Genomic DNA, 57,671 nt, shown 5'->3' with positions numbered 1-57,671 from the left:
CGGTCGACAAGGTGCGCGGCGATCGCATCCTGCTGACCAAGAACGATGCCGATGCCGGCGGCCGTCACCACTCGATCCCGTCGCGCTGGATCGACAGCGTCGACGACAAGGTCAAGGTCCGCAAGACCGCCGAGGAAGCCAAGTCGCATTGGCGCGACGAGGAAAACAACCAGGCGTTCTTCGGCGATAACCAGCGCTCTGGGCAGTCCGGTAGTCAGTCGGGCGAGCAGGGTCGTCAGCAGTCGGGTGAAGGCTCGGACGACAAGTCGGGCGCGCACATCCTGAACCGGAGCTTCTCGGGCACCTATTGAGGGTCGATCCGATTGGCGGGAAAGGGCCTCCTCCGGTAACGGAGGGGGCCTTTTTTATCGCGTGTTGCGGCAGGCGGCGTGTCAGGCACGGTGAAGCGCCTCGAGATCGGGACATATAAAAGGGCATCCCGACCTTTGCCGGGATGCCCTTAATCGATGGCCTGTTCTCAGGCGGAGATTACGACTTCTTTTTCGCCGTCGTCTTGTTGGGCGTACCATCCTCGGCGAACAGCTTGCTGACCCCGAATGCGGCACCTGCCACGGCGGCGGCTGCACCGGCGGCGATCGCTGCTGCGGCGGCGGGATTGTCCTTCGCTGCGGCAACGGTGTTTTCGATCGCAGCGGTCACGGCTTCCTGCGCCTGCTCGAAGAACGACTTGTCGATCCCGAGGCCCTTTGCGGCGCCGGATGCGGCCTGCTTCACGTCGTCGGCCAGGGTATCGGTATTGGTGCGGGCGTCGGTCATCGGAAATGCTCCTTATGGCAAGTTGGTCTCGTTACGAAAACGCAACACTCGGCCCGCCGTTCCGTAACTGCGCCATATTCGGGCGCAGGCACGGAGCGATTTGGCTTACAGACCGCCGAGCATGTGTTCCGCGGACGATACGTTGAATTCGCCGGGGGCCTCGACGTTCAACTGTTCGACCACGCCATCATTGACGATCATCGAGTAACGCTGGCTGCGCTCGCCCATTCCGAATTGCGATCCGTCGAAGCTCAGGCCCACCGCCTTCGCGAATTCGGCATTGCCGTCCGCCAGCATCGTGATGTCGCCGGCATCGCTCGCCTTGCCCCATGCGCCCATGACGAACGGATCGTTGACCGACGTGAAGGCGATCTCGTCCACGCCCTTCGCCTTGATCTCGCTCGCCTTGTCGACGAAGCCGGGCAGGTGGCGGGCGGAGCAGGTCGGCGTGAATGCGCCGGGAACCGCGACCAAAGCGACCTTGCGGCCCTTGAAGAATTCGTCGGAGCTGACCTGATCGGGGCCGTTTTCGGTAACCTTGGTGATCGTGGTGGACGGAATACGGTCGCCGACGCTGATGGTCATGGGAATGCTCTCCTGTTCGCCGCAGCAGGGCTTGTGCGGCGTCGCGCTCCATCTCGTACGCGGCTGCACTGATTTCAAGCATGGTATGCCGGGGCGGGGGCAGCTAAGTCTGTCCATCATGGAAAATGCGCGATTTCTGACCGGCCAGTTTCTGCTCGCAATGCCCGGCATCGGCGATCCGCGCTTCGATCGCGCGGCGATCGCGATCTGCGCGCACGATGCGAACGGCGCGGTCGGCATCGGGCTGGGCGACGTGATCGAGGGGCTGGGGCTGCACACTCTACTCGAACAGTTCAAGATCGATCCCGGCAAGGCGCCCGACGCTCCCGTCCATCTTGGCGGTCCGGTCGAGCCGCGGCGCGGGTTCGTCATTCACTCGACCGACTGGGGCGGGCAGGACACGATCGACGTCGCCGGGCGCTGGTCGCTGTCCGGAACGGTCGACGTATTGCGCGCCATAGCCGCAGGGACGGGGCCCGCGCGGTTCGTCGTCGCACTTGGCTATGCCGGATGGGGCGGGGGGCAACTGGACGAGGAACTGACCCGCCACGGTTGGTTCAACGTTCCCGGGGACCTCGGCCTGCTCTACGACACGCCCGCCGCCGAACGCTGGGAACGCGGCTTTGCGGAAGCGGGCATCGACTCCCGTCTGCTCGCGAGCGGGGCTGGCAACGCCTAGCCTGCCGCGGTGCTGCGCGATCGAATGACGATCAGCGCGTAATGCACCACGATCAACGCGACAACCGCGACCCCCATCCCGATCAGGATATCGGCGAGATAATGCGTCCCCTCGACCGGCGTGGACAACAGCATCGCGCCGTTCACCGCCAGCAATGGCCAGCGCAAGCGCGCCACGCGCCACGCGGCAGCGGCATACAGGATCGCGGCGCAGGCGTGGAAGCTTGGCGCCGACACCAGACCGCGCAGATGCCCGAGATCCACGACATGGACGAGGTGCGCGCGCAGTTGCGGGATCAGGTCCGGCTGCCACAACTCGCTTTCGGGCATGTACGTGATGGGGGCGTGCCACAGATAGGAAAACGGCCCGACGGCGGGCATGAACTTGAACAGTATCAGCGTGACGATCGCCGCGAACCAGAAGGTGAAGATGAAGCGGTGCGCCTCCGCCCGTTGCGCCGTGATCGCGTAATATGCAAGCAACACCGCGGGCGTGACGAAGATGCTGCGATAGGCGGCAGTGCCCAGCGCCTGCAACGTCCTGTTGCCCGCGACGGCGCCGTACCACGCGACCCAGTCGAAATGCAGCACCGTGTCGATCGCCTGTAATTTCGCATCGGCGTAACCTTGCGTCAGCGCAGATACGGGATAGCAGGATACTGCGCCCATGAGTGCGATCGCGGTGAAAAGTCCGTAATATTCCGCGCAGTCGGACACGATCCGCGCATGCCGCCAGCCGCTGCCCGGCAGCAACGTCCGCGCGCCGATCGCCAGCGCACCGGCGATGTAGAAGGAAATCATGCTGCTCGCCCGGGGATCGACGGTCAGTCCGGCGTGCCGCATCATCAGCACCAATGCGGCGAACGTCGCGAACAGCCCGGATGCGATCCAGACGGGCGCGATGCCGCGATTGATCCTGTCGGCGATAGCGGCTGCGTCCGGGAGGAATATGGCAGTGCTATTCAGTCGATCCAAAGACGTACCGCCAAGCGGTGAAGACATGCGTTATACCTTAATCCTGCCGCATCGCCGGACCCGGCGGGCCATAAGCGATTGCGCACCGGAGGTCGATGCTACCAACTCGTTACGATCGCGTTGCGGCTTTGCTGCAACATATAAAGACATCTTTATATTTGATCAGCGCGCCATCCGGGGCTATGAGCGCAGCAACTTCACAACCTTCCGGAGACTTCCCCGTGGCCACCGTCCTTGACGCCAAGAAGAACGACTATGTCGTTGCCGATATCTCGCTTGCCGATTTCGGCCGCGCGGAGATCAACATCGCCGAGACCGAAATGCCCGGCCTGATGAGCCTGCGCGAGGAATTCGGCGCGTCGCAGCCGCTGAAGGGCGCACGCATCACCGGATCGCTGCACATGACGATCCAGACCGCGGTGCTGATCGAAACGCTCACCGCACTCGGCGCGGACGTCCGCTGGGCGACCTGCAACATCTTCTCGACGCAGGATCACGCCGCCGCCGCGATCGCCGCGACGGGCGTTCCGGTGTTCGCGATCAAGGGCGAGAGCTTGGCCGATTATTGGGATTATGTCGGCGACATCTTCAACTGGGGCGCCGACACGGACGGCCAGACCGCCAACATCATCCTCGATGATGGCGGCGACGCGACGATGTTCGCGCTGTGGGGTGCGAAGCTCGAAGCCGGCGCGACGCTGGGCGAGCCGGAGAATGACGAAGAGGTCGAATTCCAGCGTGCGCTGAAGGCGTTCATCGCCAAGTATCCGGGCTACCTGACCGAGACGGTCAAGAACCTGAAGGGCGTATCGGAAGAAACGACGACCGGTGTTCACCGCCTGTATGAAATCGCCAAGAAGGGCGAACTGCCGTTCCCGGCGATCAACGTCAACGACAGCGTCACCAAGTCGAAGTTCGACAATTTGTACGGCTGCAAGGAATCGCTGGTAGACGCGATCCGTCGCGCGACCGACGTCATGCTCGCCGGCAAGGTCGCCTGCGTCGCCGGTTTCGGTGACGTCGGCAAGGGTTCGGCCCAGTCGCTTCGCAACGGCGGCGCGCGCGTGATGGTGACCGAAGTCGATCCGATCTGCGCATTGCAGGCGGCTATGGAAGGCTTCGAAGTCGTGACGATGGAAGAGGCCGTGACGCGCGCCGACATCTTCTGCACCGCGACGGGCAATGCCGACGTCATCACTGCCGACCACATGAAGGCGATGAAGCCAATGTCGATCGTCTGCAACATCGGTCACTTCGACAGCGAGATCCAGATCGCCGCTTTGTCGAACTACGACTGGACCGAAGTGAAGCCGGGCACCGACCTGGTGAAGTTCCCCGATGGCAAGCAGATCATCATCCTCGCCAAGGGTCGCCTGGTCAACCTCGGCTGCGCGACCGGCCACCCGTCGTTCGTGATGTCCGCATCCTTCACCAACCAGACGCTTGCGCAGATCGAGCTTTGGACCAAGGGTGAGAATTACAAGAACGAAGTCTATGTCCTGCCAAAGCACCTCGATGAGAAGGTCGCCGCGCTTCACCTTGAAAAGCTTGGCGTAAAGCTGTCGAAGCTGAGCCCGAAACAGGCTGGCTATATCGGCGTTCCGGTGGAAGGTCCGTTCAAGCCCGATCATTACCGTTATTGATCGAACCGACTGTAATCGAACGAAGGGCTGCGGAGCGATCCGCGGCCCTTTTCGCTGCCTGTCGCGATGCGGCGAAGCTGTTGCGCACGGCCGCCACGCCATCTGATACTCGGATAATCCAGTAACTATCGCCGATATCTGCGCGCGTGATTGAACCGCTTCGACATTCGCTACGGGCCATAATATCGGCAGTAGGAAGCACGGGGCCGATCAGCCCAACCCGGCAGAGTCTTGCGCTCGTTAGATTTTCGTAATCAAGCCATCGACCCGCCCACAACACCGGTCTATGCGTAATTGTACGTTTCGCCTGAAGGGGACATGGTGATCGAAGGGACGGCGTTGGGGAGCGTGCTGGCAGGAGTGATCCTGGCCGTGCTTGTCGGCGTGGCGATGTGGCTGCTGTACCTCGGCCTGCGCGCACAACGCGGCGCGGCCGCGGCGATTGCGGCGAACGCGCGGCTGGAGGCGCTGATCGCCTCCGCCCCCGCCCTCGCTATGGTCGTTCGGACCGATGGTCGCCTGGAACTTGCCGACCGCCTTGCCGACTGGTTCGGCCTGTCTCCCGCGCCGCGCTATCTTGCGGATCTTGCGGGCGGCACGACGGGGCTGACGGCGGAAGATGCCGCCGGGCTGGCCGAGGATGTAGCGGCCGCGCAGAAAGCGGGGCGGCCCTTCGCACGAGCGGTTCACGCCCAAGGGTCGCAGCGGTCCTTGATGATCCACGGCGCGCGCGCGCCGCGCGATTTGCAGGCGCCGGGTGGGGTCGTGCTGTGGGTGTTCGATGCGACCGGTAGCCAGGCCGAGATTGCCCGGCTGGCTGATGAAGGCGCGGCGGCCCACGCGGCATTCGACGCGTTGACCGGGCTGATCGAGGCAGCGCCCCTGCCGATGTGGTATCGCGGTGCGGACATGCGGCTGGCGATGGTCAACTCCGCCTATGTCGCGGCGGTCGAGGGCGTGGATGCCGAAGATGTCGTTCGGCGTGGGGTCGAACTGATCGAAGGATCGGGTGTCGGCGGGCCGCTGGCCAGCGCCGTGCTCGCGCGTGATACCGATCTGCCGCAGATGCAGGCCATGCCCGCGACGATCCGCGGCGCGCGGCGGATGCTGCGCGTTCACGACGTTCCGTTGCCGGGCGGCGGCGTGGCGGGGTTCGCCGTGGATATCGAAGAACTCGAACAGGCGCGCAGCGGTATCAAGCGGTTCGGCGACGCCCAGCGCGCGATGCTCGACCGGCTGTCGGCTGGCGTGGTCCAGTTCGCCGCCGATCGCACGCTGATCTTCAGTAACCAGCCGTTCCAGCGATTGTTCGCGATGAAGAGCGAATGGCTGTCCGATCGACCGGAATTCGACCGCGTGCTGGAACGCATGCGAGAAGCCAATCGCCTTCCGGAAGTCCGTGATTTTCCGGGCTGGAAAGCGGAGCGTCGCGACTGGTTCTTTGCGACCGGCGGAGCGATCGAGGAAAACTGGCATTTGCCCGGTGGTGTCCACCTGCGCGTCGTCGCCCAGCCGCTGCCGGATGGCGGCTTGCTGCTGATCTTCGAAGATCGCACCGAGCAGGTCCAGTTGGCGAGCGCCCGCGATACCCTGTTGCGGGTCAGGACGGCGACGTTCGACAATCTGTTCGAGGCGCTGGGGGTTTTCGCCGCGGACGGGCGATTGCAGATCTGGAACAACAAGTTCCGTGCCTTGTGGGGTTTCGACGAGGAGTTCCTTGCCACCCATCCGCGTGTGGATGCTTTGTCGGAAGCGGCGGCGACGAGGCTTTCGAACCCGTCGCGCGCGCGTCTTATCGGGGATCTGGTGCGGGCGGCGACGGTGGAACGGCAGCAACGCGGCGGACGCGTGGCATTTGCCGACGGTCGCCATTTCGAATTCGCCGCGGTGCCTCTGCCGGATGGAAACGGCCTGTTCACGATGCTCGATATCTCGGACAGCCGCAGGATCGAACGCGCGCTGCGCGACCGGAACGAGGCGCTTGAAGCGGCGGACCAGGTGAAGACGGCGTTCGTCGCGAACATGAGCTACGAACTGCGCACGCCGCTTACGTCGATCAGCGGTTTCGCGGAAATGCTAAGCGAAGGATATGCGGGAAAACTCAGCAAGGCGGCGGATTCCTATGTCGATGCGATCCTGGAATCGGTCGGGCGGCTCGGCATGCTGGTCGATGAAGTTCTCGACCTGACGCAGAACGAGGGGAAGACCCCGCCGCTCGAGTTTCTCGATGTCGATCTGGAACGCGTCGCGCACATCGCGGCGGACGCGGCACGAACGGCGGCGAAAAAGAAGCAGCAGGACTTTGCGGTTGAAATCCAGCCTTCGACAGGCAGCATCAAGGGTGATGCCGAACGCCTGCGCCAGGTCATCGATCATCTGTTGAAACACGCGGTGACGGGCACGCCGGAGCGCGGGCGCATCCTGCTGCATACCGACGGCACTGCGAAAGCGGCGCGCATCGTCGTGTCGGACGATGGGGGCGGCATGGATGCTGCGGCGGTCGCGCGGGCGTTCGACCGCTTCGCTCCGGGCGCCGGTGCGCCGGGCAGCGATTTCGGGCTCGGCCTGCCGCTCGCCAAGCAATTCGTCGAGGCACATGGCGGTACGATCCAGTTGGTGTCTGAGCCGGGCGAAGGCACGTTGATCACGGTGGAATTGCCGCGGCGATGACGGATTCGGTTCGACGGCTGGACGATGCGGCGGCGACCGAGCGTTTCGGCGCGGCGCTGGCCGGACAGGTGCGTATCGGGGACGTCATTACGCTGGCCGGACCGCTGGGTGCGGGCAAGACCAGCATAGCCCGCGGGCTGCTGTCTGCGCTGGGGCTCGCGGGCGAAGCGCCGAGCCCGACGTTCGCGATCGTCCAGCCTTACGCGCCGCCCGAAACGCGGATGCCGGTGCTGCACGTCGATCTGTATCGCATCGACGATGCTGGCGAACTCGAGGAACTGGGGCTGGAGGAGTCCCTGACCGATTCCGTCCTGTTGATCGAATGGCCGGAACGTGCGGCGGGGCACTGGCCGGAAGCGCTCGCTTTGTCGCTGGAGATACTGCCGGACGGCGCGCGTGGCTTGACAGCGACCGTTCCGCCCGCATGGAAGGCGCGATGGCACCAGATATGACACCCCCGCCCGGCGCGGCCGAATTTCTTGCGCGGAACGGGTGGGCAGGAGCGGACATACTGCCCGTAGCGGGCGATGCTTCGTTCCGGCGATACTTTCGCGCGGTGACGTCGTCGGGCAGCGCGATCCTCATGGATGCGCCACCGCCGCATGAGGATCCCCGTCCGTTCATCAAGGTGGCGGGATGGCTCGTGGAGCGGGGGTTCGGCGCACCGAACGTGCACGGTGTCGATCTGGATCAGGGACTCGTTCTCATCGAGGATTTCGGTGATGTCCGGATGCGTGAGACGATCGATGCGACGCCCGACAGGACGATCGAATTGTATGAGGCGGCGATCGATATCCTGATCGCGTTGCGCCAACATGCCCCCGCGGAAATTCCTCCCTATGACGCTCGTGTCCTGCACCGCGAGGCGAATTTGCTGACGGAATGGTATTGCCCCGCGATCGGGATCGACGCCGACCAGGCGGGGTATGACGCGGCGTGGGACGAAGTGATTTCGATCGCATTGGAAGGGCCGAAGGTCACCGTGCTCCGCGACTTCCACGCGGAGAATCTGATGCTGACCGGGGCAGGCAATGTCCTGGGATTGCTCGATTTCCAGGATGCGCTGGTCGGACATCCGGCTTATGATCTCGTGTCCTTGTTGCAGGACGCCCGGCGCGATGTCGCACCGGAACTCGAAGCTGTCATGCTTGACCGGTACAAACGGCAGACAGGTGAGGGCCGCGAATTCGAGGCGGCTTATCATGTGCTCGGTGCGCAAAGGAATGCGAAGATCGTGGGGATCTTTACCAGGTTGTGGAAGCGGGACGGGAAGCCGCGCTATCCGACGCTGTGTCCGCGCGTTTGGGGCTATCTGGAGCGGGATCTGGCGCATCCCGCGCTTGGCCCGGTGAAGGCGTGGTTCGATGCGAACATCCCACCGGAGAAACGCGGCGATCCTATGGTGATCGGGGCATGAAGACGCTGGCGATCCGGCCGGATCCGGGCGGGCGGGTGCCGGAAACGGCGATGGTGATGGCCGCCGGGCTGGGGAAGCGGATGCGTCCGCTGACGGCGACGCGGCCCAAGCCGCTCGTCGAAGTCTCCGGTAAACCGTTGATCGATTACGTGTTCGATCGGCTGCGCGCGGCCGGGGTCAAGCGTGCGGTGGTCAACGTCCATTACCTTGCCGACGCGATGGAGGCGCATCTGGTCCACCGCGTGAAGGGGATCGAGGTGATCGTCTCCGACGAGCGGGATGCGCTGCTGGAGACTGGCGGCGGTATCGTGAAGGCGCGCGCGGAGATCGGCGATAGTCCATTTCTCGTGGTCAATTCCGACAATCTTTGGCTGGATGGACCGACCGATGCGATCCGCGCGCTGGCGGCGCGGTGGGACGACGAGACGATGGACGCGCTGCTGCTGGTCGTGCCGCTCGCCCGCGCGCATTGCCACGGCGGGCAGGGCGATTTCCGGCTGGATGCGGATGGAAAAATCGTCGGGCGGCGCCTGCCTGGCAAGCCAGCGCCGTTCGTCTATACCGGCGTGCAGATCCTGTCGCCGCGCGTGATCGCCGACTGGCCTGACGGACCATTCTCCACGATGCTGTTTTGGGAACGCGCGATCGCCGCGGGGCGTGCCTATGGGCTGGTGCATCAGGGGCTGTGGTTCGACGTCGGCACGCCCGCCGCCATCCCGCAGGCCGAAGCGATGATGGCGGATGGCTGACCCCCGATGAGCGGGAGGGGCAAGCCCGCGCTGTACACGATCCCCGCCCACCGCGCGTTCGCCGATGCGCTCACGGCCGGGTTGATCCGCCGCGCGGGAGACTCTTCGGACGGAATGCGGCTGGCACGCGGGCTGGTGCTGCTGCCCAACAATCGTGCCAAGCGCGCGGTAACCGATGCGTTCGTCCGGCAAAGTGGCGGGGGGCTGTTGCTGCCCCGGCTCGTCGCGATCGGTGACCCCGAACTGGACGAAGCGGCAGGCGCTGCAATCGACCCGGCCGACGATAGCGATCCGGCACCGCCCGCCGTGCCACCGTTGCAGCGTCGGATGATCCTCGCCCGCCTGGTGTCGGAGGAGCGCGCCAGGGCCGGGCAGCCGGTCGATGCTGCTGAGGCGGTCCGGCTGGCGGGTGAACTCGCGCGGACGCTGGATCAATTGCTGGTCGAGGAGATCGCCCCGTCGCGGTTGCGCGAGCTGGAACTGACCGAGGAACTGTCGAGCCACTGGCAGAAGTCGCTCGCGCTGTTCGGCATCGTGCTGGATCGCTGGCCGGGCGAACTGGCGCGCCTTCAGCGGATCGACCTTGCGACGCGGCGGTCGCTGCTGCTGGACCGGCTGGCCAAAAGGTGGAGGACGACGCCGCCCGGCGGGTTCGTCTGCGCCGCAGGGATTACCGACAGTGCGCCGGCTGTTGCGCGGCTGTTGCGCTGTGTTTCCGAAATGCCCGAGGGAATGGTCGTGCTGGCCGATCTGGCGACCGAGATGCCGGACGAGGAATGGCGCGCACTCGGCCCGCATGAGCCCGATCCGGTGACGGGCCGCCGCAAGCGCAGCATCGAGACGCATCCGCAATTCCATCTGAAGCTGCTGCTCGACCGGATGAGCGTCAACCGGGCGGAATTTTCGCCGTGGCGCGATAGCGGCGGGCACGATGCCACAAGCGCGCGCGGACGGGCGATCGCCAACGCGCTGGCGCCGGCCGATTTCACCGGCAAATGGACGACGCTGGAAGCCGATCAGCGCCGCCTGACGGAATCGCGGCCGCCGAGCTGGCGACCCCGGCGGAGGAAGCGCAGGCGATCGCGTTGGCGCTTCGGCAGGTTTTGGAGGAGGAAGGCCGGACAGCGGCATTGGTCACGCCGGACCGGGCGCTCGCCCGGCGCGTGGCGGCGCACATGCAACGCTGGAACGTGGAGATCGACGATACCGCCGGTCGCCCGCTGTCGATCCTGCCGCCCGGCACATTGCTCACCGCGCTGGCCGAGGCGGCGGTGCAACGCTTCGCTCCACTCGGCCTGCTCGCCTTGCTGAAACATCCGCTGGCGCGGAGCGGCGAGGGGCGGACGGCGTGGCTGGACGGTGCGCGCAGCCTGGACCGTGTGTTGCGCGGGCCACGCCCGGTGGCGGGGCTGGCGGGTATCGACCTGCATCTGGCGGAGATGACGACAGGGCGCGGCGCGAGCGAATCCCGGCGCCGCGCGGAAGCGGCGATTTGGTGGCCGGAAGCGCGAGCTCTGCTTGCCCCGGTCGAAGCCTTGTTCGCGGGCGGAGCGCAACCCCTTCCGGCGATGATCGCGGCCCTTCGCGAGACGGCGCAGGCCTTGTGCGGGGACGATCTGTGGGCCGGCCCGGCGGGGCGCGCCGCGGCGGAACTGCTGGCCGAACTGGAGGTGCAGGCGGCGGACGGCCCGGCTTTGGTCGATCCCGAAAGCCTTGCCCCGTTGCTGAAAACGCTGATGGACGAACAGGCGGTGCGCCCGCCACAGGGCGGTCATCCGCGATTGGCGATCTACGGCCTGATCGAGGCGCGATTGCAGACCGCCGACCTGATGATTCTTGGCGGGTTGAACGAAGGAACGTGGCCGGGCCAACCCGCGCCGGACCCCTGGCTGGCGCCGCGCATTCGCAGCGAACTGGGGCTTCCCGGACTGGAACGGCGCGTCGGCGTCTCGGCGCACGATCTGGCAGGATCGCTTGGCGCACCCGCCGCGCTGATGACGCGCGCGCGGCGTGATGCGAAATCGCCGGCAATCGCGTCGAGATTTTGGCTGCGTTTGCAGGCGCTGGCGGGTGAACGGTTCGACCGCGCGCGCGCGCTGGAGGGGTGGACGCGCGCGCTCGATGAACCGGGCGAATATGCCCCCGTGTCGCAACCCGCGCCTGTCCCGTCTGCCGAACTGCGCCCGCGCCGGATCGCGGTGACCGACGTCGATCGGCTGAAGGCCGACCCCTATGCCTTCTATGCCAAGCGCATCCTGCGGCTGGCTGCGCTGGACCCGGTCGATGCCGATCCGAGCGCGGCGTGGCGCGGGACGGCGGTGCACGACGTGCTGGAAGCCTGGGCGAGCGAGGACGAATGCGATGCCGCTTTGCTGCGGCCGCGCGCGCTGCGCATGCTGGCGGACGAACGGACGCATCCCATGATGCGCGCCTTGTGGCAGCCGCGCCTGATGGAGGCGATCGACTGGATAGCGGTGAAGATCGTCGAGGGGCTGGAGACGGGCCGCACGGTGCTGGCGGTCGAACGCGAAGGCAAGATCGAGATTGCCGGCGTCACGTTGACCGGTAAGTTCGACCGCGTAGACCGGATGCCCGACGGCGGGCTGGCGGTGATCGATTACAAGACGGGGCAGCCACCCTCCGCCGCTGCCCTGCGCGCGGGGTTCAGCCTGCAACTCGGGCTGCTCGGCCTGATCGCGGAGCGTGGGGGATATGACGGTATCTCCGGCACCGCGACCGCGTTCGAATATTGGTCGCTGGGGCGGAAGGGCGACGGGTTCGGCTATGTCACGTCACCGGTCGATCCGGAGGGCAAGCGCGAGAAGATACCGACCGCCGACTTTACCGCCACCGCTGCGCATCATTTCGCCGAGGCGGTGCGCGACTGGCTGACCGGTTCCGCGCCGTTTACTGCGAAACTGCACCCCGAATATGCGCCCTATGCCGAGTACGACCAATTGATGCGCCGCGATGAATGGTATGGCCGTGAGCGGTAATATCACCGGATCGCTGCCGATCCTGAAGGACAATCAGGCGCGGGCGAGCGCGCCCGATGCGCATGTCTGGCTGTCGGCATCGGCGGGGACAGGCAAGACGCAGGTGCTGGCAGCGCGCGTGTTCCGGTTGCTGCTGCGCGGGACGGAGCCGGGCGCGATCCTGTGCCTGACCTTCACCAAGGCGGGGGCGGCCGAGATGGCGGCGCGGATCAGCGGGCGGCTCGCGGCCTGGGTGCGGATGCCCGAGGCAGACCTGAAGAAGGACTTGTTCGCGTTGGGCGAGGATCACCTCGATCCGGACCAGATTGCCTATGCGCGGACGTTGTTCGCCAAGGTGCTGGATGCGCCGGGCGGCGGCATCCGCATCCAGACGATCCACGGCTTCTGCCAGGGATTGCTCGCTGCGTTCCCGATCGAGGCCGGCCTGGTGCCGGGCTTCCGTCCGCTGGAAGGGCGCGAGGAAGCGCTGCTGGCGCGCGAGACGTTGGCCGCGATGCTGACCGACGCGCCGCAATCGGTGGTAGACGGGGTGGGCGCGCTAAGCCTTCGGCTGGGCGAGGGCGAGGCGGAGAATTTCCTGCGGGCGTGCGCGCGTGCCCCCGAGGCGATGCAGGCGCTGCCGTCCGAGATCGCGCCCTATCTGCGGCGGGGGCTGGGCCTGCCCGAGGGCGAGATCGCGCTTGAAATGGAGCGCTGCGTTTCAGACGACGAATTCGACACCGATGCCGTCGCCGCACTGGCCGCCGCCAATCGCGTCTGGGGCACGGGGACCGGCGGCAATCATGCGGACATTGCGGAGTGCTGGGTCGAGGCGGATGCGGCGATGCGCGTCCGGATGCTCGGCGACCTGATCGGCGTGCCGTACACCGCGCAGCGCGTGGCGCGGAAATATTCGCCGAAGCTGATCGCGGCGGAACCGGATTATGCGGAATTGGCCGAAGCGGTGGGCGGCCGGTGCCACGAATTGCTGACGATGGCGGAGCAGGCGGCCTATGCCGATCTGCTGGCGAATGCGCTGGCGATCGGACGCGATTATGCCGCGGCTTATGCTTTGGCAAAGCGGCGCGTCGGGGCGGTCGATTTCGACGATCTGATCCGCGCCACGGTCGATCTGCTGGACCAGCCGGGGATGGGCGAATGGATCCGCTACAAGCTGGACCAGACGACCGAGCATGTGCTGATCGACGAGGCGCAGGATACGAACGTAGCGCAGTGGCGGATCGTGCGTGCGCTGGCGGACGAATTTTTCACCGGGCAGGGGGCGCATTCGTCGGGCACGCGGACCTTGTTCACGGTCGGCGACCGCAAGCAGGCGATCTTCGGATTCCAGGGAACGGACCCGCACAATTTCGAGGCGGCGGAACGCTATTTCAGCCAGCGCGCACGGGAGGCGCTGGGCGATGACGATACGGACGCGCGCGATCGTGGCCTGCCGATGGAGCAATTGTCGCTGACCCAGTCGTTCCGATCGACCCGGCCCGTGCTGGAATTCGTCGATGCGGCGATCGCGGTGGTCGGTCCGGAAGCGATGGGCGCGGCCGAGGTCGAGGCGCATGCGAGCGAAGTGCGCGGCCCGGGCACGGTGACGTTGTGGCCGCGGGTGGTGACCGGTGGCAGCGAGGAGGATGCGGAGGGTTGGATACCCGATGCGACGCGCGCGCTAGCGGCCAATATCGCGCGGGCGGTGAAGGGGTGGCTGTCCGGTCCGAACCCGCTGATGCTGGAAAGCAAGGGCCGGGCGTTGCGACCCGAGGATGTGATGATCCTGGTAAAGCGGCGCGGCGAGCTTGCGTCGCTGATCGTTGCGCGGCTGTATGCGGAGGGTGTTCCGGTCGCGGGGGTGGACCGGTTGCGGCTCAACGCGCCGCTGTCGGTGCAGGACCTGCTGTCGGCGATCCGCTTCGTATTGCAGCCCGGGGACGATCTGTCGCTCGCCAGCCTGTTGGTGTCGCCGCTGATGGGTTGGACGCAGGATGAGCTGATGGCGGCGGCGGCACGTGGATCGGGCAGCCTGTGGCAGCATCTGTCGCGCACGTGCCCGCGCGAACGGCTTGCGCCATTGCTGGCGATGCTGGCGCGCGCGGATATCGCCACGCCGTATCGTTTCCTGGAGGAATTGCTGTCCGGATCGCTGGACGGGCGGCGCAAGTTGCTGCGTCGGCTGGGGCAGGAGGCGCGGGATCCGATCGAGGAACTGCTCAACGCTGCGCTCGACTTTGAAACGCAGACCACGCCGTCGCTGCAACGCTTCCTCGATTGGTTCGATCGCGGCGACGTGGAGATCGTGCGCGATCCGTCCGCTCCGCTGGATGCCGTTCGGGTGATGACCGTGCACGGCGCCAAGGGCTTGCAGGCGCCGTTGGTGATCCTGGCCGATGCGACCGCCGATCCGACGCGGACGCCAGCGCGGGTGCTGAACTGGTCGCCGGACGGCGCGCAAAAGCCGGTACCGATCTTCCGTCCGCGCGGCGGCGAAAAGGGCGGGGTGCTGGCCGAGGTGATGACGGCGGCGGAAACGCGCGAATTGCAGGAGCACTGGCGGCTGTTCTACGTGGCGGCGACGCGGGCGGAGGAACGGCTGGTCGTGGCAGGCGCGCTGGGGCCGATGGCGAAGGGCGTGCCGCCGGAAAACAGCTGGTACGCGGCTTCCGATGCGGCGTTTTCCGCGCTGGGAATTCCACCGGGCGAGGGGGAGCGGGAGTTCGGCGGGCGGGTTCCGCAGAACGCGGTGGCGCTGGCGCGCGGTTCCGGAGATCGAAGCGAGCCCGTGGCGGGCGTGCCGGATTGGGCGCGGCAGCCCGCGCCGGTCGAATCGAAGCCCCCGCGACCGCTGGCGCCGTCGTCGCTGGGCGAGGACGAAGTGGCGGATCCGCCGCCCTCGCCCGCGATGCGTGTCGCGGCGGAACGCGGGCGGCTGATCCATGCCTTGTTCGAACGCTTGCCATCGGTTGCGGCGGACGCGCGGAATAGGGCAGCGGAGCGCTGGCTTGCCGGGCCAGGCGGCGTCGTGGATGCGGGGCATCGCGCGGAGATCGCCGCGACCGTACTGCGCGTGATCGACGGCGCACCTGACCTGTTCGGAGCGGACTCGCTCGCCGAGGCTCCGATCGCGGCGGTGGTGGGCGACGGCGTGGTGGTATCGGGGACGGTCGACCGGTTGCTTGTCACGCCAGACCGCGTTCGATTGGTCGATTTCAAGACGGGGCGGCATGCGCCTGCGTCACTGGCCGACGTACCGGTCTATCATCTGCGGCAGATGGCGGCCTATGTTACCGCGCTGCGCGTGATCTTCCCGGATCGTGCTGTGGAGGCGGCGTTGCTGTATACGGCGGGGCCGATCCTGTTCGATCTGCCGGACGCGGTGATCGATGCGCACAAGCCCGGCTTCGCGGCGACGGAGCAAAGCTTGATCTCGCGCGCTTGAGCGTCACGGGCAGCGTCCCTAGATTATGGGCAACCAAGGAGAACGAGAATGGCGACCAAGCAGATTTCCGATGCCAGCTGGGACAATGACGTGCTCAAGGCCGAGGGGCCGGTGCTGGTCGATTTCTGGGCGGAATGGTGCGGCCCGTGCAAGATGATCGGGCCGAGCCTCGAGGAGATTTCGGAAGAGCTGGGCGAGCAGGTGACGATCGCCAAGCTGAACATCGACGACAATCCCGACGCGCCGGGCCGTTATGGGGTGCGCGGTATCCCGACGATGATCCTGTTCAAGGGCGGCGTGCCCGCAGCGACGAAGGTCGGCGCGGAGCCCAAGGGCCGGATCAAGGCCTGGCTCGAAGGCGAGCTGGCCTGAAACACCAAAGGCCGGGCGGATCGCCCGGCCTTTTTTGTGCGTCAGTCCTTCGGCGCTGGCACCGGATCGACCGGCGGCACTGGCGCCGGGATCGGCGGCGTCGGATATTTGCTCTTCAGGCGGATCGGCCCCTTGGGCGCTTCCGACATGGGACTGGAATTGCTGATATTCCGTCCGCGCAGATGGTCGATCTCGGCTTGGCGGCGCTGGAGGTAGAAGGCCCGGGTGTTCGCGTAGGGATCGGGCACGTTGTCATGCAGCGTGTGCAGGGTCTCGTCGAACTCCGCACGGTGATCGAGCACGCCCAGCACACCGAAGGGCACCGCAAATTCGGGACGGGTGATGCGCCGTCCGAACGTCAGCGGCATGATTGCACGATCGAGCGCCCCGCCGAACAGATCGCGGACGGTCGTCGGTCCCACGATCGGCAGGAACATGAACGGGCCGGACGGGATCCCATAGAATCCGAACGTATTCGCGAACCCGTTGCTGCGCCGGGGCAGCTTGAACGTCTTGCGCTTCGCAAAGTCGAAAATGCCCAGAACACCGATCGTCGAGTTGATCGCGAACCGCGCGAACGTCTCTGCCGCCTTCCCGATCTTGTGCTGCAACACGAAGTTCACGAAAACGACGGGTTCGCGCAAATTATACAGAACGTTGTGAACGCCGCTGCGGAAGGGCGAAGGCACGGTCTTCTTGTACGCCAGCGAGATTGGACCGACCAGAGCGTCGTCCACGGCCTGAGTCGCGTTGAACGCCTGGAGATTGACGGCGCGCATCGGATCGGGAGCGTTGGAGGGATCGCGCCCGGTAACGACGACGGATCCCTGATCATCGGACGGCGACGGGGCCGACGGTAGGGGCGGGGGCGTCGTGGTCTGGCTGATGACGGGTTGTGCGGGTGTTTCCGGTTCGGTTCGGGACACTTGCGACGTCGGCGTGCCATCCTGTGTCTGGATCGAAGGTTGCCCCGACTGGGCGATAGGCGTCACGGCAAGCGCCGTCGCCGTCGTCAGAATAAGCAAACCCAAAGCAGGACCTTCCCCTCGATCTTCGTGCGATACGAAGAACAGCCACTCAAACACAGTCTCGACATATTTTGAACCGAAATCATCCCTCGGTTGGGGGACCGATCTACCCTAGGCCCGGATGGTAAAGATCAGCCGAACAGGATGCGCGCCGCGTCGTCCCACAATCGCGGCGAGGCCGCACCGATCATCCCGCGACGTGTGTCGCCGACACGGTAATCGGTGCCGTCCGGGCGCCGAACCACGCCGCCGGCCTCCGAGACGAACAGCGCGCCCGCCGCATGATCCCAAGGCAGCGTCTTTTCGAACAAAGCGATGTCATTGATGCCGAGAACGAGGCGGGGATATTGCTCCGCCGCGCAGCGCGGAATGGCGACGAGGCTGAATTTTCCATCGGCCCGGCTCTTCAAATCGGCCTGCCGCTCCGCGCCGAGGAAATAGGTCGCGATCGCGGCGGTCGGCAGTACGCCTTCGGACGGGCGGGTGACGACACGGCGGCTGTCGACATATGCGCCGTTGCCGATCGCTGCATGACACAGACGCCCGGATACGGGGTCGAGGATCCAGCCGGCCTGCGTCACGCCGTCCTCGACCAGCGCGATCATGATGCCGAAGGGTGACTTGCCGGCGGCGAAATTGTTGGTGCCGTCGATCGGATCGATGATCCAGACCTGGCCTCGATCGATCCCGTCCAGCAGCGATACGTCGGCGGCGCAGGCTTCCTCGCCGATCACGCGCGCATCGGGATCGAGCATGGACAATCCGGCGGTGAGCGCATCCTCGCTCTCGCGGTCGGCGATCGTGACGAGATCGTCCGGCGCTTTTTCCTCTACGTCGTCGGTTGCGAGGTTGCGGAAGCGCGGCAATACGATGTCTCGGGCGACCTGCCGCATCAAAGAGGTTACGGCGTCGTGATGCGGCGGTTGGGTCATCGGCTGGGTCATCAGCTGCGATAATCCGCGTTGATCGATATGTACCCGTGCGTCAGATCGCAGGTCCAGATCGTCGCGCGGCCTTCGCCGAGACCAAGATCGACCCCGACATCCACGTCGCTGCCTTGCAGATGCGCCGTCACCGGAGCTTCGTCATACCCTTCCACGGCCAGCCCCGCCTTGGCGACCTGCGTTTCACCGAAGCGGATCGACAGTTTGTCACGGTCGGCAGCCTCGCCCGCTTTGCCGACGGCCATGACGATACGGCCCCAATTGGCGTCCTGGCCCGCGATCGCGGTCTTGACCAAGGGGGAGTTGGCGATGCTCATCGCGACACGGTGGGCGCTCTTGTCGCTTTCCGCGCCCGTCACGTCGATCCGGATGAACTTGGTCGCGCCTTCGCCATCGCGGACGACGAGGTGCGCGAGTTGCAGGCACAGATCGGCCAGCGCCGCTGCGAACGCATCCGCGCCGTCATCGTCGGACGAGGCGAGGGGGTGTTGCCCGCCTTGCCGGTCGCGAAGGCCAGCACGGTGTCGCTGGTCGATGTGTCGCTATCGACGGTGATGCAGGAAAACGTGGTCGCATTCGCCGCCGTCAGGCAACCCTGCAGGAAAGCCGGATCGACCGCGGCGTCGGTGAAGACATAGCCGAGCATCGTCGCCATATCGGGCGCGATCATCCCCGACCCCTTGATGATGCCGACGAGGTTGACCGTCCGACCCTGCACGATCGCGCTGGTGGTAGCCGCCTTGGGGAAGGTGTCGGTCGTACCGATCGTGTCTGTGGCGTCCTGCCAACTGCATACTTCCGCGACGTAGGCGGCGTCGAGCCCGGCCTCGGCCTTGTCGATCGGCAACGGAACGCCGATCACGCCGGTCGAGGATACGAACACGTCGGAGGGCTGGCAGCCGAGATGCGAGGCGGTCCGCGCGGCGATCGCCTCGACGGCCGAGCGTCCGCGGCTGCCGGTAAAGGCGTTGGAATTGCCCGCATTGACGACCAGTGCGCGGGCCTTGCCCAATGTCAGCGCCTTGCGGCACCATTCGACTTCGGGTGAGGGGCATTTGCTTTGCGTGGTGACGCCGGCGACCGTGGTGCCCTCGTCCAGCGTCACGAAGGTCAGGTCGCACCGATCCCAGTTCTTGTAACGCGCGCGAGCGACACGCGGCGTGACTCCTGCGATCGCGGGCAGGACGGGAAACGGTTTCGCGAGGGGAGATACGGTCATGCCGCCTTCATAGATTGCATGGGCCGATGCGCAATGTCGAACGCCCGCATCGCTCGGCCGAGCGATGCGGGCATCCTGTCTATGCCTGCGGCGTGATCAGATATTTTTCGCCCGTCGCGCGCTTGTTGTAGGCGGCAATGGTCGCCGGATCGATCGCCTCTTCCAACGTGATGCGGCTGGTATAGGCGCTCGCGAAGGTGGTCTTCAGTTCGGCGCCGACACGGTCGCGCAGCTTCGCCGTTTCTTCCTGTCCGACGCGCTGGAGGAAATAGGTTAGCAGATAGCCGCCGATCCCCCACGACATTCCAAAGCCGCGCGTCAGTTCGGTCGGCGCGGTGTTCAGGCCGCCATAGAGATAGACCTGTTTGTACTGGGTCGATCCATACGGACCGTTCGCCTTCTGCGTCTTGAGCGCGGCGGCTTCCATCGCGGTCAGGATCTGGTTGGCGAGGCGCCCGCCGCCGGTCGCGTCGAACGCCAGGAATGCCTGCGTCTCGGCGATCGCGGCGGTCAGGTCCTTGGCGAAGTCCGGCTGGCTCATGTCGCAGATATATTTGGCGCCGAGCGACTTCAGCAGATCGACCTGTTCCTGGCTGCGGACGATGTTCACGAGGTCGACGCCCTCGGCGAGGCACAGTTTGACGAGCATCTGGCCGAGATTGGAAGCGGCGGCCGTATGGATAAGTGCCTTGTACCCGTCGAGCCGCATCGTCCCGATCATCGACAGTGCGGTGAGCGGATTGACGAACGATGAGGCGCCCTCCTCGGCCGTCGTTCCTTCCGGTACGACCATGCAGGCATTGGCCTTTGCGATGCGATAAGTCGCATACATGCCGCCACCGGCGAGCGCGACGGTCTTGCCGAGCAGCGCCTGCGCCTCGGGCGAGGAACCCGCCTTGACTACCAGGCCGGCGCCTTCGTTGCCGATCGGGATCGACACGCCCTTGCGCGCGGCGACCGCGCGCTGGAGCTTTTCGGGGATCGGCGCGGAGGCGCTGTCGTCGCCGGCCTCGAACGAGTCGCTATCCGCGACCGTCAGCATTACGCCGAGATCGGACGGATTGATCGGTGCGGCATCGACGCGGATCAGCACTTCGGTATCGCCCGGTTCGCCGACCGGCACCGTCCGCATCGACAGTTCGAGACGATTGTCGTCGGTCACGGTGGAGAAAAGCTGCTTGCCCTCTGTGGGGATCGTATCGGTCATGACTGTCCTTCTCCTGCGGCTCGGATGCGTCCGTGCGCCGTCGGTATGAAGACGGGACGAATTTGACCAGTAGCTTTTTGCAACGGATGCGACGATGCGACCGCGGTGCAGGGTGATGTGGCTCAAATCGGACCTGTCGAGTCGAGTGGACGGCGGGGCTTTCAGTCCCTATGTCCCGACGTGATCGATCGAAGGGGCCTTAACGCTTGAACCTGCTGCTGTTCCTGTCTGCCATTCTGAGCGCGCTGACCGGCGTGATCTCGGGCGGGCGTGTGGCGGACGTGCAGGTCGAGCGCAGCTATGGTGGATTGGCCGAGGCCGGGACCGGCGTGGCCATGACCGTGGCACCCGCAGAGGCCATCCGGTCGTGGCTCGCATTGGCAGGCGATTGGACCGTTGCGGCCTCCGTCACAGCGCCGGCCACCGTGGCCGACGCGCTGGTTTCCGCGACCCCGATCTATCTGAACAAGCGGCGCGAATAAGCGCTGCGGCGGTGCGGCTTACGCCCGCCCTTTACCTTTTCACCGTACATCTTGCGCATGGCGATCGTTCGCCCGCGCCATCTCAAATCCACAGGAAATTGCCATGCTCGGCGGCTTTGCCAAAACGCTCTTCGGGTCGTCCAACGACCGGTACGTCAAATCGCTCGGCGGTATCGTCGCCAAGATCAATGCGTTCGAACCCACCATTTCTGCCCTGTCCGACGAGGATCTTGCTGCGCAGACGGTGAAGTTCCGCGCCCGCCTGGCCGAAGGCGAGAAGCTCGACGCCCTGCTGCCCGAAGCGTTCGCGACGGTGCGCGAGGCGGCGAAGCGCGTTCTCGGCCAGCGCCACTACGACGTGCAGATGGTCGGCGGCATCGTGCTTCACCGCGGCGAAATCGCGGAGATGCGGACGGGCGAGGGCAAGACGTTGGTCGCCACGCTGGCCACGTACCTGAACGCGCTGCCGGGCGAGGGCGTGCACGTCATCACCGTCAACGACTATCTCGCCGCGCGCGACGCCGAGTGGATGGGGCAGGTGTACAATTTCCTCGGCCTGACGACCGGTACGATCATTCCCAACCTGACCGATCATCAGCGCCGCGAAGCCTATGCCGCGGACATCACCTACGGCACGAACAACGAGTTCGGGTTCGATTATTTGCGCGACAACATGAAGTATGAGCGCAACCAGATGGTGCAGCGGCCCTTCGCGATGGCGATCGTCGACGAGGTCGATTCGGTGCTGATCGACGAGGCGCGTACGCCGCTGATCATTTCCGGCCCGACCGACGACAAGTCGGACCTGTACCGCTCGGTCGATCTGGTGGTGAAGCAATTGACCGCAGAGGATTACGAGAAGGACGAGAAGCAGAAGACGATCATCCTGACCGAGGACGGGACGGAGAAGGTCGAGCGGATGCTGGAAGCCGCCGGGCTGTTGCAGGGCGACAATCTGTACGATTTCGAGAACACGCAGGTCGTGCATCACCTGAACCAGGCGCTGCGCGCGATCGTGATGTTCAAGGCGGATACCGATTACATCGTCAAGGATGGCAAGGTCATCATCATCGACGAGTTTACCGGGCGCATGATGGACGGTCGGCGCTGGTCGGACGGCCTGCACCAGGCGGTCGAGGCCAAGGAAGGCGTCGATATCGAGCCCGAAAACCAGACGATGGCCTCGATCACGTTCCAGAACTATTTCCGCATGTACCCGAAGCTGGCCGGCATGACCGGCACGGCGGCGACCGAAGCGGCGGAATTCTACGATATCTACAAGATGAACGTGGTGACCATCCCGACCAACGTCGAGGTGAAGCGCGTCGACGAGGAGGACGAGTTCTACAAGGACACGGCCGACAAGTTTGCGGCAATCGCGAAGAAGATCAAATATCACGCCGATCTCGGCCAGCCGGTGCTGGTCGGCACGGTTTCGATCGAGAAGTCCGAACTGCTGAGCGAGTTCCTGGTGAAGGAAGGCGTCGAGCACAAGGTGCTGAACGCGCGCTATCACGAGATGGAGGCGCATATCGTCGCACAGGCCGGGCGCAAGTCGGCAGTGACGATCGCGACCAACATGGCCGGGCGCGGAACGGACATCAAGCTGGGCGGAAACCTGGAATTCCGCATGCTGGACGAGCATCCCGACCTCGTCATGGGAACGCCGGACTATGACGCGGCCGCCAGCCGTATCACTGTCGAGATCGAGGCGGAAAAGAAGGCGGTGCTCGAAGCGGGCGGCCTGTTCGTTCTGGGCACGGAGCGGCACGAAAGCCGCCGCATCGACAATCAGTTGCGTGGGCGTTCGGGTCGTCAGGGCGATCCGGGCCTGAGCCGCTTCTATCTCAGCCTGGACGACGACCTGCTGCGCATCTTCGGGCCGGACACGTTGTTCGCGCGGATGATGCGCAACAATATCGGCGATGGCGAGGCGATCGGCAGCAAGTGGCTGAGCAAGGCGATCGAGACCGCGCAGAAGAAGGTCGAGGCACGCAACTACGACATCCGCAAGCAGGTCGTCGAATATGACGACGTGATGAACGACCAGCGCAAGGTCGTGTACGAACAGCGCAGCGACATCATGGATGCGGCGACGGTCGGCGACGTGGTCGAGGATATGCGCACCGAGACGGTCAATGCGATCGTCGGCGAGGCCTGCCCGCCCAACTCCTATCCCGAACAGTGGGACGTCGCGGGCCTGCGCGAGCGGCTGCTGACGACACTGGCGATCGATCCGCAGATCGAGGCGTGGCTGGAAGAGGAAGCGATCGACCCGGAACTGGTCGAGGAACGCGTTCGTGCCGAGGCCGATGCACATGTTGCCGAAAAAGCCGCGCAGCTGGAGCCGGACGTCTGGGTGCAGGTGGAGAAGTCGATCCTGCTGCAGAACCTGGACCATCACTGGAAGGAGCATCTGGCGACGCTCGACGCGCTCCGCCAGGTCGTCCACTTGCGCGCTTATGCGCAGAAGACGCCGATCAACGAGTATAAGCAGGAAGCGTTCTCGCTGTTCGAGCGCATGCTGGAGAATATCCGCGAGGACGTGACCCGGACGATCGCCTTCGCCGAGTTCCGCGAGCAGAATGCGCCGGCCTTGCCAGACCTGCCGGATTTCATCACGACGCACTTCGATCCGTTCACCGGGGAGGATGACAGCAACGACGTGGATGCCGGCTCGCTCGGGCTGATCCAGACGCGATTGCCGCCGCTGTCGATCCCGCAGCCGCAGGGCAACGATCTCGGCAGCGATCCATCGGAATGGGCGGGCAAGGTAAGCCGCAATGCGGCGTGCCCATGCGGTTCAGGCAACAAGTACAAGCATTGCCACGGCGCGATCGGCGGCGTGGCCTGACGGGGAGGGGGCTACTCTTCTTCCCGGCAGCTCAGTGAAACAAAAAGGGCGGCCCTGATGGGTCGCCCTTTTTTGTCGAATGGGTGTTAAGCGTTACTTTGGAACGACCACGCTCGGCCCGATGCTGTCGATGACGGCGCGCGCATCGAATGCCCGGATATTGTCGCGCGGCTTGGGACCCTTGCCGAGGACGATCTCGGCAGTCGCCTCGAACTTGTCGACCGTCTGAATGTCCACGCCGCGGTCCCAGAAGGGATCGCCGAAATACGGATCCCACGAGCGCCAGCCGAAACCGCGTCCGCGATACCGCCAGCTAGGACCCCAGCCGCCGAAAGCGCCGACGCCTCCATAGCCGAACCCGCCATAGCCCAGACCGGGCGTGCTGTACGTCCGGCTGCGCAGATCGGTCTGCTTGTCGGCAAGGATGAAATTGTCATAGCCGCGCGACAGCGTGAGTTCGGCGGCGCGGAACAGCAGGTACCGTTCGACGGTATCCCGTGATGTGTAGGTGTTACCCGCAAAGCTGACGATATAACGGTTAGGCTCGATCTGGCGATCGCTATAGCCGGTGCGGGAAAAGCCCGAACCGGTTGCCGGGCGATAGCTCGTTTCGGTAGCACAAGCGCCCAAGGCGAGCGTTGCGGTAGCGGCAAGCAAAGCACCGCCGAATTTCAATCTGGACTGCGACATGACTTCCTCCGGTCGATCAGCCCGAGCAGCAGGCTGGTCGATGACTGACATGAGATGGGGAACGAACGATCCGGCACAAGTGTCCCGGGCGGGACGGGCGAATTATCCGACGAACCGCCTGAACGCAGGCTGACCCGATCGAACGTGATCGGATCGTTACCGGCGTCGATCAAAGCTCCGCAGCATAATCCTTTAAACGGGGATATCGGTCAGAAGCAGGCGCTCGACCTTCGTAACGCCAAGCGTCGTCAGTTGAGGCAGTGAATCGGTCCATTTCGATCGCTCGATCAGTCCCTTATTTTCGAGCACCCGAACCCAGCGTTCGGTGGCGGATCCACGCAGGCTGAGAGCATCGCTGATGTTCGCCAGATCGGCTTTTCGCGCCTCCGCCTCTGCGAGATAGATCTGAAGCAGGATGAGCCAGGGGTAATCGTTGAAAAGTTCGTCGGTCAGTTCGGTCCGACGTCGTTCGATCAGCGCGGTCAGACGCTTGGCGGACTTCCACAACTCCTGCGGACCCTCGGTAGCAAAGGGTGAGGCGACGAGCTGGATCGTGCCGACGAGCTTGCTTCCGTCGTCGGCATGCAGGCGGGACACCTGGATGCTGGACCAGACCGCCGATCCGTCGGGGCGGACGTATCGCTTTCGAAGCGATACCGGTCCATCCTGGACCCGCAACGCCGTCACAGCCGCGACATTGCCGTCGAGATCGCCAGGATGCGTAATCGACTGAAAGGTCACGCCGATCAGATCGCGTTCTTCCCGATGCAGGATTTCAGACACCTGCGGATCGACGGCGAGCAGCCGGCCATCCGCTGTGGCGAGTGAATGTCCCATCAGGACCATGACCAGAAATCCATCGATAAGTCTTCTTTGCACCATTGGCACAACTGGAAAGAGGCACCGTATCGATCGATGCCGCAGTACGCCAATGGTCGCGGAGAATGCATCCGTTCGGCGGACCACTTCGTCATGCTGATCCCATCATCGCCGAAGAACAGCCAGCGGAGGCTTGACGGCTTTCGGCCTCGCTGCCGGCGCGGGGGTCGCGCCACGAGCGGCCGGCAACACCGCCCGTTCCGCACCCGTTTGCCGGGCGAAGTCATTGATCACAACATTTGTTATGCATCAATAGGAAAAAGCCGCCGGCCTTTGGACCCGCGGCTTGATGATGCCCGCATAGTTGAATGGATTTAGGCGAACGAAACTGCCGTGTTGGGGCGGCGTGTTCGCATTGCCGCGCCGATCATGTCGAAGCCCGCCAGCAACATGCCCCAGGTCGCCGTTTCCGGGACCACTACGTCCTTCGCGAAATGCAGATTACCACTCTTCGCAACGTTCAGGAGGTCGGGGCGAGCGCATGTCCCGACCGGCAATGTCCGACGGGAAGTAGCAGTCCGCACCTTGCGATCAGAAGTAGTTGACGCCGGGCCCGGTATTCGGCGCTTGAAACGATGCAAGGCCGCTGGCGGAATAGTCGAACGACAATGCCGTTGCGGAAGGTAGCCACACGAGATCGGCGGGCTTTACGGCGCGGGTTGCGATCCCAACACAAGGTCTTGCCAGCATGGCTTATGCTCGATGTAGTGGAAGACCATCAGGCCCGGACAGGTCAATTCCGGCCGGCCCGCGCATATTCTTTCTGGCTGCCAAGAGCTTCTTGAGAAAGCCGCGCCTCCGTTGAGTCCTGCGGCACATTTCGGCAGACCCGCCGCGGAATGGTGCTGCCAACAATCTTTTCAGATTTGCAAACCACCTTGGTCTCCGCCGCCCGGTTTCGCGAAATACCCGCGGGGGGATATGCGGGAGCGGCAGACTGCGCAGCGGCTAAAACGATCATCAGTCCGAACATAACACGACTCCAGAATGCTCTAAGTGCGTAATCTAACGCGTTACGAGGATCTGCGCTACTGAAGCTGAATCTCGAACCCTTTCGATCCAAACGGCCACGGCGGGTTCTAGCGACCTTATCCGCCTCCAAAACGCAGTCGGATGGTGCGTGAGAACCACCACGACCAGTCACGTAACGTCGTGACGTAGGATCCCCGCGCTCGTGACCGGCATCGAATCAACGGTCCGAAGCGGACTACTGATGGGAGACGCGCTCGGCTTGGCGGCCGGAACGAGAATGTGAGAATAGGTGTAAAGAGCGCCTGGCTCGGCGATGGCTTCAACGACCTAACACGCCGCATTTCCGCCAGTGAGAGGTGGCTCCCTGAGTAGGATTCGAACCTACGGCCGCTCGATTAACAGTCGAGAGCTCTACCGCTGAGCTATCAGGGAATGAAGCCGAGGGCGGCTCTATAACCGGCTGAAACGAGGATGCAAGGCTGTTTCGACCGATCTTTATCAAGCAGCGAACTGCTCCATCGTTATGCGGTCGTCCAGCGCGTGTTCCGGATCGAACAGCAATGTCAGTTCGCGCGCCCGGTCGATCGAAATATCGACGCGGGCGACATCGCGGACTTCGCGCTGATCGGCGACCGCGCTGACCGGGCGCTTCGAGGGTTCCAGCACGCGCAGGCTGATCCTCGCCTTGTCCGGCAGGATCGCACCGCGCCACCGTCGCGGACGGAACGGGCTGATCGGCGTCAGCGCGAGCATGGCCGAGCCCAGCGGCAGGATGGGGCCCTGCGCCGAGAAATTGTAGGCCGTCGAGCCGGCAGGGGTAGCAACGAGGATGCCGTCACAGGCCAGTTCGGGCAGGACGACGCGGTCGTTCAGCGTGACTTCCAGCTTCGCCGTCTGGCGCGTCTCGCGCAGGAGGGAGACTTCGTTGATCGCAGGCAGGGTGACGACTTCGCCGTCCATGGTCTCCGCGGTCATCGCAAGCGGGACGACCTTGAACGGCTTCGTCCGCGCAAGCCGGTCGTCAAGGCCGTGACGATGCCATTCGTTCATCAGGAAGCCGACCGTGCCGAGGTTCATCCCGTAGACCGGCACCAGGGGTTTCCGTCGTTCGAGCATTGCATGCAGCGTCTGCAGCATGAAGCCATCGCCGCCCAGGGCCACGATCAGGTCGGCATCCTGCACCGACACCCAGTCATGGACGTCGGCAAGCTCCTTTGCCGCGGCCTGAGCCGGCGGGGTGGGGGATGCGACGAGCGCGCGGCGCTGCTCGCTCATCCGCCGGTCACGCTCATGTGGCGGAATACGGCCGGGGCCGATGCAGCGATATCGAAGTCATGCGCGACCGGTTTCGTGCGCATCGCCGAATCCAGCGCGGCATCGAGGCCGGAAATTCCGTCGGTGCGCAGGATGGTTTTCAGATCGACCTGATCGTCATGCCCCAGGCAGGTGTACAGCACGCCCTCCGTCGTCAGGCGGACGCGATTACAGGTGCTGCAGAAATTGCCCGTCAACGGCGAGATCAGGCCAAGCCGCGTGTCGGTGCCGTCGATCCGCCAGTATCGTGCCGGGCCGCCGCTGTTATGTGTGTCGCGAACCAAGGGGAAGCTCGCGCGCAGATCGTCCATCACCGCGGTCAGGGGCATGAAGCGATCGACGCGATCCTCGTCGATCGCACCTAACGGCATCGTCTCGATCACAGTCAGGTCCAGACCTTCGTCCCGGCACCAGCCGAGCATCGACGCGATCTCGCCGTCATTTTGCCCTTTTAGTGCGACCATGTTGATCTTGACGCGCAAACCCGCATCGCGCGCCGCAAAGATGCCGCCGATCACTCGCGCGACATCGCCATGTCGCGTGATGTAGCGGAACAGGTCGGGGTCGCGCGTATCGAGGCTGACATTGATACGGCGCATTCCGGCGTCGACCAAAGCCCCGGCATGTTCGGCGAGGCGATTGCCGTTGGTCGTCATCGTCAACTCATCCAGGCCGTGCCCGACATGGCGTCCGAGGCGATGGACAAGCTGCTCGACGTCGCGTCGCACCAGCGGTTCGCCACCGGTCAGGCGAATCTTGCGGATACCGCGCGCGATGAACCGCTCGGCGATCAGCGCAATCTCCTCGAGGCTGAGGACAGCGGCTCGTGGAAGGAAGGTCATCTGTTCCGACATGCAGTAACGGCATCGCAGGTCGCATCGGTCGGTGACCGAAATGCGCAGATAGCTGATCGTCCGACCATGACTGTCGACGAGGGAGGGCGCGCATTTCATGGGAAGAGAGCTAAGCCTTTGACAGAGGCGCTACAAGGGCTGTCCGCGATACGTCGGGCGGGGCACGGCAAACCCGTCTGCCTCTTGTTCTTATTTTGTAAACGTCGGACAGTAAGATCGCGCAGCATGCGAACGGGGAAGACGTGACCGAAGGCAATCCCACCCCGCTGTATATCCTGTCGTTCCGGCAACGCGACGAACTGGCGGCGCTGGCGGCCAAAGCGGGCTGGCAGGTCGTAGCAGCGCGGCGGGCGGAAGGCGCAGAGCGGCGATTCCTTGCGAGTGGCGCGGCCGTTGCGGTGGTGGATGCCCGCGGAGCCTTGGCCGAGGGGCTGGCGGCGGCGGCTGCGATGAGCGGGGCGGTGGTGTCGAACGGCGGGGCGATGCTGGCACTCGTGTCGCGCGGCGATGTGGATGCCGTGGCGCGATTCTACGATGCGGGGGCGACTCATTTCCTGGCAAGCCCGTTCAGCGAGACGGAGTTCGTGCAGTCGCTGCGGTTTGCGGCGCGCTATGCCGAGGGCATGGCGGGAGAGTGGCAGGCGAGTGCGCCGGTCGATCCGCTGGGCTGGCGGTTCGATCTGCGGGGGCGGACAATTCAGGTGACGCCAGCCCTGGCGCGGATGGTGGATGTTGGCGAAAGTGCCACAGTTCGCGTTTTGTTGCGCGTGTTGGACCGGCCCGAGCGGCGGGCGGCTTTCCTCGCCCTTCGAAGATTGGGCGGGGAGCGGAGTGCAACGGCATTCGCGCACGATTTAAATGGGATTGGGCGGGTCGTGCAGCATTTGCAGCATGACCGGCAGGCGCAGCGGATCGACGCACTGGTGGAACCGTTGGGCAGTGCGCCGGACACGACGGCGGCGATGCGCGACGCGCTGGCCGGATCGCGCGACGCGGGCGGCGCGCGACGGTGGATCGACCGGCGTCTGAACGGCGGCGGCGCGCTGGCCGTCGTGCTGGTGGCGCTCAACCGGTTCGAGGTCGTCAACACGGCGTATGGCCGCGTCGCCGGGGACGCGCTGCTGCGTGGCGCGCACCGGAGGATCGAGGCGGCGGCGCGCGAGGCGCTGGAAAAGGGCGCTCTCGTCGCGCGGATGGGCGGGTCCGAATTCCTGATCGCGACGGACGCGCCGCGCGAGCGGATCGACCTGGCGGTGGAGCGCATCGCGAGCGCGCTGTCCAAGCCGTTCGTCGTCGGCGATTCGATCGCGGTGCTGGGGTGCCGGATCGGCATGGCGGAGCGCAACGACGAGGAAAATGCCGCGACGTTGCTGCGCCGGGCGAGCGAGGCGCTGGCCGAGGCGAAGGCGTCGGACAGCGCGACGTTGCGCGTGGCCGACGCGCGTGAGGAGGATGCGCCGGTCGACCGGCTGGCGGGCGAGCTGGGCCCGGCGATCGATCATGGCGAGATCGACATCGTCTTCCAGCCGCAGGTATCGATGGCGGACGGCACGATCGTCGGCGTCGAGGCGCTGGCGCGGTGGGATCACCCGGCGATGGGGACGATCGGCGCAGACCTGCTGTTCGCCGCCGCCGCGCGTGCCGACCTGGAGATCGCGCTGTCCGACCATATCCAGCGCATCGTGCTGGAGCGCGCGGCGGCCTGGCCGGCGGTGCTGTCACGATTGCGGCTGTCGCTGAACCTGACCGCGGGCGACATTGCGCGCCCGGGCTTTGCCGACCTGTTTCTCGACAGGATCGACCATAGCGGCTTCCCGCGCGGGCGGCTGACGCTGGAGATCACCGAGAGCGGGCTGATCGAGGATCTGAGCATCGCGTCGGCATTGTTGACCGTGTTCCGTCAGGCCGGATGCCGCATCGCGATCGACGATTTCGGCACGGGCTATTCCAGCCTCGCCTATCTGAAGTCGTTGCCGCTCGACTATCTGAAGATCGACAAGAAACTGGCGCAGGACATTACCGGCACCGTGCGCGACCGCGTGGTGGTGCGCGGCGTGATCGACATGGCACGATCGCTGGGCCTGTCGGTGATCGCGGAAGGCGTCGAAACGGAGGAACAGCTGGAGCTGCTGGCGAAGGAAGGGTGCCAATATTATCAGGGCTTCCTGTGTTCCGAAGCGGTGTCGAGCGCGGCGCTGGCGGCGATGATGGAGGCACGGATGGGCGCGAAGACGGGGGCCGGGGCATGATCGGTCTGGCGGTGGTTCTGGCGGTTGCCGTGCCGATGTCGGCTGCGGGGCCGGTCGCTGGGCCGGTCGCGGGCGCGGACAGGGTTCATGCCGAGATCATGGCGGCGATGGCGGACAGCGCCGCGGGGTGGAATGCGGGCGATCTGGACCGGTTCATGCGCGTCTATTCGGATGCGCCGGACACCAGCTTCGTCGCGAAGGACGGGCTGGTGACGGGCAAGGCGGCGATCGCCGCGCGATACCGCCCGCGCTTCACGCCGGAGGGGGCGGCGAAGCGGGGGATGCTGTCGTTCGAGACGCTGCGGTTCACGCCAATCGATGCGCGGCATGCGCTGCTGGTGGCGCGGTATCGGCTGCGGGTTGCAGGCGTGGCGGACCAGACCGGGCCGACGACGTTGCTGTTCGTGCGCGAGCGGGGCGGGTGGCGGATCGCGGCGGATCATAGTTCGTAACAAGTTCGTGCCCAGTCTCCTGCCTTCAAGGCGGCGGGGATAGGTGAAGGACTTCCCGGATCACCGGTGGGGCGGTCCGGCTGCGCGCGATTTACTCCCCTTAGAAGGAGTGCGCCTCTATAGTTGCGTGACCCGAGGCGCTTATGGCCGATACCGCTCAAATCCAGCCAATCATCAAGCATGACAATTTCCTTAGCTTCTTTCGTTCGTTCAGGTTCCAACCACTTGCATGCGCTGGATAGCTCTGATGATCTCGTTAGAAAAGGATGCTGTCCAGTGGGATCATTGCGCGGTACGCAAGATGATCCTCCAGTTGTATCTCGACCTGGTATGTTCCGTCTGCAAACGCGTGCTTGTATATCCAGCGATTGTTGCCGGGTGGCCGGGCATCCAAAGCTTCATTGTAAAAGTCCGCAACTTAACGACCCGCAGCATCAGTTATCGAGATCGCCACCTTGACCTTTTCCAAGTCATGCCGGGGGTTGAGCAGAAAGGTTACGCCTTCCGGGGTTAGGGTAACCTCTTGCACAAAGGTGTGCCGCTTCTGGAAAACCTTAAGTGCATCGGATACATGACCCATCTTTGCCCACGTCTCGCGCTGTGCGCCTAGCATGTGCAGCACGGTGTCACGTTCTGGTTCCGATCGAAAATAAATTTCTCGGAGACAGTCACGCAGGCTTAAAGGGGAAGAGGTCAAGACTTCAGCCGAGCGCGCGTCTGTAATCGACCGGTCGCCTCCGGTGTTTCCCTCACTGAAAACTTTCTCGAACGGTATCTGGCCGAAGTAATCCTCGGTATTCCCCGATACGGTCGTGCCTATTTGCATATTTCGATCAGAGAAGCGTACGTCCGGTTGACATAATACTGATCTTGCGTCGAACGCAAACATCACGAGGAACGGCGCATGAGTTACTTCACCATAGGGGCATTCATTCAGCTTGCGAATGCCCTCGATGCTGTATTGCGTTGGCGTCTTCGGACGAAAATACAGGCGGACGTGATCGTGAGCATCCACTCTCGTATTTATTACGTCAGGCGCTGCAACGTCCCTGGGGTGACGATTGAAAGGGTCGTTACGTGACCGAAGAAAGCCTGCTTGCAAGATAGCAACGGCGTTCTCCAGCGGCGCATGATGAAATAGTCGCGCCGGCCAATGTCTGCGGTGCGGGTAATACTCACTGGTCAGCCGCTGAGTCTGACGCGCAATATGTTCGTCAACGAAAGCCGTCCTTAATGCCATGCCAACTCGTACTGCTGCTTGCTCTGTGTGGCAGCTTCAAAGCCTCTACCATTTGGGCATGGCTCAACGGCGTATTCAGGCGCCGCCGACCCTGCGCGTTGTATCTGAACAGGGCGGATGTTGGGCAAAACGCTGAGAATTGAAAGCAAGGGCGCCCCCCCTCTGATAGCCCAGCCAGCCTTTCTTTCGGTCAGCAGCCCATTTTGGAGGTCGAGCCAAACCCCACGAAGGTCATCTTCCTCAAACAAGCAAGTCGCCGTTTCGGTCTCGATCGCTAGGCCGCGATCATCTCTCATATGCGCGGCGAACGTACTCCGCGAGTCGAGCGTTTCGAGCTTACCATTGGAAAGGTCGACCGCCTTGCCGATCGACGCCATGAAGCCATCGAATGATGTTGTCGTCGTTTTTTCGGCCCGCAGGGCGACGGCCACAGCTTCAAGGTGCTCGGGCAAGCCTACATCGACAGTGTGATCGTGAATGTACACGGGGATGGAGACCTGAGAGAGGTAATGCTCCATGACCGGTCGAACGTCGTTCCAGTCCAACCCGCCGTTACCACAGCCGAGGAGCGGAAATGAAATTTCCGTGATCCCCTGCGCTTCATATGCTATGACAAATTTTGCGAGACCTTGTTCGATCCACTCGATTCTCGACGGATTCCGCCAATGCATCTTTGTCGGAAAGTTCAGCACCCAACTGCCGCGCCCCCGCCATAGCCACAGCTTGCCGGGCACTAACGCCTTCTGATCGCAGATGCGCTTATACGCTGCGAACATCGCGGGCTCACGGTCGCGGAACGCCTGGGCAAGTCCCTTACCCATCACACCGACGCAGTTGACGGTGTTCACCAACGTCTGCGCAGGAGACTCAAAGATGCTGGTGCGACGGTAAATTAGCATTTTATTGAGCCGTAAACTGGAAGGAGTAAGCGAAGACTTTACGCACGATCCATCCTGGTTAAGCATGTAGAACAAATGCGGAACAAACGGCTAGCCGGTTTGTTGCCGATTGTCCAGTAGGATCACCCTATCCGCGTTTTGGCCGCTTGCCTATTAGGAACTCCAAAACCGGCGGGAAACGGGAAGAGGCCTCACCCCGCCGCCCGCGCCAGCCCTTTCGACAATTGCAACGCGCCGTGCAGACGGGCCTTCGGGTCGCCCCAGGTGCGCTGGACCACCAGCTTGCTGTCGGGGCGCAGTTTCGCGACGCCGCCGAGTTTGTCGACCCAAGCGAGCAGGCCGGGGATGTTGGGCGGCTTGTCGTCGTGGAAGGTGACGAGCGCGCCCTTGGGGCCGATGTCGATCTTCGCGACGCAGGCTTTCTTGGCGTTGAGCTTGATCTCGATGACGCGGACGAGGTTTTCGGTGGCGTCGGGCAGCGCGCCGAAGCGGTCGATCATTTCTGCGGCGAACGCCTCCAGGCCGTCCTGATCCTCGACGTCGTTGAGGCGGCGGTACAGGCCCATGCGCAGGTCGAGATCGGGGACGTATTCTTCCGGGATGAGGATCGGGGCGTCGACGGTGATCTGCGGGCTGAAATCCTTCGGCCGCAGTTTCTGGCCGCCGGCCTTGGCGTCCATGATCGCTTCCTCCAGCATCGACTGGTAGAGTTCGTAGCCGACTTCCTTGATATGGCCGGACTGCTCGTCGCCGAGCAAATTGCCGGCGCCGCGAATGTCGAGATCGTGGCTGGCGAGTTGGAAGCCAGCGCCGAGGCTGTCGAGATCGGACAGAATCTTCAGCCGCTTTTCCGCGGTTTCGGTGACGATGCGGTTGGCGGGGGTGGTCATGTACGCATAGGCGCGGGTCTTGGCGCGGCCGACGCGTCCGCGCAGCTGGTAGAGCTGGGCGAGACCGAAGCGATCGGCGCGGTGGATGATCATCGTGTTGGCGCTGGGGATGTCGAGGCCGGATTCGACGATGGTGGTGGAAACGAGCACCTCGAACTTCTTGTCGTAGAAGGCGGACATGCGTTCCTCGACCTCGCTGGCGGACATCTGCCCGTGCGCGACGACGGCGCGGACCTCCGGCACATGATCGCGCATGAATTCCTCGATCGCGGGAATGTCGGCGACGCGCGGGGTGACGAAGAAGCTTTGTCCGCCGCGATAATGTTCGCGCAGCAACGCCTCGCGCAGGACGACCGGGTCCCACGGCATGATGTAGGTGCGCACGGCGAGGCGGTCGACCGGCGGGGTCTGGATGACGGACAGTTCGCGCAGGCCCGACATCGCCATCTGGAGCGTGCGCGGGATCGGCGTGGCGGTGAGTGTGAGGACGTGGACGTCGCTTTTCAGCGCCTTCAGCCGTTCCTTGTGCGTGACGCCGAAGCGCTGTTCCTCATCGACGATGACGAGGCCGAGGCGCTTGAAGTCGATATTCCTGGCGAGGATTGCGTGCGTGCCGACGACGACGTCGATGCGGCCGTCGGCGAGGCCGTCCTTGGTCACCTTCGTCTCTGCGGTGCCGACGAGGCGGGAGAGGCGGCCGACATTGATCGGGAAGCCTTCGAAGCGGGCGGAGAAGTTGTTGAAATGCTGACGCGCGAGCAGGGTCGTCGGGCAGACGATGGCGACCTGCATGCCGGCCATCGCGGCGGCGAAGGCGGCGCGCAGGGCGACTTCGGTCTTGCCGAAGCCGACATCGCCGACGACGAGCCGGTCCATCGGCGTGCCCTTGGCAAGATCCGCCAGCACATCGTTGATCGCACGATCCTGATCGTCGGTTTCCTCGTACGGGAAGCGATCGACGAACTGGGCGTAGCCGGAATCGACCTCGATCACGTCGGCGGGGCGAAGCGCGCGTTCGGCGGCGGTGGCGATGAGTTCGCCCGCGATCTCGCGGATGCGCTCCTTCATGCGGGACTTGCGGCGCTGCCACGCCTCACCGCCCAGTTTGTCTAGGCTGGCGCCCTCGCTGTCCGAGCCGTAGCGCGACAGGACTTCGAGATTTTCCACGGGGACAAACAGCTTGTCGCCGCCGGCATAGCTGAGCGCGACGCAATCGTGCGGGCTCTGGCCCACGGGGATAGAGGTCAGCCCTTCGTAGCGGCCGATGCCGTGATCGGCGTGGACGACCAGATCGCCGGGGGTGAGCATCGCCAGTTCGGCGAGGAAGGCGTCGGCGGATTTCTTGCGCTTGCGGCGGCGGACGAGCCGGTCGCCGAGCATGTCCTGTTCGGTCAGCAGCGCGATGTCGGGCGCGGTGAAGCCGTGGTCGAGCTGCAGGACGAGCAGGGCGACGGCTTTCGCGGCGGCGCCCTGCGCCTCCTGCCAGGTTTCGACCTTGACCGCGCCGGTCAGGCCGTGATCGGCGAGCAGCGAAGACAGACGCTCGCGCGCGCCGATCGAATAGCTGGCGAGGATGATCTTCTTGCCGTCGCGCTGCAGCGTCTTGAGGTGGTGGACGACGGCATCGTAGACGTTGACGCCGGACGCGCGCTCGGCGCCGAAATCGCGCGGGCCGTCGACCTGGAAATCGAGGACGGTAGCGCTTTCGGGTTCGTGGAACTGCGCGGTCTGGTGCGTCGGGCAGGCATTGGCAAGGCTCGAGAACTCCTGCGCGGTGAGGTATAGCGCGTCGGCGGGGAGGGGGCGGTAGCTGCCCGGATCGCTGCGCTGCGCCTGGACGCGGTTGTCGTGATAGTCAGTGATCGCCTCGAACCGCTGTTCGGCGGCGGCGATGACCCCGTCGTCGCGCACGACAACCGCGCCGCCGGGCCCGGTCGGGCCGAGATGGTCGAACAGCGTCGCCATCTTGTCCTCGAACAGCGGCAGCCAATGTTCCATGCCGGACAGGCGGCGGCCCTCGCTGATCGCCTGATAGAGCGGGTCGCCCGTCGCGGTGGCGCCGAAGCGTTCGCGGTAGCGGCTGCGGAAGCGCTTGATGCTGTCCTCGTCCAGCAGCGTTTCCGATGCGGGCAGCAGGGTGAAGCCGTCGACGCGGCCGGTGGTGCGCTGATCCTGTGGGTCGAAGGTGCGGACGGATTCGATCTCGTCGCCGAAGAAATCGAGGCGCAAGGCCTGTGGCTCGCCGCTGGGGAACAGGTCGACCAGACCGCCGCGGACGGCGAACTCACCCGAATCGTGGACGGTCTCGACGCGGACATAGCCGTTCGCCTGCAACATCGTCGCCAGCCGGTCGCGGTCGATCCGCGCCTTGGGGGCGAGCCGCGTGACGAGTTGCCGGATGCGGAACGGGGTCAGCGTGCGCTGTGCAGCGGAGTTGGCGGTGGTGACGAGCAGTTGCGGCGCCTTGGTCGGCTGTTGCAGGCGGTGGAGCGTCGCCATGCGTTCGGCCATGACGTGCAGCGTCGGGCTGGCACGGTCGTAGGGCAGGCAATCCCAGGCGGGGAAGGCGATCACCTCCAGCTCCGGCGCGAAGACCTGCGCCGTCGCCGCGACCGAGCGCATCGCAGCTTCGTCCGGCGCGATGAAGACCGCCCGGGTCGCGGCGGCGCGCGCGAGATCGGCGAGCAGCCACGGTTCGAACCCCGCGGGCACGCCGGACAGCGTGATCGGGGTGGTGGCGGAGAGGATCTTCTTCAGGTCGGGCATGGGTTCAACTTGGCTCCCCTCCCTGGAAGGGAGAGGCTGGGGGTGGGTGGATGCATGCGATATGGTGGGCTGATAGAGTGTGGCCGCAGTAACGCCCGGCCTCCACCCACCCCTGACCCCTCCCTTCCAGGGAGGGGAGAAATGAGGTTCAGCGGGGGATGTGGACGTAGTTTAGCAGCTTCATCGCTTCCATCAGCGTGCCGGCATAGCGATCCGGCGCGGGTTCGATGCCCATTGCCCAGGCCATGATGTCGACATCCTGTTCCTCCATAAGATCCTCGAACAGGACGATTTCATCCTCGCTCCAGTTCCGGGCGTGGGCATCGAAGAAACCGCCGATCAGCAGGTCGGCTTCCTTCACGCCGCGGTGGTGGGCGCGAAAGTGCAGGCGTTTCAGGCGTATCTCGCGGTCCATGCAGACTCCAACGACGATTGCCGGCGGGCGCTGGCGGCGCGCGTCGGGGAGGGGTAAGGCCACCAGATAGTCATGCGGCCCGATATCCTCAATCCATTGTTCGCCGAAGTCACGGCACTGAAGGGCATCGGCCCGGGACTGGCCAAGCCGCTGGAGCGACTCGGGCTGGGGCGGATCGTCGATGTCGCCTTTCATCTGCCGACTGGGTGGATCGACCGCGTGCCGCGCACCGAGCTTGACATGGCGGATGCGGGGCGGACGATCGCGATCACGCTGACCGCACAGAGTTATAGGTCGGGCAACGGACGCGGGCCGACGCGCGTCCAGGCGACGGACGCGGCGGGAAATTACGTCAGCCTGGTCTATTTCGGCGGGCATCCCGGCTGGGCGAAGAAGCTGGCGCCGCTGGGCGAGGAGCGGCGCGTTTCGGGGCGGCTGGAACTGTACGGTCAGGAATTGCAGATCGTTCACCCCGATTACTGCCTGCCGCTGGACGAAGCGCCCGACGCCGGCGAACGCGAGGCGATCTATCCGTTGTCGGAAGGGATCACGTCGCGGCGGATGGGGCAGTTGACCGCGCAGGCGATCGAGCGGTCGCCGGACCTGCCGGAATGGATCGAGCCGGGGCTGCTCGCCAAGCGCGAATGGCCGGCGTGGCGCGAGGCGCTGACGCGCGTGCATGCCGATCCGTCGGATGCGAAGGCGAAGGAACGGCTGGCCTATGACGAGATCTTCGCCAACCAGCTTGCGCTCAGCCTCGTCCGGCAATCGTCGCGGGCTCGGCGGGGACGGGCGTTGCAGGGAGACGGACGGCTGCGCGACGCGCTGAAGCTGCCCTACCAACTGACGGGTGCGCAGGCGCGGACGGTGCGCGAGATCGAAGGCGATCTTGCGCAGCAGCAGCCGATGCTGCGCCTGCTGCAGGGCGATGTCGGATCGGGCAAGACTCTGGTCGCCGCGATGGCGTTGCTGATCGCGGTGGAGGCGGGGGCGCAGGGGGCGTTGCTGGCGCCGACCGAAATCCTCGCGCGGCAGCATTACGAGACGTTGCGGCGGCAGCTGGCCGGGCTGGGCGTCGAGGTCGCGATCCTGACCGGGCGCGACAAGGGGAAGGTCCGCGAGGCGACGTTGATGGGACTGGCAGCCGGGACGATCGATATCCTGATCGGAACGCATGCGATCTTTCAGGAGGCGGTGACCTACAAGGATCTGGGGCTGGTCGTGGTGGATGAGCAGCACCGCTTCGGCGTGGCGCAGCGCATGTTGCTGCAGGCCAAGGCGAAGACCGCGCCGCATCTGCTGGCGATGACCGCGACGCCGATCCCGCGCACGCTGACGCTGGCGCATTATGGCGAGATGGACGTCAGCCAGCTGGACGAAATGCCGCCGGGTCGCCAGCCGATCGAGACGCGGGTTATATCGGAGGACCGGCTGGCCGATGTGGTCGATGCACTGGCGCGGCATTTGTCGGATGGCGGGCAGGCCTATTGGGTGTGTCCGCTGGTCGAGGAAAGCGCGAAGAGCGATCTGGCGGCGGCGGAGGCGCGCGCGGAGACGCTGCGGGCGCGGTTCGGCGACCGGGTCGGGCTGGTCCATGGGCGGATGAAGGGGCCGGAAAAGGATGCGGTCATGTCCGACTTCTCCGCGGCGAAGACGGGTGTGCTGGTCGCGACGACCGTGATCGAGGTGGGCGTCGATGTGCCCAATGCGACGTTGATCGTGATCGAGGCGGCGGACCGGTTCGGGCTGGCGCAGTTGCATCAGTTGCGCGGGCGCGTGGGGCGCGGGTCGGGCAAGTCGAATTGTCTGCTGGTGCGCGGCAATGCGCTGGGCGAGACGTCTCGCGCGCGGCTGGCGCTGATGCGCGAGACGAATGACGGGTTCCGCATTGCGGAAGAAGATTTGAGGCTGCGCGGGTCGGGCGAATTGCTCGGCACGAAGCAGTCGGGCGAGGCGGCGTTCCGCATCGCCACGCCGGAAATGCTGAGCGACCTGTTGCCGGTGGCGACCGACGATGCGCGGTTGCTGATCGACCGCGACGGCGGGCTGGATGGCGAACGGGGTAAGGCGGCGCGGACGGCATTGTATCTGTTCGAGCGGGATGCCGGGGTGGCGTTGCTGCGGAGCGGGTGAGCGCGAAATTGGGGGGCAGGTGCTTCGACAGGCTCAGCCCGAACGGGTGGTGAGATTTCGGCGAACTGGGTGATCCTCCCCGGCACGGGGAGGTGGCAGCCGCAGGCTGGCGGAGGGGGCTTTCCGCGGGCGATTCGCTGGTGGAGAGGCCCCACCACCATTTCGCTGAATGCTCATGGTCCCCCTCCCCGTTCCGGGGAGGACCCCGTCGCCGGGGAGGATCGGCTTACTTGGCTTTGATCAGCACCGCGAGCAGGTCGAAATAATCGGCCTGACCTATCGGATGATCGAGTTCGCAGCCGATGCGGCCGCCGAGCGACCAGCGCACCTGTGCCGCGACGACGCCGACGATCGGCAGTGTGACGCGCAGTCGGGCGCCGACCGGCAGATCGTTATCGTAGCGCGCCATCAGCCCCTGTGCGGAAATGTTGACGATCAGCAGCGACAACGCACGCGCGTCCGGCCCGAAACCGCGGGCGCGGTAATGGACTTCGTCGCGCGGTGTCGCGCGGCTTTCGGCATAGGCGGTATTGCCCGAGGCCATGTTTGGATAATCCCCCAAGTGAACGCATTACCGACGCTATGGGGGAGGCGTAAAGCGGGCCGAAAGGAACCTGCTTAACGAAACGTACCGCAGGGAAAACGCGGTGAACCGAGCGATATCGACCCATTCCGGGTCGATATCGTCAGCCGGCGACGAGCAATCCGTGATTCTTCTTGCCCGCGGCGATCGCTACGGAATCGGCGCCGACGGTGATCGTCATCGCCTCGTCCGTGACCTTTTCCCCGCCGACGCGCGCGCCGCCGCCCTGGATCAGGCGGCGCGCCTCGCCCTTCGATTTCGCGAAGCCGAGGCCGATCAGCGCATCGATCACCGCGATCGGAGCGGACACGACAAAGGTCGGGAGCGATCCGCCGACCGAGCCTTCCTCGAAGGTACGACGCGCGGTTTCCGCCGCTTCGTCGGCGGCCGCGCAGCCGCGGCACATCGCCGTCGCTTCGTTGGCGAGGATCTTCTTCGCTTCGTTGATGCCGGCACCTTCCAGCGATTCCAACCGGGCGATCTCGTCCAGCGGCAGATCGGTGAACAGGCGCAGGAAACGGCCGACATCGCGGTCGTCGGTGTTGCGCCAGAACTGCCAGTAATCGAAATGCGGCAACTGGTCCTCGTGCAGCCAGACCGCACCCGACATGGTCTTGCCCATCTTTCCGCCATCCGCGGTGGTGATCAGCGGGGTGGTGATGCCGTAGACTTCGGTGCCGTCCATGCGGCGCGACAATTCGATGCCGTTGACGATATTGCCCCATTGATCGCTGCCGCCCATCTGCAGCCGGCATCCGGCGCGACGCGACAGTTCGAGGAAATCGTACGCCTGCAGGATCATATAGTTGAATTCGAGGAAGCTGAGCGACTGTTCGCGGTCCAGCCGCAGCTTGACGCTGTCGAAGCTGAGCATGCGGTTGACCGAGAAATGTTGCCCGACATCGCGCAGGAACGGGATATATTCCAGCGCGTCGAGCCATTCGGCATTGTCGAGCATGATCGCGTCGGTGGGGCCGCCCGTCTCACCCTCCGGCGCGAACGTCAGGAAGCGTTCGAAGATGCGTTTGATCGACGCGACGTTGGACTGGATGCCCTCTTCGCCGAGCAGCTTGCGCGCCTCGTCCTTGAAGCTGGGATCGCCGATCTTCCCGGTGCCGCCGCCCATCAGGACGATCGGCTTGTGCCCCGTCTGCTGCAGGCGGCGGAGCAGCATGATCTGCACGAGGCTGCCGACGTGCAGCGACGGCGCGGTCGGATCGAAGCCGATATAGCCGGGCACGACCTGCGTCTGCGCGAGCGCGTCGAGCGCCGCCGCATCGGTGGTCTGGTGGATATAGCCGCGGTCGGCGAGGGTGCGCAGCAGGGGGGATTGGTGCTCGGTCATGATGCCGGGGCGCTTAGCGGGTTTTGGCGAACTCCGGAACACCTTCAATAAACGCGCCTCCCCTTCAGGGGAGGTGGGGTGGGGATGTCTCGTAGAGGTCGGCATTGCTGGTCGGCCCCACCCCAACCCCTCCCCTGAAGGGGAGGGGCTTTAGTTGGCGGGAAGTTGCGGGACGGGGTTCACCGGCGCGCGGCCCTTGCGCATTTCGAAGTGGAGTTCGGGGCGGTCGGCGAAACCGGAATCGCCGGACAATGCGATCTTCTGGCCGCGTTTCACCGCCTGTCCGCGCTGGACGAGCAGGCGGCTGGCATGGCCGTAGACAGTCGTCCAGCCATCGCCGTGCTTGACAATGACGAGGCCGCCGAGCGCCGCGATCTCGTCCCCGGCATAGGCTACGACGCCGTCCGCGGCCGCCTTGATGGGCGTGCCGATGGGGACTGCGATCTTGATGCCGTTATTGCGCTCGCCGCTGGCGCCGGGGCCGAATTTGCCGACCACGCGGCCCTGCACCGGCCAGACGAACCCGCCGCGCAGGCGATCCGGTTCCTTGAACGGGGTGGTCGGCGGCAGCACGCGGGTGGGCGAGGTGGTCGGCCTGGCGGGGCTTTGCGTCGCGGCGATCGCGGGACTGCTGCCGGTAACGAGGTCGTCGACGTCGATCCTAAAGGCGGAGGCGCGCTCCTCGATGCTGGAGCGGCCGGGGGCGTTGCCGGGGATCAGGATGCGCATGCCGACGCGCAGGGCATAGGGTTCGGGCAGGTCGTTCGCGGTGACGATGCGCGACCAGTCGATGCCATAGGCGCGCGCGATGGCGATGCCGGTCTCGCCAAGCCGGACGAGATGATAGCGGCCCGCGGGTATCTGGAGCCGTTGCCCGGTGCGTACGACATAGGGCGGCGGCAGCGCGTTGGCGCGGGCGATCGCCTCCATGCCGGAGCCGGTGCGGTCGGCGATGGCGCGCAACGTGTCGCCGGCGCGGACGGTGTAGGTGGTGGCGGGGACCGTCTGCGCATCCGGGGTGACCGGGCGTGCCTTCCACGCGGGCGGGGCGCTTGGGACCTGCTGGACAGGCGCTTCGCGGCGCGGCTTGTCGGGGCGGCGGGGTTCGGCGGCGCGGACGGGTTCGTCCACGCGGCGCGGTTCGTAGCGATCGACCTGCGTATCGGTTTCGGCCGGCGGGGCGCCTTGCGGGTAGCGATTGTCGGCGGGCTGCGGCACCGGGCGGCGCTGCGGGATCGATTCGCGGCCGGCGGGGATGCAACCGCCGAGCAGTGCGCTGGCGACCAGCGCCGCGATCGGTCCGCGCATCCCCGGACTCCTATCGATATGCGGCGTGGAGCAGGTCGACCGATTCGTAATGCGTCAGATCGAGATGCAGCGGGGTGACGGAGACGTAATTGTCCGCGACCGCCTCCAGATCGGTGGCATGCGCGGGGGTCTGCACGACCGGGCCGAGCGAGAACCAGTGATATTCGTAGCCGCGCGGGTCGCGGCGAGTATCGACCTGCAACCGGCCATAATCGCGCAGGCCCTGATTGGCGACGCGGATGCCCTGCACCTGATCGGCGGCGCAGGCGGGGAAGTTGACGTTGATGAGCGTTCGGGCTGCGAGCGGCGCGTCGATCAGGGGGCGAGGACACGCTGGCCCCAGGCGGTGGCGGCTTCGAACGGGACGGTATCGCCCATGCCTTCGCGGGCATAGACTTGGCTGAGCGCGATCGATCGCACGCCGGCCAGCGCACCCTCCATCGCGGCGGAAACGGTACCGGAATAGGTCACGTCCTCCGCCAGATTGGCCCCGCGATTGACGCCGGACAGGATCAGGTCGGGCGGATCGTCCTTCATGATGCGGGCGAGCGCCATCATCACCGCATCGGTCGGCGTGCCCGCGACGGCGTAGCGCCGGTCGGCATGCTTGCGAACGCGGATCGGGCGGCTGAGCGTCAGCGAATGGCCCGCGCCCGATTGCTCCTCCGCCGGTGCGACGACCCAGATATCGTCCGAAAAGGCGGCGGCGATATGTTCGAGGACGGTCAGGCCGGGGGCGTGATAGCCGTCGTCATTGGTGATCAGGATGCGCATCAGGCCGCCGGCTCCAGACGGTTCAGGCCCTTCAGATAGGGTTGGAGCGCATCGGGAATCGCGACTGATCCGTCCTCCTGCTGGTAATTCTCGATCACCGCGACGAGCGTGCGGCCGACCGCGAGGCCCGAGCCGTTTAGCGTGTGGACGAAGCGTGTCGCCTTCTCGCCTTCCGGCCGGAAGCGCGCATTCATGCGGCGGGCCTGGAAATCGGTGCAGGTCGAGCAGCTGGAGATTTCGCGATACTGGTTTTGCCCGGGCAGCCAGACCTCCAGATCATAGGTGCGAGCGGCGGTGAAGCCCATGTCGCCGGTGCACAATTTCATCCGGCGGAACGGCAGGCCGAGCGCGTCGAGCAACCCTTCGGCGCAGGCGGTCATCCGCTCGTGTTCCGCCTCGGAGGCGTCGGGCGTGACGATCGAGACCATCTCGACCTTCTCGAACTGATGCTGGCGGATGAAGCCGCGCGTATCGCGACCGGCGGATCCGGCTTCGGACCGGAAACAGGGCGTGAGCGCGGTGAAGCGAAGCGGCAATTCACCCTCGGTCAGGATCTTGTCGCGGACGATGTTGGTCAGGCTGACTTCCGCCGTCGGGATCAACCAGCGGCCGTCGGTGGTGCGGAACAGATCCTCGGCGAATTTAGGCAACTGCCCAGTACCGAACACCGCCTCGTCGCGGACCATCAGGGGTGGGGCGCAGAGTTCGTAGCCGTGACGTTCGGTCAGCGTGTCGAGCATGAACTGGCCGAGCGCGCGGTGCAGTTTCGCGGCGGCGCCGCGCAACAACGTGAAGCGCGCGCCGGACATTGCCGCGCCGGTTTCGAAATCCAGCCCGAGCGCGGGGCCGATCAGGTCGTGTTCCTTTGCGGGGAAAGACAGGATCGTCGGTGTGTCGTGCGTGTGAACGAGTTGGTTGCCGTCCTCGTCAGCGCCCTCGGGAACATCGGCGAGGGGAGGTTGGGGATGGCGGCGAGTTGACCGGTCAACTGCTCGCCCAGCGTCTTTTCCTCCGCTTCGATCGCGGGCAGGCGTTCCTTGAGCGCGCCGACCTCCGCCATCAGGGCGGCGGCGGTGGCCTCGTCCTTCTGCGCCTTGGCCGCGCCGATCGCCTTGCTCGCTTCGTTTCGGCGGGCCTGGCCGACCTGCGCCTCGGTAATCAGTGCGCGGCGGCGTTCGTCCAGCGCGACCAGATCCGATGCAATCGGCGATACGCCGCGTTTTGCCAGGGCGGCGTCGAAAGCGGCGGGGTTTTCGCGGATCGATCGGATGTCATGCATGGCCTGCGCTATGCCGTCGCGTGCGCGGCTGTGCAACCGGTGCCCGCGTGGCGGCGCAACCGCCGCCCGCGCGCCCCGCGCAACCGTCACGGGGGGCGGCGCGTTGCACGGGCAGCTATCACAGAGAAGGAACAGAGCATGCAAGTCCCTCATAACGCGTTCGTCCTGGTCGCCGATGGTCGCAAGGCGCTGTTCTTCCGCAACGAAGGCGATGCGGAATATCCCAACCTGAAAGTCGAGCATGCGCAGGAGCATGTGAACCCGGCGGATCGCGACCAGAAGACCGACGCGGCCGGCGGTGCGCGATCGACGCAGAGCGGATCGCAGGCCCCGGCAGCGGCGCAGGGCGGAAGCAATCACGCATCCGGCGGCGGTGCGCAATTTGCGGAGTCGCGCGGATCGATGGGTGAGACGGACTATCACCAGCAGGAGGAAGACCGGTTCGCCGCCGAAACCGCGGAGATGCTGAAGCAGCGCGCGTTGAAGAACGAGTTCGGATCGCTGATCATCATCGCGCCGCCCAAGACGCTGGGCGAGCTGCGCAAACATTATCACAAGGAAGTCAGCAGCCGGCTGACGGCCGAGATCGACAAGGATCTGACCGGGCATCCGGTCGATCAGATCGAGAAGGCGCTGATCGCCGCCTGATTTAAAAGGGCTCCCGTGACGGGAGCCCTTTTCGGTTCGATCAAGCCGCCGCTGCGGCCTTTTTGGCGAAGCGTTTGCGGGCGACGAGCGCCGCCGCCGCCGCGCCGAACAGCAGGACCATCGGCGGCGCGGGAACGGGGGCCGGGGGCCCGCCCGTAGAGCCGGTGCTGCCACTGCTGGAGCCGGTGCTGCCGCCAGTGGAACCGTTGCCGCCATTGCTGCTCCAGCCGCCGGTCGAACTCCAGCCGCCACTGCTGCCCCAACCCTGACTGCTCGAACCGTAGCTGCTGCTGGACGTGCTGCTTCCGTTCGAAGAGCTCGCGGACGACGTGCTGGTCGAACCACCGGTCGAGGAGCCCGAGGCGGAGGACGTGACATCCCCGCTCGACCCCGAGGAATTGGACGACGATCCGCTGGACGCTGAGGAGGATGAGACGTTCCCGCTCGACGACGACGAACCGGACGAAGAGCCGTTGCCGCTGGACGACGACGAAACGTTGCCGCTGGAGCCGCCGCCGGCGGACGATGATGTGCTGGAACTTTCCGCACCGCCGGTGCTGCTGTTGCCCGACGACCCGCCGTTGCCTGACGATGTGGACCCGCCGCTGCTGGTGCTGGAACTGCTGGTCGAGGAGATTATGATCCCGCTTCCGCCGCCGGAGCTTCCACTGCCGCTGCCACCGCCGCCGGAGAAACCGCCGCCGAAAAAGCCGCCACTGCCGAATCCACCGCTGCCGCCGATGACGGCAAGGCCACCATTGCCGCCGCCGGATCCGCCGCCCGACCCACCAAAGGGCGTCTGCGGGGGCAGGGGAATCGGCCCCTCCTGGCTCGCCAGCGTGACCACGGGCGGGGGCAGGCCCCTTGCGGGTTCGAAACGACTCGGCGGGGCCGGTAGCCGGTCGGCGCAGCAGCAACCCTGGTAGGCGCAACGGGACGTACGTGGCGTTTGGGCAGTACCTTCTGATAGGCCGGCCGCGGCCTCGGCTTTTCCGCCACGTGGACCGCGCCGCCGCCGATCAATGCGCCGCCGCAGGTGCATGCGCACAATTTGCCCAAAGCCATCCGCACCGACATGATATCACTCTCTTATTGCCGACGTTGCCGTCAGGTTCGTTCAGCCGCAGCTGATAGGCTGCTATTCATTCAAAGGGCCCAACAAATCATTAAGTTCAACCGTGTTAACCAAGTTATCCTCCTAAACCCGGCGGCTATTTCTCGCCGCGTCGATAAGTCTATAGTTAACGTGCCATTAGGGAACAATTAGCCGGGTCGGCATTGTCGGAAGATCAGTTCGTTTGTTCCCTGGTAGATATTTGCGCGTCCGCGCAGATCGCCGCGTTTTGTCCGTGTGACGAGCAAACGGGGAGGGCGCCGGGATACGCGGCATGATCACACCGGATTGCTTGTGGAGTGCTTCGGGCGCTTGTATAGGCGCGCCATCAGGGGTGAGGTCAGCATGGACGATACGGGCGCAACAAGCGTCGGACGGCCACGGGGAGAGTTGGGATGGCGACGGTCTTGAATCGATTGGACGACTCCGGAAAACCATTGGCTCCAGCCAATGACGCGAACTATCGGCCCAGTGCCGACGAAGAGTTCATGAACCCGAAGCAGCAGGAATATTTCCGCGCGAAGCTTCAGGCGTGGAAAGACGCGATCCTGAAAGAAGCGGCGGGGACGCTATCGCAATTGCAGGTCGATTCGCTGCGCGAGGCGGATCTGACCGATCGAGCGTCGAGCGAGACGGACTGGTCGATCGAACTGCGCACGCGCGACCGCCAGCGCAAGCTGATCTCCAAGATCGAGGCGGCGATGCGCCGGATCGACGATGGCGAATACGGATATTGCGAAGTGACCGGCGAGCCGATCAGCTTGGCCCGGCTGGAAGCACGCCCGATCGCGACGATGACCGTAGAGGCGCAGGAAAAGCACGAGCGCAACGAGAAGGTTTCGCGCGAGGACTGAGCCAAATCGACGTCTTGGCCGGATCATCAATTCCGGCCACCTATCGTCGTTACAAAACCGTTTGCAAAATGGTGTGGCGGAGCGAACCGCCATGTTCTTCATCGATGCTCGCGTGGTACGATCGCCCGGCGGGCCATCCCGGATGATCGGAACGCGTTTCCGGTCCTGGTCCTATCACCTCGACGGCGACGTGGCTTGTTCTGCCCCGACCGATGGCGAATGCCGCTTGGACGAGCCGATCCAATAAGACTTTCGGTAAGGTTTGGTGGCTAACCCGGATCAAGCTAGCGGAGGCGTTGCGGACGATCTGATGGACGGGTTTCAAGAATTTTCCGGCGACGACGTGGCTGCGCAGGACAACGCCAGCGCACGAGATACGTCGCGGGACAGCTTCTTCCTGATGGCGGAGTTTCGCGAGGTCGGTTTGCCGACGGGCCGGCACGTGCGGGTCCGCAACTTGTCGACCGGCGGCTTGATGGCGGAATATGCGGAGCCGATCGCTCTTGGCACACCGGTCGAACTGGACGTCCGGGGGATCGGCTGGATCAAGGGTAGCATCGCCTGGGTCGCGGCGGGCCGTATAGGCGTGTCATTCGACCGCAAGGTCGACCCAAAGGCCGCGCGCAAACCAACCAGTGGTGCAGCACGGTCGCAAAAATTTTCGGGACCGGTGATCCTGCGCTGAAGGCCCCGCGCCGGGCAGATGCCAGGCGCGAGGCTGAGGGTCAGCCGCTATTGCGCGGTCATTTCTTCCTTGATGCGCAGTTTCTGCTTTTTAAGCGCTGCAATCGTCGTTGCATCGGGCATGGGGCGCTGCGATTCGGCGGCGATCTTGCGATCGAGGCCGGCGTGCTTGGCTTCAAGTGCTGAGAAATGTGCGGTCTGCATGGAAGCAATCCTCCTTCAGTTCTTGGGCGGGGGACATATAGAAACACGCATAGATCAATTTGTCTTCATCGATTTTGCCCGCTTTCGACAGGTCGACACGATTTCTGCGCCAAAACGTTTTCCGCTCACATGGGTGGTCCGACTTTGCTAGGGTCGTTACGGCATCGGGGTGAGGGGGAGGTCGCATGGAAGAAACGCAGATTGCCAAGCGGCTCGACGTGCTGCGTACGGAACATCGCGACCTGGATTCGGCGATCATGGCGCTGATCGAGTCCGGATCGACCGACCAGCTGCAACTTGCCCGATTGAAGAAGCGCAAATTGCGATTACGCGACGAAATCAGCATGCTGGGGGACCATTTGATCCCGGATATCATTGCCTGAGCCGATGCGTGCGGCGGGGCGAGGGATCCGAAGTGATCCGCTTTGGCACGTAATTTCTTACAAAAACAGCACTGCGGCTATGTCACCGGTGACATGACTGTGGCACTCTGGCGGTGATGAGCCGAATTCCTCCCGAACCGAGAATGCATCGCCGGCTGATCGACACGCTCTATGTCGATGCGATGGTGCTGGCCGACGAAGCGCGCAGCTATTTCGACGAGGCCGGGCGGCTGGAGCGCGAGGCGCTGGACCCGATGGCGCGCGTATCGTTCTCATGCGAGTCGTTGAAGGTGACGACGCGGCTGATGCACATCATCGCTTGGTTGCTGACGCAGCGAGCGGTGGATGCGGGGGAGTTGCGCGCGGCGGATGCGCTGGATCCATCACGGCGACTTGGGCCCGCACCGGTAAGCGAGGCACATGCGGTATCGTCCATGCCGACCCAGGCGCGCGCGTTGATCACTGCGAGTGCGGAACTGTATCGCCGAGTGGCGCGGCTGGACGATTCTCAGGCGGACGAGGGGCCGTCAGGCGCGCTTATGTCACCGGTGCAATCGATGCACGCGCGGCTGGCGAGTTCGTTCTAGTTTCCGCGATCCAGGGCGGGCGGCTTTTTATCCGGCCTTTCGTGTCGGCGTAATCGACAAGCCGGTCTGCTTGTGGCGATCGGTTTCTCGACTACGCTCGAAACGAACGGGATGCGGAGGTCTACAGCCCCAGACGAGCGCGGGCGGCCTTGTATTCGCGTTCCATTCGATCGACGCGGACGGCGACGGATTCGACCGCGGTGACCGCGCCGATGCCCTGGCCTGAACCCCAGATGTCCTTCCACGCCTTGGGCTTCGATCCGTTGCCGGTGCCGAAATCCATCGTCTTCAGATCGCCCTCTGGCAGATTGTCCGGATCCATGCCCGCCGCCTGGATCGATCCGCGCAGGTAATTGCCGTGCACCCCGGTGAAGAGGTTGGAATAGATGATATCCGACGCCTTGCCCGCGACGATGCCGTCCTTGTACGCGGGATCGGCATTGGCTTCCTCGGTCGCGATGAAGGGTGAGCCGATATAGCCGAGATCCGCACCCATCGCCTGCGCGGCGAGCACCGCGTCGCCGGTCGCGATCGAGCCGGACAAAGCGAGCGGACCGTCGAACCACTGGCGAATTTCCTGGATCAGCGCGAAGGGCGACAGGCGTCCGGCATGGCCACCCGCGCCGGCCGCGACCGCGATCAGGCCATCCGCGCCCTTTTCGATCGCCTTGCGCGCGAAGCGGTCGTCGATGATGTCATGCAGCGTGATGCCGCCCCAGCCGTGGACGGTCGTGTTCAGATCCTCACGCGCGCCCAATGAGGTGATGACGATCGGCACCTGCCACTTGGCGCAGGTCGCGAGATCGGCCTCGAGCCGTTCGTTCGATTTGTGGACGATCTGGTTGACCGCGAACGGGGCGGCGGGGCGATCGGGATTGTCGCGGTTCCACGCGGACAATTCCTCGGTGATGCGGTGGAGCCATTCGTCGAGCTGCGCCTGAGGCCGCGCGTTCAATGCCGGGAAGGACCCGACGATTCCCGCCTTGCACTGGGCGATGACCAGATCCGGGCCGGAGATGATGAACAGCGGCGACCCGATGATGGGCAAGCGCAGGCGTTGCAGGATGGGGGAAGGCTCATGAGTACGTTTCATAGCGCAACTGAAATGACTGTCCAGCGCGTCGCGTGCGGATGGTCAGGCGGGGCTTGCCAAGCGGCGGCATCCGATTAGTGCGGCCGTGATAAAGGTCATAAGGTCGCACATCCCCATGAAACGTATCATCCCGTTGCTTTTGCTTGGTATTTCGTCGCCTGCCTTTGCCGCGGGTCAGCTTCCGACCAATGTCGCGCCGATTTCGTACGATATTCGGATCACGCCGGACGCGAAAGCGATGACGTTTGCGGGCACCGAGGCGATCACGGTCGATGTGCGCGAGGCGACGCGGACGATCACGCTGAACGCCGCGGACCTGACGATCACGACGGCGACGTTCGACGGCGCAAAGGTCGCGGTGGCGCAGGACGCCGAATTGCAGCAACTGACGGTGACGCTGCCCAAGGCTGCGACGAAGGGCGTGCACGAACTGCGGTTTGCGTGGAGCGGCAAGATCAACCAATCGCCGCTCGGGCTGTTCGCGATCGACTATAAGAATCAGGACGGGAGCGCGTCGCGGATGCTCGCGACGCAGTTCGAGGCGCCCGACGCACGCCGTTTCGCGCCGATCTGGGACGAGCCGTCGTTCAAGGCGACGTTCAAGCTGAGCGCGGTGGCGCCGGCGGGGCAACTCGCCTTTTCGAACATGCCGGCGACGAGCGTGACAAAACAGGCGGACGGCACGCAAGTGTACAGCTTCGACGTGTCGCCGAAGATGTCCAGCTACCTGATGTTCCTCGGCATGGGGGACATGGAGCGCCACACCGTCATGGCGGGCAAGACCGAGATCGGCATCATCAGCCGTCGCGGTGTCGGTGCGCAGGGTGACTATGCGCTTGGCGCGGCGAAGCGTCTGCTCGACTATTACAACGACTATTTCGGGACCCCGTACCCGCTGCCCAAGATGGACATGATCGCCGGCCCCGGATCCAGCCAGACGTTCGGCGCGATGGAGAACTGGGGCGCCATCTTCTATTTTGAGAACGAATTGCTGTTCGATCCGGCACGCGCGACGGAGAGCAACCGGCAGCGCATCTACACCGTCGTCGCGCATGAGATGGCGCACCAATGGTTCGGCGATCTCGTCACGATGGCGTGGTGGGACGATCTGTGGCTGAACGAGGGGTTCGCGTCGTGGATGGAAAACAAGGCCTCGACCGATCTGAACCCGAATTGGAACGGCGCGGCGACCGCGGTGTCGTTCGACCGGGAGGCGGCGCTGGCCGCCGATGCCACCGCGGCGACGCACCCGATCATCCGTCCGATCAAGACGGTCGACCAGATCGGCGAGGCGTTCGACGGCATCACTTATCAAAAGGGTCAGGCGGTGATCGGCATGATGGAATCGACGCTGGGGCCGGATGTGTTCCGCGACGGCATCCGCCGCTACATGGCGAAGTACAAATACGGCAACACCGTCACGGAGCAATTGTGGGCGGAGCTATCGGCGGCGGCGGGCAAGCGGGTTGCTGACATCGCGCATGATTTCACGCTGCAACCGGGCGTTCCGCTGGTCACGCTGACCGGAGCCACGTGCAGCGGGGGGATGACCAAGGCGACGCTGACGCAGGGCCGTTTCGGGTTGGATGCCGCGTCGAAGCAGCCGCTGACGTGGCGCGTGCCGCTTCGCCTTGGCGTGCTGGGGCAAGCGGAGAGCGATATGACCGTGCGCGGCGCTGCGCCGACGGTGGTGACGTTGAAGGATTGCGGCACGATCGTGCTGAACCAGGGCAAGGGCAGCTATCTGCGCGCACGATACGACGCGGCGGGCCATGCGGCGATCGTGCGCGATTTCACGCGGCTGCCGCTGAGGGATCAGCTCGGCACGCTGGGCGACGATTTCGCACTGGCGCTGAGTGGCGATCAGGACCTGTCTGCCTATCTGGCGCTGCTCGACAAGGTCGAGGTCGGTGCGGATCCGATCGAATGGGCGATGGTCGCCGGGCAGGTCGGCCATATCGCCGACCGATTCGAGGGTACGCCGCTGGGCGATACGCTCGCACGCCGGAATGCGGCCTTGCTGGCGCCGGTGATGAAGCGTGTGGGATACCGGGCCAAGGCGGGCGAGTCGCCGCTAGTCAGCAATTTGCGTGAGACGCTGATCGGCACGCTGGGTGCGACGGGCGATGCGGAAATCATGGCCATGGCGCGGACGTATGTCGCGGCATTGCGGACCGATACGAATGCGATTCCGCCGGCGATCCGTACCCCGATCATCACGACCTATGCGTTGAACGCCAGCCCGGCCGAATGGGATGCGTTGTTGCAGATCGCGCTTGCCGAGAAGAACCCGGTCGGGCGCAACGCCTATATCCGCGCGCTGGGGATCACGAAGGACGACGCGCTGGCGAAGCGCGCGCTGGACCTGATCAAGACGGACCGGATCACCGCGCCGCAAAAGGCGAGCCTGCTGCGCGCTGTCGCTGGGCAGCATCCGGACATGGCGTTCGACTTCGCCGTCGCGAACTTCGCTCTGGTCGACAGCTTCACGGAAGCGAGCGCACGGTCGAACTACGTACCGGGCCTGGGGGCGGGATCGAACGATCCGGCGATGCCGGCGAAGATCACGGCGTTCGCGGCGAAGAACCTGCCGGTGGACGCCCGCGGCGGCGCTGCACGCGTCGTCGCCGGCATGGCGGCGCGGCGCGAGGTGACCGAGCGGTTGCGTCCGGCCGTCACAGCCTGGGAGGCGGGCGGCTGACCGGCCGCCCGCTCCTTCGGGGGCTCAGTCTACGCGCTTGAGCCCGGTGGCGCAGGCATGGGCCTTTTCGGCATAATGGCTGGCCGATGCGCGCAGCATGGCTTGCGCGGTCTCGTCGAGTTGACGGACTGCGCGGGCCGGGCTGCCGACGATCAGGCTGTTGGGTTCGAACACCTTGTCCTCCGTCACCAGCGCGCCTGCGCCGACGATGCAGCCGTCCCCGATCGTCGCGCGGTTGAGGATGATCGCGCCCATCCCGATCAGCACGCGGTCGCCGATCGTGCAGCCGTGAAGGATCGCGTGATGCCCGATCGTGCAATCCGCCCCGACGGTCAGCGGCGCACCGGGATCGCTGTGGCACATCGCGCCTTCCTGCACGTTGCTGCGTTCGCCGATCAGGATCGGGGTATTGTCGCCGCGCAGGACAGCGCCGAACCAGACGTTCGCATCCTCCGCCAATTGGACATCGCCGATCAGGTCCGCACTGGGGGCGATCCACGCGCCGGACGCGAGGGCAGGGCGTTTCCCGCCGATTTCATATTGTGGCATGTCGGCATTCCTCCGCTTTTGCCGCGGGCGTAGCCGATGGAAACGTGCGCGGGAATAGCGGCTGTGGGTGGACGGCCGCGCTGTCGTCAGGTGTGCGTCACGCCGCCGCGGACATCGGCTCCGCGATCAGATCGAGCACCGCGCCGCCTTCGACCGGGCGGCTGAACCAATAACCCTGGATGCTGGAACACCCCTGACCGCGAAGCTGGTCGAGCTGGTCGCGATCCTCGACGCCCTCGGCGGTCGTCTCCATCTTGAGCGCCTTGGCCAAGTCGACGATGGCGAGGACGATCGCCGCCGAGCTTTCGTCCTGCGCGACGCGATCGACGAAGGATTTGTCGATCTTGATCTTGTCGAACGGAAAGCTGCGCAGATAGCTGAGCGAGGAATAGCCGGTGCCGAAATCATCCAGCGCGATGCGAACGCCCATGCCGCGCAGTTGATGAAGCACCTGCAGGACCCCGTCTTCGCCTTCCAGGAAAACGGATTCGGTGATCTCGATCTCCAGCCGGTTGGCGGGCAGGCCGCTGCGGGTCAGCGCCTGGAAAATGATGTTCGAAAAGCCGGAATTGCGGAACTGGAGTGGCGACACGTTCACCGCGACGCGGACATGGGACGGCCAGTCCGCAGCCTGACGGCACGCCTCGTGCATCACCCATTCGCCGATCGCGACGATCAGGCCGGTTTCCTCCGCCACCGGAATGAATTCGCTGGGTGACACGTTGCCGCGCGTCGGATGCTCCCAGCGGAGCAGCGATTCGAAGCAGCCGATGCGGTCCTTGGCGAGATCGAAGATAGGTTGATAATTGAGCCGGAACTGGCCCGTCAGCAACGCCTCGCGCAGGTCGAGTTCGAGCTGGCGGCGCTTGCGTGCGGCGGCGTCGAGCGCGGGTTCGAAGAAGCGGAACACGCCGCGCCCGTCCTGTTTCGCGCGGTACAGGGCAAGGTCGGCGCTTTTCAGCAGCAGGTCCGCATCCTCGCCATCGCCCGGTCCGATCGCGATGCCGATGCTGACGCCCGTTGCGATCTGATGCCCGTCGACCAGGATCGGAGCGCGGAACTTGTCGATAATCTGTTGCGACAGCGCGCGTGGCCGATCGTTATCGAGCCGGCCGGACAGGATGATTGCGAATTCGTCGCCGCCGAGGCGGGAGACGGTGCCGTCCTTGACCAGATCGTCCAGCATCATGCCGACCTGTCGCAGCAACGCATCCCCGACCGGATGGCCGAGCGTGTCGTTGACGCCTTTGAACCCGTCCAGATCGAGGCACAGGACGGCGGCCTTTTCCCCCATCTTGGGCGCGCGGATGAGGGCGGCCTCCATCTGCTGGCGAAAATAGGTGCGGTTGGGCAGGCCGGTCAGCGAATCGTGAAAGGCGAGGTGCGTGATGCGATGTTCGCGCTCCAGGATACCGGCGGACATCGTATTGAAGCTTTCGGCGAGGCGGGCGATCTCGTCCGACCCCTCGACCTTCAATTCCGCGCGGGATCCTTCTTCCAGCGCCTTGGCGGCGGCATCCAGCGCAGCGATCGGGCGGGCGATGCCGTTGGCGAGGCGACGGCTGCCGAGCAGGACGAGGATGAGCCCTACCGCGCCGGCGAGCGCGATGCCGATCTGCAACGAGCGATACGATGCGAGCGCGGTTTCGAGCGGGTAGCTGAGCAACAGAGCCGCGTCTGGTGTCTCGGCACGCCCGGCCAGGGGGATCGCCAGCGCGAACGACTTTCCGCCCGGCAGATCGAGCGTGGCGAGCTTCGTCCCGCTTGATCGGGTCGCGCCGTTCACATAGCGGTCAAGCGCAACGTCGCCCAGACTGGTACGGTCCGTCGACATCCAGTGGCCATCGGCGCGGCGATGCAGCATCGTCGCGCTGAGCGGAATGGCGGACAATCGTTCGAGCGCACGCATCTCCGTCGCGTCCAGCGGAACGGCGAAAACGACTTGCCCGATCTCCACCGGGGCTAGGATCGGTGCGACGATCAGGCGATAGGTGCCTGCATCCGTCGCTATGACGGCGTTGTTGCTGCCGTCCGCAAAGGTCGAGGGCAGATCGGTGATGGCGTCGCGCAGGTCCGCCGGGCCGTCGCCGATCACGTCGCCGCCGGTATCGACGACGAAGGCGTTGGCGACACCGGCGCGGGCGCGCAGGTTCGCCACGGCAGATGAGATGGTCGGTCCGTCCCCGCTGGCGACGGCGCTGCGGAACCCGAAATCACGTGCCAGAACGTCGGCCGATCCCGTCAGCGATTTCGCCCGCAATGCCCAGATGCGGTCATAGACGATACCGCTGGTCGACAACTCGGCACGGACCGAGTTTTGCGCGTGGTTGCGGATCATCACCTGTGCGACGATCGCCACTGCGACGATCGTGATCGCGAAAAGCCCGGCATACAGCACTGCCAGACGTGTGCGCAGATGCTGGAAGCCGAACAGCCGCCGACGCTCCCGCTTTGTCTCGGTAACCGGAACGGTCATCGCCCGCGGATCGTGTAGGTGTTGGTGAAGCCGGTGGCAGCGATCGTCGCGGGCTGTGCGAGGACATTATCCTTCGCGCGGATCGACGGATGCCAGATCCTCACGGTCGCGCCGCCCGCGGGCACGCCCGCGATCGTCGCGTGGCCGTTGACGTCCGTCTGCACCGCGAACGGCGTTTCGACGACGAGGATGAACGCGCTCATCTGGTCATGGATGTTACAGCCGAGCGCGACGGCGCCCGCATGGTCGAACAGCACGCTGCGCGTATCGTCCTTCCCGTACAGCTTCAGGTCGAACTTCTTCGCCTTGGAGAAGGAATAGACGTGGTGGCGGACCTTGTCGAAATTCGGAAAGGTGACGGTCGATCCGATCGGCACGATCAGGACGTGCGGATCGAACTGGATGTTGCGCTGGGACATGGCGGTGCCCCAGGTGAAGCGGATCGGCGCGGCGGGCTTCTTCGGTGTGTCGATCATCACGACTGCACCCGCCAGCGGCTTTCCGTCCGGGCCGCGCACGTCGATATTCGCGGTCGCGGCGTGCGCTGCGAACGGGGTCGAAACCACTCCCAAGGCGATGAAAAGCAGACGGATAAGCATGGAGTGAGCGATAGCTCGCCAGCCTTTCGGACACGTAAATGGGTCTTTCACACAACGCTAACCATCCAGCGGCAAGAGGGTACGAACGATGTGCCGGAGCGTGCCGAGAATGATGCCGAAAGTTGCGATTCGGGTGATGTTGACGATCCTATGTCTCGGGGGCTTGCGGCGGCGGGGCCGCGGGCTGCGATGGCGGGCGAGATGCGCCAGGGCGGCAAGCTGTTGCTGACCGGCGGCGTCTCCAGCGTCGAGGGCGCGGCCGGCGGCGGGCTGGCGAGTTGGGCGTTGATCGCAGGTAACGAGACGGATGCCGGGATCGGTGCGAAGGCGCATGCGACCTATGTCGCCTTGCCGGATTTCGACCTGACCAGCGGCGGTGTCGCGGTGGGGATCAAGGATCGCGTGGAACTGTCGTTCGCGCGGCAAAGCTTCGACACGCGGGATGCGGGCGCGGCGCTCGGCTTGGGCAAGGGTTTCAGGTTCGGACAGGATATCTACGGCGCGAAGGTGCGGTTGATCGGCAGCGCGGTCTACGATCAGGACCGGATCCTGCCGCAGATATCGATCGGCGTGCAGCACAAGCGCGCGGACAAGGCGCCGATCATCCGCGCGGTGGGCGGGCGCCAGTCGAACGGCACGGATTTCTACGTCGCGGCGACCAAGATCATCCTGTCGCGCTCGCTGGTCGTCAATGCGACGGTGCGCGTGACCAAGGCC

Annotated in this window: 46 protein-coding genes, 1 tRNA gene and 4 pseudogenes (2 of these 51 only partly in view); 23 read left to right on the top strand and 28 right to left on the bottom strand. The window is 64.9% G+C overall.

Annotation, left to right across the window (positions count from 1 at the left end; translation table 11 throughout):
• Nucleotides 1-311, top strand: the final stretch of a protein-coding gene (locus H5J25_RS12200; RefSeq protein ID WP_225883092.1) for a DUF2171 domain-containing protein. It extends 949 nt beyond the left edge of the window; 311 of the gene's 1,260 nt are visible here — the last part of the coding sequence; the start codon falls outside the window, past its left edge; its stop codon occupies nt 309-311.
• 178 nt (nt 312-489) lie between these two features.
• Here the strand turns inward: H5J25_RS12200 and H5J25_RS12195 are convergent, their stop codons facing one another.
• Entirely contained in the window at nt 490-777 is a 288-nt protein-coding gene (locus H5J25_RS12195) for a hypothetical protein (RefSeq protein ID WP_202091370.1), read from the bottom strand.
• A 105-nt stretch (nt 778-882) separates the two neighbouring features.
• Nucleotides 883-1,362, bottom strand: coding sequence for a peroxiredoxin (locus H5J25_RS12190; protein WP_202091369.1), 480 nt, complete (start codon nt 1,360-1,362; stop codon nt 883-885).
• Between the two features lie 118 nt (nt 1,363-1,480).
• On the opposite strand from H5J25_RS12190, the gene H5J25_RS12185 reads away from it, so the two are divergent.
• Nucleotides 1,481-2,041, top strand: a complete 561-nt coding sequence (locus tag H5J25_RS12185) for a YqgE/AlgH family protein (RefSeq protein WP_202096346.1) — start codon at nt 1,481-1,483, stop codon at nt 2,039-2,041.
• Here the strand turns inward: H5J25_RS12185 and H5J25_RS12180 are convergent.
• The gene (locus H5J25_RS12180) at nt 2,038-3,042 is read right to left on the bottom strand and encodes a phosphatase PAP2 family protein (protein ID WP_225883091.1); all 1,005 of its coding nucleotides are present in this window, start codon (nt 3,040-3,042) and stop codon (nt 2,038-2,040) included. The two genes, H5J25_RS12185 and H5J25_RS12180, sit on opposite strands and share 4 nt — an antisense overlap.
• Before the next feature lie 194 nt (nt 3,043-3,236).
• Between H5J25_RS12180 and ahcY the strand changes: the two genes are divergently transcribed.
• The 8 genes and pseudogenes from ahcY (at nt 3,237) to trxA (ending at nt 16,286) form a co-directional block, all read left to right on the top strand.
• Complete coding sequence (gene ahcY, locus H5J25_RS12175) at nt 3,237-4,658, top strand: adenosylhomocysteinase (protein ID WP_202091367.1); 1,422 nt, start codon at nt 3,237-3,239, stop codon at nt 4,656-4,658.
• A 318-nt stretch (nt 4,659-4,976) separates the two neighbouring features.
• Nucleotides 4,977-7,328: a PAS domain-containing sensor histidine kinase gene (locus H5J25_RS12170; RefSeq protein ID WP_202091365.1), complete on the top strand. Its 2,352-nt coding sequence runs from the start codon at nt 4,977-4,979 to the stop codon at nt 7,326-7,328.
• The gene (tsaE, locus tag H5J25_RS12165) at nt 7,325-7,780 is read left to right on the top strand and encodes a tRNA (adenosine(37)-N6)-threonylcarbamoyltransferase complex ATPase subunit type 1 TsaE (RefSeq protein WP_202091359.1); all 456 of its coding nucleotides are present in this window, start codon (nt 7,325-7,327) and stop codon (nt 7,778-7,780) included. Before H5J25_RS12170 ends, tsaE begins: the two co-directional genes overlap by 4 nt.
• Complete coding sequence (locus tag H5J25_RS12160; protein ID WP_225883090.1) at nt 7,765-8,745, top strand: aminoglycoside phosphotransferase family protein; 981 nt, start codon at nt 7,765-7,767, stop codon at nt 8,743-8,745. Before tsaE ends, H5J25_RS12160 begins: the two co-directional genes overlap by 16 nt.
• The gene (locus H5J25_RS12155; RefSeq protein ID WP_202091352.1) at nt 8,742-9,494 is read left to right on the top strand and encodes a nucleotidyltransferase family protein; all 753 of its coding nucleotides are present in this window, start codon (nt 8,742-8,744) and stop codon (nt 9,492-9,494) included. Before H5J25_RS12160 ends, H5J25_RS12155 begins: the two co-directional genes overlap by 4 nt.
• A gap of 6 nt (nt 9,495-9,500) precedes the next feature.
• Nucleotides 9,501-12,490, top strand: a pseudogene (gene addB, locus H5J25_RS12150) (double-strand break repair protein AddB).
• Nucleotides 12,474-15,914 (top strand): double-strand break repair helicase AddA, encoded by a 3,441-nt coding sequence (addA, locus tag H5J25_RS12145; protein ID WP_202096343.1) that lies wholly within the window; start codon nt 12,474-12,476, stop codon nt 15,912-15,914. The pseudogene addB and the gene addA overlap by 17 nt, the downstream one beginning before the upstream one ends.
• 48 nt (nt 15,915-15,962) lie before the next feature.
• Nucleotides 15,963-16,286 carry a thioredoxin TrxA gene (gene trxA / locus H5J25_RS12140; RefSeq protein ID WP_202091350.1) on the top strand — a complete coding sequence of 108 codons (324 nt, stop codon included), beginning with the start codon at nt 15,963-15,965 and terminating at the stop codon, nt 16,284-16,286.
• Nucleotides 16,287-16,327: 41 nt separating this feature from the next.
• Here trxA and H5J25_RS12135 read toward each other — a convergent pair whose 3' ends face one another.
• The 4 genes and pseudogenes from H5J25_RS12135 to H5J25_RS12120 all read right to left on the bottom strand — a co-directional run bounded on the left by H5J25_RS12135 (nt 16,328) and on the right by H5J25_RS12120 (nt 20,684).
• Nucleotides 16,328-17,311, bottom strand: coding sequence for an MlaA family lipoprotein (locus H5J25_RS12135; protein ID WP_225883088.1), 984 nt, complete (start codon nt 17,309-17,311; stop codon nt 16,328-16,330).
• A gap of 134 nt (nt 17,312-17,445) precedes the next feature.
• Complete coding sequence (locus tag H5J25_RS12130) at nt 17,446-18,246, bottom strand: inositol monophosphatase family protein (RefSeq protein ID WP_202091348.1); 801 nt, start codon at nt 18,244-18,246, stop codon at nt 17,446-17,448.
• Between the two features lie 11 nt (nt 18,247-18,257).
• Nucleotides 18,258-19,477, bottom strand: a pseudogene (argJ, locus tag H5J25_RS12125) (bifunctional glutamate N-acetyltransferase/amino-acid acetyltransferase ArgJ).
• 79 nt (nt 19,478-19,556) lie between these two features.
• Nucleotides 19,557-20,684 carry a zinc-binding dehydrogenase gene (locus H5J25_RS12120; RefSeq protein ID WP_202091346.1) on the bottom strand — a complete coding sequence of 376 codons (1,128 nt, stop codon included), beginning with the start codon at nt 20,682-20,684 and terminating at the stop codon, nt 19,557-19,559.
• 206 nt (nt 20,685-20,890) lie between these two features.
• Here H5J25_RS12120 and H5J25_RS12115 point away from each other — a divergent pair, with 206 nt between their 5' ends.
• Entirely contained in the window at nt 20,891-21,166 is a 276-nt protein-coding gene (locus H5J25_RS12115; RefSeq protein WP_202091344.1) for a hypothetical protein, read from the top strand.
• Between the two features lie 103 nt (nt 21,167-21,269).
• Complete coding sequence (gene secA, locus H5J25_RS12110) at nt 21,270-24,020, top strand: preprotein translocase subunit SecA (RefSeq protein WP_202091342.1); 2,751 nt, start codon at nt 21,270-21,272, stop codon at nt 24,018-24,020.
• Nucleotides 24,021-24,113: 93 nt separating this feature from the next.
• Here secA and H5J25_RS12105 read toward each other — a convergent pair whose 3' ends face one another.
• The 7 genes from H5J25_RS12105 to moaA all read right to left on the bottom strand — a co-directional run bounded on the left by H5J25_RS12105 (nt 24,114) and on the right by moaA (nt 28,828).
• Entirely contained in the window at nt 24,114-24,710 is a 597-nt protein-coding gene (locus H5J25_RS12105; protein WP_202091336.1) for a CC0125/CC1285 family lipoprotein, read from the bottom strand.
• Between the two features lie 192 nt (nt 24,711-24,902).
• Nucleotides 24,903-25,556: a PAS domain-containing protein gene (locus H5J25_RS12100; protein WP_202091335.1), complete on the bottom strand. Its 654-nt coding sequence runs from the start codon at nt 25,554-25,556 to the stop codon at nt 24,903-24,905.
• Between the two features lie 347 nt (nt 25,557-25,903).
• A complete protein-coding gene (locus tag H5J25_RS12095; RefSeq protein ID WP_225883087.1) occupies nt 25,904-26,008 on the bottom strand; it encodes a PEPxxWA-CTERM sorting domain-containing protein in 105 nt (34 codons plus the stop codon).
• Nucleotides 26,009-26,322: 314 nt separating this feature from the next.
• The gene (locus H5J25_RS12090; protein WP_202091326.1) at nt 26,323-26,562 is read right to left on the bottom strand and encodes a hypothetical protein; all 240 of its coding nucleotides are present in this window, start codon (nt 26,560-26,562) and stop codon (nt 26,323-26,325) included.
• Nucleotides 26,563-26,918: 356 nt separating this feature from the next.
• Nucleotides 26,919-26,993 (bottom strand) — tRNA-Asn (locus tag H5J25_RS12085).
• A gap of 66 nt (nt 26,994-27,059) precedes the next feature.
• Nucleotides 27,060-27,836, bottom strand: coding sequence for an NAD kinase (locus H5J25_RS12080; RefSeq protein WP_202091324.1), 777 nt, complete (start codon nt 27,834-27,836; stop codon nt 27,060-27,062).
• Nucleotides 27,833-28,828 (bottom strand): GTP 3',8-cyclase MoaA, encoded by a 996-nt coding sequence (moaA, locus tag H5J25_RS12075; protein ID WP_202091322.1) that lies wholly within the window; start codon nt 28,826-28,828, stop codon nt 27,833-27,835. Before moaA ends, H5J25_RS12080 begins: the two co-directional genes overlap by 4 nt.
• Nucleotides 28,829-28,971: 143 nt before the next feature.
• On the opposite strand from moaA, the gene H5J25_RS12070 reads away from it, so the two are divergent.
• Nucleotides 28,972-30,978, top strand: a complete 2,007-nt coding sequence (locus H5J25_RS12070) for a putative bifunctional diguanylate cyclase/phosphodiesterase (RefSeq protein ID WP_225883086.1) — start codon at nt 28,972-28,974, stop codon at nt 30,976-30,978.
• A complete protein-coding gene (locus tag H5J25_RS12065) occupies nt 30,975-31,430 on the top strand; it encodes a YybH family protein (RefSeq protein ID WP_202091320.1) in 456 nt (151 codons plus the stop codon). The genes H5J25_RS12070 and H5J25_RS12065 overlap by 4 nt, the downstream gene beginning before the upstream one ends.
• 418 nt (nt 31,431-31,848) lie before the next feature.
• Here H5J25_RS12065 and H5J25_RS12060 read toward each other — a convergent pair whose 3' ends face one another.
• The 4 genes from H5J25_RS12060 to H5J25_RS12045 form a co-directional block, all read right to left on the bottom strand.
• Nucleotides 31,849-32,670, bottom strand: coding sequence for a DarT ssDNA thymidine ADP-ribosyltransferase family protein (locus tag H5J25_RS12060; RefSeq protein WP_202091318.1), 822 nt, complete (start codon nt 32,668-32,670; stop codon nt 31,849-31,851).
• Nucleotides 32,661-33,518, bottom strand: coding sequence for a macro domain-containing protein (locus tag H5J25_RS12055; RefSeq protein ID WP_225883085.1), 858 nt, complete (start codon nt 33,516-33,518; stop codon nt 32,661-32,663). Before H5J25_RS12055 ends, H5J25_RS12060 begins: the two co-directional genes overlap by 10 nt.
• A 242-nt stretch (nt 33,519-33,760) precedes the next feature.
• Nucleotides 33,761-37,225 (bottom strand): transcription-repair coupling factor, encoded by a 3,465-nt coding sequence (mfd, locus tag H5J25_RS12050; RefSeq protein ID WP_202091315.1) that lies wholly within the window; start codon nt 37,223-37,225, stop codon nt 33,761-33,763.
• 148 nt (nt 37,226-37,373) lie between these two features.
• Nucleotides 37,374-37,640: an FAD assembly factor SdhE gene (locus tag H5J25_RS12045; protein WP_202096339.1), complete on the bottom strand. Its 267-nt coding sequence runs from the start codon at nt 37,638-37,640 to the stop codon at nt 37,374-37,376.
• A 72-nt stretch (nt 37,641-37,712) separates the two neighbouring features.
• Between H5J25_RS12045 and recG the strand changes: the two genes are divergently transcribed.
• Complete coding sequence (gene recG, locus H5J25_RS12040) at nt 37,713-39,773, top strand: ATP-dependent DNA helicase RecG (RefSeq protein ID WP_202091313.1); 2,061 nt, start codon at nt 37,713-37,715, stop codon at nt 39,771-39,773.
• Between the two features lie 226 nt (nt 39,774-39,999).
• Here recG and H5J25_RS12035 read toward each other — a convergent pair whose 3' ends face one another.
• The 5 genes and pseudogenes from H5J25_RS12035 to serS all read right to left on the bottom strand — a co-directional run bounded on the left by H5J25_RS12035 (nt 40,000) and on the right by serS (nt 45,062).
• Entirely contained in the window at nt 40,000-40,317 is a 318-nt protein-coding gene (locus H5J25_RS12035; protein WP_202091311.1) for a PilZ domain-containing protein, read from the bottom strand.
• Nucleotides 40,318-40,459: 142 nt separating this feature from the next.
• Complete coding sequence (gene tyrS, locus H5J25_RS12030) at nt 40,460-41,701, bottom strand: tyrosine--tRNA ligase (protein ID WP_202091305.1); 1,242 nt, start codon at nt 41,699-41,701, stop codon at nt 40,460-40,462.
• A 150-nt stretch (nt 41,702-41,851) separates the two neighbouring features.
• Entirely contained in the window at nt 41,852-43,009 is a 1,158-nt protein-coding gene (locus H5J25_RS12025; RefSeq protein ID WP_202091303.1) for a M23 family metallopeptidase, read from the bottom strand.
• 10 nt (nt 43,010-43,019) lie between these two features.
• Nucleotides 43,020-43,783: pseudogene (gene surE, locus H5J25_RS12020) on the bottom strand (5'/3'-nucleotidase SurE).
• Nucleotides 43,783-45,062: pseudogene (serS, locus tag H5J25_RS12015) on the bottom strand (serine--tRNA ligase). Before serS ends, surE begins: the two co-directional pseudogenes overlap by 1 nt.
• A 138-nt stretch (nt 45,063-45,200) precedes the next feature.
• On the opposite strand from serS, the gene H5J25_RS12010 reads away from it, so the two are divergent.
• The 4 genes from H5J25_RS12010 (at nt 45,201) to H5J25_RS11995 (ending at nt 48,363) form a co-directional block, all read left to right on the top strand.
• A complete protein-coding gene (locus H5J25_RS12010) occupies nt 45,201-45,710 on the top strand; it encodes a host attachment family protein (RefSeq protein ID WP_202091301.1) in 510 nt (169 codons plus the stop codon).
• A gap of 296 nt (nt 45,711-46,006) precedes the next feature.
• Entirely contained in the window at nt 46,007-46,636 is a 630-nt protein-coding gene (locus H5J25_RS12005) for a hypothetical protein (RefSeq protein WP_202091298.1), read from the top strand.
• 583 nt (nt 46,637-47,219) lie between these two features.
• On the top strand, nt 47,220-47,678 hold the full coding sequence (gene dksA / locus H5J25_RS12000; RefSeq protein ID WP_202091296.1) for an RNA polymerase-binding protein DksA: 459 nt from the start codon (nt 47,220-47,222) through the stop codon (nt 47,676-47,678).
• 310 nt (nt 47,679-47,988) lie between these two features.
• Entirely contained in the window at nt 47,989-48,363 is a 375-nt protein-coding gene (locus H5J25_RS11995) for a PilZ domain-containing protein (protein WP_202091293.1), read from the top strand.
• 47 nt (nt 48,364-48,410) lie between these two features.
• Here the strand turns inward: H5J25_RS11995 and H5J25_RS11990 are convergent, their stop codons facing one another.
• Nucleotides 48,411-48,566: a YdcH family protein gene (locus H5J25_RS11990; protein ID WP_202091283.1), complete on the bottom strand. Its 156-nt coding sequence runs from the start codon at nt 48,564-48,566 to the stop codon at nt 48,411-48,413.
• A 185-nt stretch (nt 48,567-48,751) separates the two neighbouring features.
• Here H5J25_RS11990 and H5J25_RS11985 point away from each other — a divergent pair, with 185 nt between their 5' ends.
• Both H5J25_RS11985 and H5J25_RS11980 read left to right on the top strand, forming a co-directional pair.
• A complete protein-coding gene (locus H5J25_RS11985) occupies nt 48,752-48,949 on the top strand; it encodes a YdcH family protein (RefSeq protein WP_202091281.1) in 198 nt (65 codons plus the stop codon).
• 143 nt (nt 48,950-49,092) lie between these two features.
• Nucleotides 49,093-49,536 carry a DUF1465 family protein gene (locus tag H5J25_RS11980; protein ID WP_202091279.1) on the top strand — a complete coding sequence of 148 codons (444 nt, stop codon included), beginning with the start codon at nt 49,093-49,095 and terminating at the stop codon, nt 49,534-49,536.
• Between the two features lie 121 nt (nt 49,537-49,657).
• On the opposite strand, the gene H5J25_RS11975 is transcribed toward H5J25_RS11980, so the two are convergent.
• Nucleotides 49,658-50,629, bottom strand: coding sequence for an NAD(P)H-dependent flavin oxidoreductase (locus H5J25_RS11975; protein ID WP_202091278.1), 972 nt, complete (start codon nt 50,627-50,629; stop codon nt 49,658-49,660).
• Nucleotides 50,630-50,744: 115 nt separating this feature from the next.
• Between H5J25_RS11975 and H5J25_RS11970 the strand changes: the two genes are divergently transcribed.
• On the top strand, nt 50,745-53,330 hold the full coding sequence (locus H5J25_RS11970) for a M1 family metallopeptidase (protein WP_202091276.1): 2,586 nt from the start codon (nt 50,745-50,747) through the stop codon (nt 53,328-53,330).
• 24 nt (nt 53,331-53,354) lie between these two features.
• On the opposite strand, the gene H5J25_RS11965 is transcribed toward H5J25_RS11970, so the two are convergent.
• The 3 genes from H5J25_RS11965 to H5J25_RS11955 all read right to left on the bottom strand — a co-directional run bounded on the left by H5J25_RS11965 (nt 53,355) and on the right by H5J25_RS11955 (nt 56,954).
• Nucleotides 53,355-53,879 (bottom strand): gamma carbonic anhydrase family protein, encoded by a 525-nt coding sequence (locus H5J25_RS11965; protein WP_202091260.1) that lies wholly within the window; start codon nt 53,877-53,879, stop codon nt 53,355-53,357.
• Nucleotides 53,880-53,976: 97 nt separating this feature from the next.
• Nucleotides 53,977-56,355, bottom strand: a complete 2,379-nt coding sequence (locus H5J25_RS11960; RefSeq protein WP_202091258.1) for a putative bifunctional diguanylate cyclase/phosphodiesterase — start codon at nt 56,353-56,355, stop codon at nt 53,977-53,979.
• The gene (locus tag H5J25_RS11955) at nt 56,352-56,954 is read right to left on the bottom strand and encodes a methylamine utilization protein (protein ID WP_202091256.1); all 603 of its coding nucleotides are present in this window, start codon (nt 56,952-56,954) and stop codon (nt 56,352-56,354) included. The genes H5J25_RS11960 and H5J25_RS11955 overlap by 4 nt, the downstream gene beginning before the upstream one ends.
• A gap of 150 nt (nt 56,955-57,104) precedes the next feature.
• Here H5J25_RS11955 and H5J25_RS11950 point away from each other — a divergent pair, with 150 nt between their 5' ends.
• On the top strand, nt 57,105-57,671 hold the 5' portion of the coding sequence (locus H5J25_RS11950) for a DUF3034 family protein (protein WP_202091254.1). It continues 288 nt past the right edge of the window; the window shows 567 of its 855 coding nt (coding positions 1-567); it begins with the start codon at nt 57,105-57,107; its stop codon lies off the right edge, out of view.

The sequence above is a fragment of the Sphingomonas aliaeris genome, from assembly GCF_016743815.1.
Lineage (GTDB): Bacteria > Pseudomonadota > Alphaproteobacteria > Sphingomonadales > Sphingomonadaceae > Sphingomonas > Sphingomonas aliaeris.
Note: the sequence above shows the minus strand (reverse complement) of the source record. Positions and strands in the feature narration are given on the sequence as shown.

Bases quoted from the DNA above. Each gene is read 5' to 3' on its own strand.
- moaA (WP_202091322.1), bottom strand. From the start codon at position 28,828: ATGAAATGCGCGCCCTCCCTCGTCGACAGTCATGGTCGGACGATCAGC.
- H5J25_RS11970 (WP_202091276.1), top strand. From the start codon at position 50,745: ATGAAACGTATCATCCCGTTGCTTTTGCTTGGTATTTCGTCGCCTGCC.
- H5J25_RS12180 (WP_225883091.1), bottom strand. From the start codon at position 3,042: ATGTCTTCACCGCTTGGCGGTACGTCTTTGGATCGACTGAATAGCACT.
- H5J25_RS11960 (WP_202091258.1), bottom strand. From the start codon at position 56,355: ATGACCGTTCCGGTTACCGAGACAAAGCGGGAGCGTCGGCGGCTGTTC.
- tyrS (WP_202091305.1), bottom strand. From the start codon at position 41,701: ATGACCGAGCACCAATCCCCCCTGCTGCGCACCCTCGCCGACCGCGGC.
- H5J25_RS12190 (WP_202091369.1), bottom strand. From the start codon at position 1,362: ATGACCATCAGCGTCGGCGACCGTATTCCGTCCACCACGATCACCAAG.
- H5J25_RS12090 (WP_202091326.1), bottom strand. From the start codon at position 26,562: ATGTTCGGACTGATGATCGTTTTAGCCGCTGCGCAGTCTGCCGCTCCC.
- H5J25_RS12120 (WP_202091346.1), bottom strand. From the start codon at position 20,684: ATGACCGATACGATCCCCACAGAGGGCAAGCAGCTTTTCTCCACCGTG.
- H5J25_RS12025 (WP_202091303.1), bottom strand. From the start codon at position 43,009: ATGCGCGGACCGATCGCGGCGCTGGTCGCCAGCGCACTGCTCGGCGGT.
- H5J25_RS12065 (WP_202091320.1), top strand. From the start codon at position 30,975: ATGATCGGTCTGGCGGTGGTTCTGGCGGTTGCCGTGCCGATGTCGGCT.
- H5J25_RS11965 (WP_202091260.1), bottom strand. From the start codon at position 53,879: ATGCCACAATATGAAATCGGCGGGAAACGCCCTGCCCTCGCGTCCGGC.
- H5J25_RS12130 (WP_202091348.1), bottom strand. From the start codon at position 18,246: ATGACCCAACCGCCGCATCACGACGCCGTAACCTCTTTGATGCGGCAG.
- H5J25_RS11990 (WP_202091283.1), bottom strand. From the start codon at position 48,566: ATGCAGACCGCACATTTCTCAGCACTTGAAGCCAAGCACGCCGGCCTC.
- H5J25_RS12160 (WP_225883090.1), top strand. From the start codon at position 7,765: ATGGCACCAGATATGACACCCCCGCCCGGCGCGGCCGAATTTCTTGCG.
- H5J25_RS11980 (WP_202091279.1), top strand. From the start codon at position 49,093: ATGCATCGCCGGCTGATCGACACGCTCTATGTCGATGCGATGGTGCTG.
- tsaE (WP_202091359.1), top strand. From the start codon at position 7,325: ATGACGGATTCGGTTCGACGGCTGGACGATGCGGCGGCGACCGAGCGT.
- H5J25_RS12105 (WP_202091336.1), bottom strand. From the start codon at position 24,710: ATGTCGCAGTCCAGATTGAAATTCGGCGGTGCTTTGCTTGCCGCTACC.
- H5J25_RS12155 (WP_202091352.1), top strand. From the start codon at position 8,742: ATGAAGACGCTGGCGATCCGGCCGGATCCGGGCGGGCGGGTGCCGGAA.
- H5J25_RS12080 (WP_202091324.1), bottom strand. From the start codon at position 27,836: ATGAGCGAGCAGCGCCGCGCGCTCGTCGCATCCCCCACCCCGCCGGCT.
- H5J25_RS11955 (WP_202091256.1), bottom strand. From the start codon at position 56,954: ATGCTTATCCGTCTGCTTTTCATCGCCTTGGGAGTGGTTTCGACCCCG.
- addA (WP_202096343.1), top strand. From the start codon at position 12,474: ATGGCCGTGAGCGGTAATATCACCGGATCGCTGCCGATCCTGAAGGAC.
- recG (WP_202091313.1), top strand. From the start codon at position 37,713: ATGCGGCCCGATATCCTCAATCCATTGTTCGCCGAAGTCACGGCACTG.
- H5J25_RS11975 (WP_202091278.1), bottom strand. From the start codon at position 50,629: ATGAAACGTACTCATGAGCCTTCCCCCATCCTGCAACGCCTGCGCTTG.
- H5J25_RS12100 (WP_202091335.1), bottom strand. From the start codon at position 25,556: ATGGTCCTGATGGGACATTCACTCGCCACAGCGGATGGCCGGCTGCTC.
- H5J25_RS12060 (WP_202091318.1), bottom strand. From the start codon at position 32,670: ATGGCATTAAGGACGGCTTTCGTTGACGAACATATTGCGCGTCAGACT.
- H5J25_RS11985 (WP_202091281.1), top strand. From the start codon at position 48,752: ATGGAAGAAACGCAGATTGCCAAGCGGCTCGACGTGCTGCGTACGGAA.
- H5J25_RS12010 (WP_202091301.1), top strand. From the start codon at position 45,201: ATGCAAGTCCCTCATAACGCGTTCGTCCTGGTCGCCGATGGTCGCAAG.
- mfd (WP_202091315.1), bottom strand. From the start codon at position 37,225: ATGCCCGACCTGAAGAAGATCCTCTCCGCCACCACCCCGATCACGCTG.
- H5J25_RS12045 (WP_202096339.1), bottom strand. From the start codon at position 37,640: ATGGACCGCGAGATACGCCTGAAACGCCTGCACTTTCGCGCCCACCAC.
- secA (WP_202091342.1), top strand. From the start codon at position 21,270: ATGCTCGGCGGCTTTGCCAAAACGCTCTTCGGGTCGTCCAACGACCGG.
- H5J25_RS12170 (WP_202091365.1), top strand. From the start codon at position 4,977: ATGGTGATCGAAGGGACGGCGTTGGGGAGCGTGCTGGCAGGAGTGATC.
- dksA (WP_202091296.1), top strand. From the start codon at position 47,220: ATGGCGACGGTCTTGAATCGATTGGACGACTCCGGAAAACCATTGGCT.
- H5J25_RS12185 (WP_202096346.1), top strand. From the start codon at position 1,481: ATGGAAAATGCGCGATTTCTGACCGGCCAGTTTCTGCTCGCAATGCCC.
- H5J25_RS12035 (WP_202091311.1), bottom strand. From the start codon at position 40,317: ATGGCCTCGGGCAATACCGCCTATGCCGAAAGCCGCGCGACACCGCGC.
- H5J25_RS11995 (WP_202091293.1), top strand. From the start codon at position 47,989: ATGGACGGGTTTCAAGAATTTTCCGGCGACGACGTGGCTGCGCAGGAC.
- trxA (WP_202091350.1), top strand. From the start codon at position 15,963: ATGGCGACCAAGCAGATTTCCGATGCCAGCTGGGACAATGACGTGCTC.
- H5J25_RS12195 (WP_202091370.1), bottom strand. From the start codon at position 777: ATGACCGACGCCCGCACCAATACCGATACCCTGGCCGACGACGTGAAG.